Origin of the sequence: Sphingomonas sp. BK580, from assembly GCF_014194975.1 — a bacterium.
Classification (GTDB): domain Bacteria; phylum Pseudomonadota; class Alphaproteobacteria; order Sphingomonadales; family Sphingomonadaceae; genus Sphingomonas.
The window spans coordinates 1-54,176 of sequence record NZ_JACIAY010000014.1; the positions used below are offsets into that span (position 1 = coordinate 1).

Annotated in this window: 58 protein-coding genes (1 of these 58 running past the window's edge); 22 read left to right on the forward strand and 36 right to left on the reverse strand. The window is 70.9% G+C overall.

The window, feature by feature from the left end:
- The first annotated feature begins 223 nt into the window (after positions 1 to 223).
- The 4 genes from FHY05_RS19200 (at position 224) to FHY05_RS19215 (ending at position 3,208) form a co-directional block, all read left to right on the forward strand.
- Positions 224 to 568, forward strand: coding sequence for a hypothetical protein (locus tag FHY05_RS19200; protein ID WP_183946053.1), 345 nt, complete (start codon positions 224 to 226; stop codon positions 566 to 568).
- Positions 569 to 654: 86 nt separating this feature from the next.
- Positions 655 to 1,062, forward strand: a complete 408-nt coding sequence (locus FHY05_RS19205) for a hypothetical protein (protein ID WP_183946054.1) — start codon at positions 655 to 657, stop codon at positions 1,060 to 1,062.
- The gene (locus tag FHY05_RS19210; RefSeq protein ID WP_183946055.1) at positions 1,059 to 2,342 is read left to right on the forward strand and encodes a hypothetical protein; all 1,284 of its coding nucleotides are present in this window, start codon (positions 1,059 to 1,061) and stop codon (positions 2,340 to 2,342) included. The genes FHY05_RS19205 and FHY05_RS19210 overlap by 4 nt, the downstream gene beginning before the upstream one ends.
- 266 nt (positions 2,343 to 2,608) lie before the next feature.
- Positions 2,609 to 3,208, forward strand: a complete 600-nt coding sequence (locus tag FHY05_RS19215; protein ID WP_311732528.1) for a CAP domain-containing protein — start codon at positions 2,609 to 2,611, stop codon at positions 3,206 to 3,208.
- 241 nt (positions 3,209 to 3,449) lie between these two features.
- Here FHY05_RS19215 and FHY05_RS19220 read toward each other — a convergent pair whose 3' ends face one another.
- A complete protein-coding gene (locus tag FHY05_RS19220; protein WP_183946057.1) occupies positions 3,450 to 4,229 on the reverse strand; it encodes an SDR family NAD(P)-dependent oxidoreductase in 780 nt (259 codons plus the stop codon).
- 705 nt (positions 4,230 to 4,934) lie between these two features.
- Between FHY05_RS19220 and FHY05_RS19225 the strand changes: the two genes are divergently transcribed.
- Together FHY05_RS19225 and FHY05_RS22690 are read left to right on the forward strand one after the other, a co-directional pair.
- Positions 4,935 to 6,908 (forward strand): membrane-bound PQQ-dependent dehydrogenase, glucose/quinate/shikimate family, encoded by a 1,974-nt coding sequence (locus FHY05_RS19225; RefSeq protein WP_260181716.1) that lies wholly within the window; start codon positions 4,935 to 4,937, stop codon positions 6,906 to 6,908.
- A complete protein-coding gene (locus FHY05_RS22690; RefSeq protein WP_311732539.1) occupies positions 6,909 to 7,304 on the forward strand; it encodes a PQQ-binding-like beta-propeller repeat protein in 396 nt (131 codons plus the stop codon).
- Between the two features lie 86 nt (positions 7,305 to 7,390).
- Here FHY05_RS22690 and FHY05_RS19230 read toward each other — a convergent pair whose 3' ends face one another.
- The 10 genes from FHY05_RS19230 to FHY05_RS19275 all read right to left on the reverse strand — a co-directional run bounded on the left by FHY05_RS19230 (position 7,391) and on the right by FHY05_RS19275 (position 15,246).
- Positions 7,391 to 7,807, reverse strand: a complete 417-nt coding sequence (locus FHY05_RS19230; RefSeq protein WP_183946173.1) for a hypothetical protein — start codon at positions 7,805 to 7,807, stop codon at positions 7,391 to 7,393.
- Entirely contained in the window at positions 7,804 to 8,286 is a 483-nt protein-coding gene (locus FHY05_RS22695; protein WP_311732529.1) for a DNA/RNA non-specific endonuclease, read from the reverse strand. Before FHY05_RS22695 ends, FHY05_RS19230 begins: the two co-directional genes overlap by 4 nt.
- The gene (locus FHY05_RS22700) at positions 8,214 to 8,612 is read right to left on the reverse strand and encodes a hypothetical protein (protein ID WP_183946059.1); all 399 of its coding nucleotides are present in this window, start codon (positions 8,610 to 8,612) and stop codon (positions 8,214 to 8,216) included. The genes FHY05_RS22695 and FHY05_RS22700 overlap by 73 nt, the downstream gene beginning before the upstream one ends.
- 289 nt (positions 8,613 to 8,901) lie before the next feature.
- Positions 8,902 to 9,528, reverse strand: coding sequence for an RdgB/HAM1 family non-canonical purine NTP pyrophosphatase (rdgB, locus tag FHY05_RS19245; RefSeq protein WP_183946060.1), 627 nt, complete (start codon positions 9,526 to 9,528; stop codon positions 8,902 to 8,904).
- Positions 9,525 to 10,238: a ribonuclease PH gene (gene rph / locus FHY05_RS19250; protein WP_183946061.1), complete on the reverse strand. Its 714-nt coding sequence runs from the start codon at positions 10,236 to 10,238 to the stop codon at positions 9,525 to 9,527. Before rph ends, rdgB begins: the two co-directional genes overlap by 4 nt.
- Positions 10,239 to 10,395: 157 nt before the next feature.
- Entirely contained in the window at positions 10,396 to 10,845 is a 450-nt protein-coding gene (locus FHY05_RS19255; RefSeq protein ID WP_183946062.1) for a TM2 domain-containing protein, read from the reverse strand.
- Between the two features lie 212 nt (positions 10,846 to 11,057).
- Positions 11,058 to 11,828 carry a 3'-5' exonuclease gene (locus FHY05_RS19260; RefSeq protein ID WP_132909714.1) on the reverse strand — a complete coding sequence of 257 codons (771 nt, stop codon included), beginning with the start codon at positions 11,826 to 11,828 and terminating at the stop codon, positions 11,058 to 11,060.
- Positions 11,829 to 12,346: 518 nt separating this feature from the next.
- Positions 12,347 to 13,027 carry a DUF1013 domain-containing protein gene (locus tag FHY05_RS19265; protein ID WP_183946063.1) on the reverse strand — a complete coding sequence of 227 codons (681 nt, stop codon included), beginning with the start codon at positions 13,025 to 13,027 and terminating at the stop codon, positions 12,347 to 12,349.
- A gap of 247 nt (positions 13,028 to 13,274) precedes the next feature.
- On the reverse strand, positions 13,275 to 14,312 hold the full coding sequence (locus FHY05_RS19270; RefSeq protein ID WP_183946064.1) for a glycosyltransferase family 1 protein: 1,038 nt from the start codon (positions 14,310 to 14,312) through the stop codon (positions 13,275 to 13,277).
- Positions 14,313 to 14,322: 10 nt separating this feature from the next.
- Positions 14,323 to 15,246 (reverse strand): UDP-2,3-diacylglucosamine diphosphatase, encoded by a 924-nt coding sequence (locus tag FHY05_RS19275; RefSeq protein ID WP_183946065.1) that lies wholly within the window; start codon positions 15,244 to 15,246, stop codon positions 14,323 to 14,325.
- Positions 15,247 to 15,582: 336 nt separating this feature from the next.
- Here FHY05_RS19275 and FHY05_RS19280 point away from each other — a divergent pair, with 336 nt between their 5' ends.
- The 3 genes from FHY05_RS19280 (at position 15,583) to FHY05_RS19290 (ending at position 20,100) form a co-directional block, all read left to right on the forward strand.
- Complete coding sequence (locus FHY05_RS19280; protein ID WP_183946066.1) at positions 15,583 to 16,701, forward strand: AI-2E family transporter; 1,119 nt, start codon at positions 15,583 to 15,585, stop codon at positions 16,699 to 16,701.
- A 97-nt stretch (positions 16,702 to 16,798) separates the two neighbouring features.
- Positions 16,799 to 17,494 (forward strand): response regulator transcription factor CtrA, encoded by a 696-nt coding sequence (gene ctrA / locus FHY05_RS19285; RefSeq protein ID WP_183920808.1) that lies wholly within the window; start codon positions 16,799 to 16,801, stop codon positions 17,492 to 17,494.
- 251 nt (positions 17,495 to 17,745) lie between these two features.
- Entirely contained in the window at positions 17,746 to 20,100 is a 2,355-nt protein-coding gene (locus tag FHY05_RS19290; protein WP_260181717.1) for a TonB-dependent receptor, read from the forward strand.
- A gap of 141 nt (positions 20,101 to 20,241) precedes the next feature.
- Here FHY05_RS19290 and FHY05_RS19295 read toward each other — a convergent pair whose 3' ends face one another.
- Positions 20,242 to 21,000, reverse strand: coding sequence for a molybdopterin-binding protein (locus FHY05_RS19295; RefSeq protein WP_183946067.1), 759 nt, complete (start codon positions 20,998 to 21,000; stop codon positions 20,242 to 20,244).
- Positions 21,001 to 21,052: 52 nt separating this feature from the next.
- Between FHY05_RS19295 and map the strand changes: the two genes are divergently transcribed.
- Complete coding sequence (map, locus tag FHY05_RS19300; protein ID WP_183921634.1) at positions 21,053 to 21,877, forward strand: type I methionyl aminopeptidase; 825 nt, start codon at positions 21,053 to 21,055, stop codon at positions 21,875 to 21,877.
- A gap of 57 nt (positions 21,878 to 21,934) precedes the next feature.
- On the opposite strand, the gene FHY05_RS19305 is transcribed toward map, so the two are convergent.
- A complete protein-coding gene (locus tag FHY05_RS19305) occupies positions 21,935 to 23,023 on the reverse strand; it encodes a CAP domain-containing protein (protein WP_183946068.1) in 1,089 nt (362 codons plus the stop codon).
- A gap of 215 nt (positions 23,024 to 23,238) precedes the next feature.
- Here FHY05_RS19305 and FHY05_RS19310 point away from each other — a divergent pair, with 215 nt between their 5' ends.
- Positions 23,239 to 23,577, forward strand: coding sequence for a P-II family nitrogen regulator (locus FHY05_RS19310; protein WP_183946069.1), 339 nt, complete (start codon positions 23,239 to 23,241; stop codon positions 23,575 to 23,577).
- A gap of 90 nt (positions 23,578 to 23,667) precedes the next feature.
- A complete protein-coding gene (gene glnA / locus FHY05_RS19315; protein WP_183946070.1) occupies positions 23,668 to 25,080 on the forward strand; it encodes a type I glutamate--ammonia ligase in 1,413 nt (470 codons plus the stop codon).
- Between the two features lie 206 nt (positions 25,081 to 25,286).
- Here glnA and FHY05_RS19320 read toward each other — a convergent pair whose 3' ends face one another.
- From FHY05_RS19320 to FHY05_RS19330, 3 genes are all read right to left on the reverse strand, one after another.
- Positions 25,287 to 25,790: a pyridoxamine 5'-phosphate oxidase family protein gene (locus FHY05_RS19320; RefSeq protein ID WP_183946071.1), complete on the reverse strand. Its 504-nt coding sequence runs from the start codon at positions 25,788 to 25,790 to the stop codon at positions 25,287 to 25,289.
- Between the two features lie 272 nt (positions 25,791 to 26,062).
- Positions 26,063 to 26,677, reverse strand: a complete 615-nt coding sequence (gene rpsD / locus FHY05_RS19325; protein ID WP_183924538.1) for a 30S ribosomal protein S4 — start codon at positions 26,675 to 26,677, stop codon at positions 26,063 to 26,065.
- Between the two features lie 380 nt (positions 26,678 to 27,057).
- Positions 27,058 to 27,357, reverse strand: coding sequence for a DUF1244 domain-containing protein (locus FHY05_RS19330; RefSeq protein WP_409321848.1), 300 nt, complete (start codon positions 27,355 to 27,357; stop codon positions 27,058 to 27,060).
- A gap of 68 nt (positions 27,358 to 27,425) precedes the next feature.
- On the opposite strand from FHY05_RS19330, the gene pyk reads away from it, so the two are divergent.
- Entirely contained in the window at positions 27,426 to 28,895 is a 1,470-nt protein-coding gene (gene pyk / locus FHY05_RS19335) for a pyruvate kinase (protein ID WP_183946073.1), read from the forward strand.
- Positions 28,896 to 29,035: 140 nt separating this feature from the next.
- Positions 29,036 to 29,188 carry a hypothetical protein gene (locus tag FHY05_RS19340; protein ID WP_183946074.1) on the forward strand — a complete coding sequence of 51 codons (153 nt, stop codon included), beginning with the start codon at positions 29,036 to 29,038 and terminating at the stop codon, positions 29,186 to 29,188.
- A 160-nt stretch (positions 29,189 to 29,348) separates the two neighbouring features.
- Here FHY05_RS19340 and FHY05_RS19345 read toward each other — a convergent pair whose 3' ends face one another.
- Positions 29,349 to 30,470 (reverse strand): carboxypeptidase family protein, encoded by a 1,122-nt coding sequence (locus FHY05_RS19345; RefSeq protein WP_183946075.1) that lies wholly within the window; start codon positions 30,468 to 30,470, stop codon positions 29,349 to 29,351.
- Positions 30,467 to 31,066 (reverse strand): DUF4136 domain-containing protein, encoded by a 600-nt coding sequence (locus tag FHY05_RS19350; RefSeq protein ID WP_183946076.1) that lies wholly within the window; start codon positions 31,064 to 31,066, stop codon positions 30,467 to 30,469. The genes FHY05_RS19345 and FHY05_RS19350 overlap by 4 nt, the downstream gene beginning before the upstream one ends.
- A gap of 345 nt (positions 31,067 to 31,411) precedes the next feature.
- On the opposite strand from FHY05_RS19350, the gene ykgO reads away from it, so the two are divergent.
- The 4 genes from ykgO (at position 31,412) to FHY05_RS19370 (ending at position 33,531) form a co-directional block, all read left to right on the forward strand.
- A complete protein-coding gene (ykgO, locus tag FHY05_RS19355; RefSeq protein WP_003046794.1) occupies positions 31,412 to 31,537 on the forward strand; it encodes a type B 50S ribosomal protein L36 in 126 nt (41 codons plus the stop codon).
- Positions 31,538 to 31,545: 8 nt separating this feature from the next.
- Positions 31,546 to 32,172 carry an HAD family phosphatase gene (locus tag FHY05_RS19360; RefSeq protein WP_183946077.1) on the forward strand — a complete coding sequence of 209 codons (627 nt, stop codon included), beginning with the start codon at positions 31,546 to 31,548 and terminating at the stop codon, positions 32,170 to 32,172.
- Positions 32,173 to 32,174: 2 nt separating this feature from the next.
- On the forward strand, positions 32,175 to 33,086 hold the full coding sequence (locus FHY05_RS19365; protein ID WP_183946078.1) for an EamA family transporter: 912 nt from the start codon (positions 32,175 to 32,177) through the stop codon (positions 33,084 to 33,086).
- A 67-nt stretch (positions 33,087 to 33,153) separates the two neighbouring features.
- Entirely contained in the window at positions 33,154 to 33,531 is a 378-nt protein-coding gene (locus FHY05_RS19370) for a DUF4440 domain-containing protein (protein WP_183946079.1), read from the forward strand.
- Positions 33,532 to 33,672: 141 nt separating this feature from the next.
- Here FHY05_RS19370 and FHY05_RS19375 read toward each other — a convergent pair whose 3' ends face one another.
- On the reverse strand, positions 33,673 to 35,136 hold the full coding sequence (locus FHY05_RS19375) for an ATP-binding protein (RefSeq protein WP_183946080.1): 1,464 nt from the start codon (positions 35,134 to 35,136) through the stop codon (positions 33,673 to 33,675).
- Between the two features lie 279 nt (positions 35,137 to 35,415).
- On the opposite strand from FHY05_RS19375, the gene FHY05_RS19380 reads away from it, so the two are divergent.
- On the forward strand, positions 35,416 to 36,159 hold the full coding sequence (locus FHY05_RS19380; RefSeq protein WP_183946081.1) for a YebC/PmpR family DNA-binding transcriptional regulator: 744 nt from the start codon (positions 35,416 to 35,418) through the stop codon (positions 36,157 to 36,159).
- A gap of 64 nt (positions 36,160 to 36,223) precedes the next feature.
- A complete protein-coding gene (ruvC, locus tag FHY05_RS19385) occupies positions 36,224 to 36,730 on the forward strand; it encodes a crossover junction endodeoxyribonuclease RuvC (protein ID WP_183946082.1) in 507 nt (168 codons plus the stop codon).
- Between the two features lie 114 nt (positions 36,731 to 36,844).
- On the opposite strand, the gene FHY05_RS19390 is transcribed toward ruvC, so the two are convergent.
- From FHY05_RS19390 to FHY05_RS19425, 8 genes are all read right to left on the reverse strand, one after another.
- Positions 36,845 to 37,795, reverse strand: coding sequence for a DUF1176 domain-containing protein (locus FHY05_RS19390; RefSeq protein ID WP_183946083.1), 951 nt, complete (start codon positions 37,793 to 37,795; stop codon positions 36,845 to 36,847).
- A 317-nt stretch (positions 37,796 to 38,112) separates the two neighbouring features.
- Positions 38,113 to 39,027 (reverse strand): hemolysin family protein, encoded by a 915-nt coding sequence (locus FHY05_RS19395; protein ID WP_183946084.1) that lies wholly within the window; start codon positions 39,025 to 39,027, stop codon positions 38,113 to 38,115.
- Between the two features lie 9 nt (positions 39,028 to 39,036).
- Entirely contained in the window at positions 39,037 to 39,546 is a 510-nt protein-coding gene (ybeY, locus tag FHY05_RS19400) for an rRNA maturation RNase YbeY (protein WP_183946085.1), read from the reverse strand.
- A gap of 1 nt (position 39,547) precedes the next feature.
- Positions 39,548 to 39,946, reverse strand: coding sequence for a type II toxin-antitoxin system VapC family toxin (locus FHY05_RS19405; protein WP_183946086.1), 399 nt, complete (start codon positions 39,944 to 39,946; stop codon positions 39,548 to 39,550).
- On the reverse strand, positions 39,943 to 40,197 hold the full coding sequence (locus FHY05_RS19410; RefSeq protein WP_183946087.1) for a type II toxin-antitoxin system VapB family antitoxin: 255 nt from the start codon (positions 40,195 to 40,197) through the stop codon (positions 39,943 to 39,945). The genes FHY05_RS19405 and FHY05_RS19410 overlap by 4 nt, the downstream gene beginning before the upstream one ends.
- A gap of 46 nt (positions 40,198 to 40,243) precedes the next feature.
- Positions 40,244 to 41,245: a PhoH family protein gene (locus tag FHY05_RS19415; RefSeq protein WP_183946088.1), complete on the reverse strand. Its 1,002-nt coding sequence runs from the start codon at positions 41,243 to 41,245 to the stop codon at positions 40,244 to 40,246.
- 129 nt (positions 41,246 to 41,374) lie between these two features.
- Positions 41,375 to 42,253, reverse strand: coding sequence for a hypothetical protein (locus tag FHY05_RS19420; protein WP_183946089.1), 879 nt, complete (start codon positions 42,251 to 42,253; stop codon positions 41,375 to 41,377).
- Positions 42,254 to 42,309: 56 nt separating this feature from the next.
- A complete protein-coding gene (locus tag FHY05_RS19425) occupies positions 42,310 to 42,897 on the reverse strand; it encodes a TetR/AcrR family transcriptional regulator (protein WP_183946090.1) in 588 nt (195 codons plus the stop codon).
- Positions 42,898 to 43,020: 123 nt separating this feature from the next.
- Between FHY05_RS19425 and FHY05_RS19430 the strand changes: the two genes are divergently transcribed.
- A complete protein-coding gene (locus FHY05_RS19430) occupies positions 43,021 to 43,413 on the forward strand; it encodes a RidA family protein (protein WP_183946091.1) in 393 nt (130 codons plus the stop codon).
- 138 nt (positions 43,414 to 43,551) lie between these two features.
- On the opposite strand, the gene miaB is transcribed toward FHY05_RS19430, so the two are convergent.
- The 8 genes from miaB to FHY05_RS19465 form a co-directional block, all read right to left on the reverse strand.
- Positions 43,552 to 44,889, reverse strand: a complete 1,338-nt coding sequence (miaB, locus tag FHY05_RS19435; protein WP_183946092.1) for a tRNA (N6-isopentenyl adenosine(37)-C2)-methylthiotransferase MiaB — start codon at positions 44,887 to 44,889, stop codon at positions 43,552 to 43,554.
- Positions 44,880 to 45,623, reverse strand: a complete 744-nt coding sequence (locus tag FHY05_RS19440; RefSeq protein ID WP_311732530.1) for a lysophospholipid acyltransferase family protein — start codon at positions 45,621 to 45,623, stop codon at positions 44,880 to 44,882. Before FHY05_RS19440 ends, miaB begins: the two co-directional genes overlap by 10 nt.
- Before the next feature lie 249 nt (positions 45,624 to 45,872).
- Positions 45,873 to 46,292, reverse strand: a complete 420-nt coding sequence (locus FHY05_RS19445) for a Fur family transcriptional regulator (RefSeq protein ID WP_132908705.1) — start codon at positions 46,290 to 46,292, stop codon at positions 45,873 to 45,875.
- A gap of 143 nt (positions 46,293 to 46,435) precedes the next feature.
- A complete protein-coding gene (rimI, locus tag FHY05_RS19450) occupies positions 46,436 to 46,912 on the reverse strand; it encodes a ribosomal protein S18-alanine N-acetyltransferase (protein WP_311732531.1) in 477 nt (158 codons plus the stop codon).
- On the reverse strand, positions 46,909 to 47,547 hold the full coding sequence (gene tsaB, locus FHY05_RS22705; protein WP_311732532.1) for a tRNA (adenosine(37)-N6)-threonylcarbamoyltransferase complex dimerization subunit type 1 TsaB: 639 nt from the start codon (positions 47,545 to 47,547) through the stop codon (positions 46,909 to 46,911). The genes rimI and tsaB overlap by 4 nt, the downstream gene beginning before the upstream one ends.
- A 1-nt stretch (position 47,548) precedes the next feature.
- Complete coding sequence (locus tag FHY05_RS19455; RefSeq protein ID WP_183946093.1) at positions 47,549 to 48,139, reverse strand: malonic semialdehyde reductase; 591 nt, start codon at positions 48,137 to 48,139, stop codon at positions 47,549 to 47,551.
- 44 nt (positions 48,140 to 48,183) lie between these two features.
- The gene (locus FHY05_RS19460) at positions 48,184 to 48,756 is read right to left on the reverse strand and encodes a NifU family protein (RefSeq protein ID WP_183946094.1); all 573 of its coding nucleotides are present in this window, start codon (positions 48,754 to 48,756) and stop codon (positions 48,184 to 48,186) included.
- A gap of 224 nt (positions 48,757 to 48,980) precedes the next feature.
- Complete coding sequence (locus FHY05_RS19465) at positions 48,981 to 49,838, reverse strand: aspartyl/asparaginyl beta-hydroxylase domain-containing protein (protein ID WP_260181720.1); 858 nt, start codon at positions 49,836 to 49,838, stop codon at positions 48,981 to 48,983.
- Between the two features lie 175 nt (positions 49,839 to 50,013).
- Between FHY05_RS19465 and FHY05_RS19470 the strand changes: the two genes are divergently transcribed.
- A complete protein-coding gene (locus FHY05_RS19470; RefSeq protein WP_183946095.1) occupies positions 50,014 to 52,983 on the forward strand; it encodes a pitrilysin family protein in 2,970 nt (989 codons plus the stop codon).
- Between the two features lie 134 nt (positions 52,984 to 53,117).
- Here the strand turns inward: FHY05_RS19470 and FHY05_RS19475 are convergent, their stop codons facing one another.
- Positions 53,118 to 54,176, reverse strand: partial view of a long-chain fatty acid--CoA ligase gene (locus FHY05_RS19475; protein ID WP_183946161.1) — the 3' portion only. The gene runs 693 nt beyond the window's last position; the window shows 1,059 of its 1,752 coding nt (coding positions 694-1,752); its start codon lies beyond the right edge, outside the window — the gene reads right to left on this strand; its stop codon occupies positions 53,118 to 53,120.

Sequence of the window (54,176 nt, forward strand, 5' to 3'; positions counted from 1 at the left end):
ACTCGAACAACCCGCCGTTGAAAAAGCCGGACAGAACCCGGCTCAAGAATTCGACGCCGGTGACCAGCCTCGCCGCGCTCCTCTTCTGGGCACCATTTTCCCGCAGAGCTGATCGTTGCCCCGTGCGCTGACCCGCGGCGGCGAACGGGCGCGCGCCGCGGCTTGTCGGCGCGGCCCGCGGGGCGCATCCCTCGCGCGATCAGCGACGAGGTTGGCGGCGACGATGGACAGCGCTCTCCCCTGGAACGACCAGGCCACGCCAGTTGGTGAGCAGGCGGCACTCGCCTCGACCATGATACCTAACGCACCGGCGCCGTCGGACGCGGGGGAGAGGTTCAACGTCACGGCGCGGATCGGCGATGTCGCTTATGTCACCTCGCTGGCGCAGCCGACGCGCGGCTGGCGCGCGGTCGAGGCGATCTTCGCGAACGATCCGCAGCTCACCCAGATCGTCGTTATCCGCCCGAGCCAGATCGGCGGCTCCTACCTGATCCGCCGCGACGAACGGGCCGCCGGGGTCGCCGCCGCCGCAATGAGGCGAGGGGCAGGCGGCTCGGTGCGCGACTGACCCGCGGCGGCGATCGGACGCAGACGGCGGCTTGTCAGGCGGCGACGTTCTCAGCATGTTCCTGGCATGTTCGCGGAGGGCGACCGATGAGGGCGACATGGCGACGGCTTCTCTCCTGGTGGCGACGGACTGACCCGCCGCTGCGCCGGAGCGCGCCGAGCGACGACGATTGGCCGAGCGCGTGGCGCGGCTATGACCGCGCGACCGGGGCGCGGCCGGACAGCGTACCCACGCTGGCGCTCGCAACCGACGACGGTCGACCCCGGCACGTCCGCTTCGACGGGATCGACGGGGACTATCTGATCGATCGCAAGCTGCGCGTCGTCGATCTGCCACGGTCGCGGACGCAGCTGGCGCGTCAGCACGAGGCGCTCGAGCGAGCGCGGCTCACCGCCACCTGGGAGGTGCCGAGCGAGGCGGAGCGAGCGCTCGCCGCGGCGATGCTCGCGCGCGCCGGCGCGCGGCGGATCAAGCTGCGCGTGGTGCGGCCGTGACGCTCGAGCCGGTCGCGCGGCTGGTCGCGACCATGGTGCTGTTCCTCGAGCAGACCGACGAGGCGCAGCTCGATCTCGACTATGCGGTGAAGGTCGCCGAATATCTCTGCCCGCCGCTGCGCGCGCTGAGCTATCTCTCGGGCGGCGCCCTGGTCGCGGCGATGGGAACGGTCGCGGACGCGCTGGCGGGCGAGGCGGCCGCGCTCGTCCGCTCGGTGCCGGACGCCTTCGCGCTCCACGTCGGCCAGGGCCTCGCCTTCCCCGAGCCGGTCGCGGAGATCGAGGCGGATCGCGCGCGGGCGCTGGCGGCGGGGATCGACCCGCTCGCCGCCGCGCTGGCGCGACTGGTGGCGACCTATCTGCTGTTGCTTCAGGGCGCGGGGGAGGAGGTGGTCGCGCCTGCCGCGCTCGCGCGGGCGGTGTGGTGCCTGACGGTCGAGCTCAGGCGGTTCGACCGCGCGCCGCTCGACCGGCTGATCCCCGCCTTCGCCTTCATCGCGCCGGAGTTCGACGCCGACGCCTGGCAGGTCGCGGTGATCCCGACCCGCTACGGGCTACGCGCCTGGGGCGGGGACGAGCGGCGTGATGGCGGCGGCGGTGCGACGCGGGGCGCGCTCACCGTGGTGGACGTCGCGCGAGTCTATGCGGCGGCCTACGTCTTCCTCGAGCAGACCGGCGAGGAACAGCTCGATCTCGATGCCAACGTCAAGCTGGGGGAGTATATCGGACGGGCGCTCGATCATGTGGGACTGGAGCATCTGCCGCCATTGATCGCGGCGTTCGATGCGCTGGCCGACAGGCTGGACCGGGAGGAGGGCGCGATCGTCCGTGGCATAGCGGAGAGCCATGGCCTGCCGGAGCGGTTGGAGCTGTCGACGAGAGTCGAGGCGAACATCGCCTTCCAGCGCGCGACCTGCGAGGCCGCCGGTATCTCCCCCATCGCGGCGGTGGCGGCGCATATCGTGACTGTCTTCACCCCGCTGATCGAGCGCTTCGGTGACGAGGAGATCGAGCCCGGCGTCGACGACGAGGGGATGCGGCGGCTCGCGGCGACGCTCCACGCGCTGCCGCCGCCGTCGCTCGCCGAGCTGATCGCCGCCTTCGACGTGATCGCGCCCGATTTCACCAGCGACGCCGATGCCGTCCGCGCGATCCCGCGCGACTTCAAGCTTCTGGAGGCGCTGGCGGGCGCGGCGCCGGTGGTGGAGGCGCCCGCGACGCTGCGCCGCGCGCGCGCCGGGCTCCCGCTCCGCGTCTCCGTGCCGCGGCTGATCGGGTGACGATGGCCGCTTCGAAGAGCCGGCGAACCTCGGACGTCGGCGAGCTCCTGAAGGCGCGTGCAGGAGGGACGGGGCAGGCGGCCAGAGGCGGATGGCGGCGGAGAGACCGCGCGGCGCTCGCCACGTCGCCGTGCTACCCTGCGCGCAGGCGGCACGGGGCAAGACCGCCTGCCACCCGCCCCCGTCCCGCTCTAAGACAAGCCCACGTCACGCGCCGTCGCGACGCCGCATTGCGCCGCGAGTCGCGCGCGCTAGGAGCGCTCGTTGTGTCATCGCAACGAACCGTCGTCCTGCTCGCCGCCGCCCTGCTCGCGCGCTCTTCCGCCGACCTCCCCGCTCGGGCAGAGCCGTCGCGGCTCGCGCCGCCGCCGCGCACCGGCGCGACCGAGTGGCGCCAGCGGATCGATCCCGCCCCGCGCGGCCCGCTGCTGCTGCGCCAGGCCATGCTCGAGGAGCACAATCGCGCGCGCGCGGAGCTGGCGCTGCCGCCGCTCGCCTGGGACGAGACGCTCGCGCGCGCCGCCGACGCTTATGCCCGCGAGTTGGCGCGTACCGGGCGCTTCGCGCACGCGGCTCAGCCGCGCGGCCGCCAGCGCCAGGGCGAGAACCTCTTCGCCGGCACGCGCGACGCCTACGCCTATGCCGAGATGGTGCGCTGGTGGCTCGACGAGCGAGGCGCCTATGTCAACGCACCCTCGCCGCGCTTCAGCCGCACCGGGCGCTGGCAGGATGCGGTGCACTACGCGCAGATCGTGTGGCGCGCCACCGCGCGGCTCGGTTGCGCACTGGCGGCGGGGCGGCGCGACGACGTGCTCGTCTGCCGCTACGCCCCCGCGGGCGAGGCGATCGGGGAGACCGCTTATTGAGCCGGGGCGGCAGGGGCGGTCGGCTGGCGCGCTGCGCTCCTGCGACCGCGGGCGCAACGCCGCGAGTCACGCCCGTGGCCCTCGGATTCGAAGAACGCGGCGCGTACCGCGCTCCGCCGCGCGCTCGCAAGCGCCGTGCTCCCGCGCGCGCCGGAGCGCAGAACCGCGTAGGCGTGCTTCGTAGCCTTGGGCTCCGGCGTGCGTCGGAGCACGCCGACGGTCCGGACAAGCTGAGCGGGTTTCAGCCCGGCGCCGCCGCCGAGCCGGCGAGCAGCCCGCCGTCGATCGTCAGCTCGGCGCCGGTGAGATAGGTCGCCTCGTCGGAGGCGAGCATGACCGCGACTGCGGCGACCTCCTCGGCCTGGCCGAAGCGGCGCAGCGGCGTGTCCGCCACCAGCGCGCGCATCCGCTCCGCGCGCGCCGGTCCCTCGCCCAGCATCGGCTCCCACATCGGGGTGAGGATCGCGCCGGGGTGGATCGAGTTGCAGCGGATCGCCCAGCCCTGCTGCGCGCAGTAGAGCGCGACGCTCTTGCTGTGGTTGCGCACTGCCGCTTTGGACGCGGCATAGGCCGCGGCGCCGGGCACGCCGACCATGCCCGAGCGCGATGAGACGTTGATGATCGCTCCCGTGCCCGCCGCCTTCATCGCGCCGATCGCGTAGCGGCAGCCGAGGAAGGTGCCGTCAAGATTGACGCGGTGGACCGCGCGCCAGTCCGCCAAAGTCGCATGCTCCGGGTCGTGTGCCGCCGCACCCGCCTCGAAGCCGGTGACGCCCGCGTTGTTGACCAGCACGTCGAGCGCGGGAACGTCGCGCGCGAGTCGCGCCCACTCGCCCTCCTCGCGCACGTCGAGCGCGCGGAAGGTACAGCCGATCGCCGCGGCGGCGTCGGCGGCGGCGGGCTCGTCCAGGTCGGTGAGGATCACGCGCGCGCCCTCGGCGTGGAAGCGCGCGGCGATGGCGCGGCCGATGCCGCGCGCCGCGCCGGTGACGACGCAGGTCTTACCGTTCAATCGTGTCATGTCGGTCTCGGGTCAGGAGAGTAGGGGGCGGCGCATGCCGCCGGGCCGGGCCGCCTCAGCGGCGATGCGGGACCATGTGCGTCGACTCCGTTGACCGAGCGCTCGCCTATGGCGCGGAAAGAGCGCTGGCAACGCAGCTCTCGCGTCAGCCCCGGTGAACGTCACACGCGCACGTACCGACCAGGGTGAGGCATCGACGGCCCCAGACTCGTCCATTCACCGAAGCGAGTTACGATCGACCATGTCACCGTCGCGACGGGTGACACGTAGATAGTAGACGTCACAGTGATGAGAAGAAGGTGCATCGCCTTTGCCCGGATCATCAACGCGGGTCTGATCATTCTGGCTTGCTTCGTGGCGTTGGACCGACATCTGTTGATGATGCTGACCACGGTAGGCGGCGCAACCGCGTTGCTCCTAAGCATCGTCGTGGCTGGCTCTCTGATCTGGGTGATCAGGATGGAGGATCACCGCACAGGATCGTAGGGAAGGGGCGGCGAGCAGACGCCGGTCAGGCAGGGCGCCGAGCAGAAGTCGTCCGGGCGAACTAGACCTTGCGCCTCCTGTGGGACGCAGCCTTCGATCGGGGACGCCACCCGGGAAGCGGCATCGCGGCGAGTGGACGATCTCCTCCTCCGCCAGCAACATCCCGTTACTTTTCGCCCGCCGCCGCGTTCTTGCCCTCGATCAATGAGGAAACGACTTATGGGGCGGTGGCTCACCGTGGCGCTGGCATGGGTCGTCGCGATCCTCGGCGGGTTCTTCGCGGTCGCGGGCGGGGTGCTCGCATCGCTGGGCGGCTCGCCCTATTACCTCGTCGCCGGTGTCGCGATGGTGGCGAGCGGGGCGCTGCTCGGGCGCGGTCACCCGGCCGGGCGCTGGCTCTATGTCGCGGTCTGGGTCGGCACATTGCTGTGGGCGCTGTGGGAGGTCGGGCTCGACGGGCTGCAGCTGATCCCGCGGCTGGTCGCGCCGACCGTGCTGCTCGCGCTGGTGCTGCTGACCGGCTGGCGCCGCGGGCCGCGCGCGCGCTCGCGCGCGGTGCCGGCGGTGGCCGCGGGCGTGGCCGCGCTCGCCGGGCTCGGGCTGATGCTCGGCCACCAGGATGTCGCCGCGCAGGGGGCGACGCCGGGGAGCGCGCCGCATGCCGCCGCGGCACCGCCCGGCGCGGCCGACGCCGAGTGGCGCGACTATGGCGGCACGCCCGCCGGGCGACGCTACTCCGCGCTGGCCGACATCACGCCGCAGAATGTCGGACAGCTCCAGCTCGCCTGGACGCAGCGCACCGGCGACCTGCCGATGCCCGCCGAGGCGACCGAGCACAAACGCGAATACCACTCCGAGTCGACCCCGATCCACATCGGCGACACGCTCTACACCTGCACGCCGCACTCCTTCGTCCAGGCGATCGACGCCACCACGGGCAAGACCAAGTGGAGCTGGCACGAGGCCGCCCGGATCGCGGGCAACAATTACCTCGTCTGCCGCGGCGTCACCTATTTCGAGGCGCCCGCCGGCACGCCGTGCCCGCGGCGGATCCTCGCGCCGACCTTCGACGCGCGGCTGGTCGCGCTCGACTCCGACACCGGCCGGCCGTGTCCGAGCTTCGGCCAAGGCGGCGCGATCGACCTGCGTGCCAACATGGGCGTGTCCAAGCCCTCCGACCAGATCGGCACCACGCCACCGGTGGTGGTGAACGGCCGGCTGATCATCGGCGAGCGCATCACCGACAACGTCAACCGCGACATTCCCTCGGGCGTGGTGCGCGCCTATGACCCGGTGTCGGGCGCGCCGGTCTGGGCGTGGGACGTCGGCCGCTCACCCGACGCCATCCCGCCGCTGCCCGCGGGGCATGTCTATACCCGCGGTACGCCCAACGTGTGGGGCGCGATCACCGCCGACCCCGACAACGGTCTGGTGTATCTCGGCACCGGCAACGCCTCGCCCGATTACTGGATCGGCTACCGTCGCCCGTTCGACGATCGCTTCGGCAGCGCGATCGTCGCGCTCGAGGCGCAGACGGGCAAGCTGCGCTGGGTACGCCAGCTGGTTCACCGCGACATGTGGGACATGGACCTGCCGATCGGCCCGTCGCTGTTCGACTATCGCGCGCCGAACGGTCAGGTGATCCCGGCGCTGATCCAGACCACCAAGATGGGGCAGGTGTTCTTTCTCAACCGGCTGACCGGCGCGCCGATCGCCGCGATCACCGAGCGCGAGGTGCGCACCGACGGCGCCACGCCGGGCGTGCGCGTGTCGCCGACCCAGCCCTTCTCGACCGGCATGCCGAGCTTCACCCCGCCCGCGCCCACCGAGGTGGCGACCTGGGGCGCGACGCCGATCGACCAGCTCTTCTGCCGCATCGACATCCGCCGCGCGCAGGGCACCGGCATCTACCAGCCGATGGGGCTCAGGCCGATCATCGGCCACCCGGCGTTCGACGGCGTCACCGACTGGGGCGGCGCGGCGGTCGACCCGGTGCGCGGGGTGATGACGGTCAACACGATGGAGATGCCGTTCAAGCTGTGGCTGATGCGCCGCGACGACCCGCGCGCGGCCAAGCTGATGAAGCAGAAGCAGGGCGGCGAGAACGCGATGCAGGCGCAGCTGCAGACGCAGTATAACACGCCGTACGTCGCGGTGGTGAAGGCGTGGGTGGGCATCTTCGGCGCGCCCTGAATCGCCCCGCCCTGGGGGCATCTCACCGCGGTCGACCTCGGCACGCGCAAGGTGCTGTGGCGCGAGGTGCTGGGCACCGCGCGCGATACCGGGCTGTTCGGCTCGCACCTCGGCGTGCCGCTCAAGACCGGGGTGCCCAACCTCGGCGGCTCGATCATCACCGCGGGCGGGCTGGCCTTCATCGGCGCCACCACCGACCAATATCTGCGCGCGTTCGATCTCAGCACCGGCAAGGTGGTGTGGAAGGCGCGGCTGCCCGCGGGGGCGCAGGCGACGCCGATGACCTATCGCGGGCGCGACGGGCGGCAATATGTCGTGATCACCGCGGGCGGGCACGGCGCGCTGGGGACGCGCTATGGGGATTACACGCTGGCGTACGCGCTGCCGCGTACGTGAGGGGGGCGGCGCGCAGCATCTCCCCTTCTCGCCTCGAAGCCGTCGGCATCGTCACCGCGCCATCTCACCGCGCGCCGCGCGCAGGGTCAGAGCGTGAAGTGAGCCGCATCATCGTCAGGCGGCCACGGGGGATAGATGATGGGCTTGTCACCGAAGTATTTCCGAACCACGCGCTGCACGCGGTCTAGCACCAATTCCTCAGGATCGATCGCGTCCGGGTAAATGTATGTCGCCTCGAACCGCCCGCCGCGGACGAGATACTCGATCGCAGCCCAGCGATCATCGGATGGCTGGGCCTCCCACAGGTCAAGCAACGCGTCGCCGAGCCGATCGAGATCTGGCCGACGGTAAAGAATGTGATCGCCGAGATCCTTGTGGATTGACGGGGCGACGTACCCTTCATCCAACTCGGCATAAAGGAGAGTGTTGTCGAGCGGATAGTCTCCGTCCTCTGCAAGGAGGTTCCCTATGCCATTTAGACGAGGTGCGTTGTCGTCGCTCATTGCCGTTTCCTCGAGTGATTGCTTAATTTCACGCTGTGCTCGGAACCATCCACCTTCCAGAATACATCTATCGTCGATGGTCGGACGGAGCTGCCGTCGAACGCAGGCCTGATCTGAACCTCAACATCTCGACCTGCGCGCTTCGATCTGGCCCATTGATCCTCCATCGAGCGATAGCGACCGCGGTTGAAACTGGCGTCCTGAGCGAAGTGATTGAAGGCGTCTGTCGGACCGTTGAACCGTGCGGCTATATAGTGCCCCCCGTCGTCGCTCGGCCGTCGCTCCGACCCTCCTGCCTTCGCCTGCGCTGCCCGGTAGCGGACAGGTGTAGCGGCGATCGTTAGATGCCCGGTGACCCGCCTCGTCCGCCCGCGCGAGTCGATCTCGAAGGCGTAGCCGTTGCGCGTCACCGTGTGCCGTTGATCGCGCTGATCAACGTTCGCTTCGGGCGGCGGGACGTGAGGGCCGTGCGGTCGCACCGCCGCGCGGTGCCGTGATGGGTGGTGTTCGGAGACGGAGGTCGCGAAGGTGGCGGGTCCCAGCTCCCGGTTGCACCGCCGCCGCCGAAGCTGCCGCCGTGTCCGGTGAAGACCCGCTTGCGCGGCGAGCTAGTGAGCTGCGGGTCGCCGACCTGGGATGCCGAAGTGAACCGTCCGTCGCGGGGATCGTGCCAAGGGTTGAACTTCAACTCCAGGCCATCGTCGCGCCATGTCGGCACCTTCCCGGTGCGCAGCCACGTCGCGAATAGACGTCGGCGTTCTGCCGGATCCAGATCTGCCGGTAGATAGGCCCGCGGCATGTTCATCGTGTCGCTCCGTCATGAAGACGACGAGAACATCTGAGCAACATTGTCCAACAAAGCAATCAGCGCGTCGTGCGCGATCGCCAACGCGGGTCAGCGGCTCAGTAGATCCCGCGACCCGTGGTCATCTTCCCACTGACCTGATGAAGCCTGCCGGGGATATAAAGGGCGGAGCCGCCGCGCGGTCCCCCGACCGTGTCGCGGCCTCGCGGGCCGATGCGCTCGCGTCAGCCGGCGGCGGCCTCGTGGGCGGGATAGCCGGCTGCCAGCGCGAGACCGCCGACCCCCTCCCTCAGAACACCGCCGCGACCAGCTGCCGGAAGGCGTCGCCGCGGTGGCTGATCTCGTTCTTCGCCGGCTCGTCCATCTCGCCGAAGGTGACGTCGTGCCCGTCGGGGCGGAACACCGGGTCGTAGCCGTGGCCCTTGTCGCCGCGCGGCGGCCACACCAGCGTCCCGTCGACGCGGCCCTCGAACCACTCGACGTGCCCGTCGGGCCAGGCCAGCGCCAGCGCGCAGACGAAATGCGCGGTGCGCGGCGGGTCGGGCAGCGCGGCGAGCTTGTCCTCGACCAGGCGCATGGCGTGGCCGAAGTCCTTGGTCTCGCCGCCCCAGCGCGCCGAGAAGATGCCGGGATCGCCGTTCAGCGCGTCGACGCACAGCCCGCTGTCGTCGGCCAGCGCCGGGAGCCCAGACAGATCCGCCGCGGCGCGCGCCTTGAGCTCGGCGTTCATCACGAAGGTGGTGCCGGTCTCCTCGGGCTCGGGCAGGTCGAGCTCGCCCGCCGAGACCACGTCGAGCCCGCGCCCCTCGAGCAGCGCGGCGATCTCGCGCACCTTGCCCTGGTTGTGGCTGGCGATCACGAGCTTGCCCGGGGCGAGCTTGCGGATCGCCTGCGGCTCCTTGCCCTCGCCGCTCACGCGACCGCCTTCGCCTGCGCGGCGAAGATCTCGGTGCAGCCGATCCGCGCCAGCCGCAGCAGGCGGAGCAGCGCCTCCTCGTCGTAGGTGGCGTGCTCGGCGGTGGCCTGCGCCTCGGCGATATGGCCATTCTCGAGCAGTACGAAATTGGCGTCGGCGTCGGCGTTCGAGTCCTCGTCGTAATCGAGGTCGAGCACGGGGTTGCCCTGGTAGATGCCGCACGACACCGCCGCCACCTTCTGGCGGATCGGGTCGGCGGCGAGCTTGCCGTCGCGGAGCAGCGCGTCCACCGCAAGCCGCAGCGCCACCCAGGCGCCCGAGATCGAGGCGGTGCGGGTGCCGCCGTCAGCCTGGATCACGTCGCAGTCGAGCGTGATCTGGCGTTCGCCGAGCAGCGCCATGTCGGTGACGGCGCGCAAGCTACGGCCGATCAGCCGCTGGATCTCCTGGGTGCGGCCCGACTGCTTGCCCTTGGCGGCCTCGCGGCTGCTGCGCGTGTGCGTGGCGCGCGGCAGCATGCCGTACTCGGCGGTGACCCAGCCCTGGCCCTTGCCGCGCAGGAACGGCGGCACGCGCTCCTCGACCGAGGCGGTGACCAGCACCTTGGTGTCGCCGAAGCCGATCAGTACCGATCCCTCGGCGTGGCGCGTGAAGCGCGGCTCGATCGTGATCGCGCGCATCTGGTCGGGGGCGCGGCCGCTGGGGCGCATGGAACTCTCCTCAAGGTCGGACGGTGCCGGCCCTAGCCGCGTTGCTGCCGCGGCGCCAGCGGGTTGCGGGGGTGGGACGCTTCCCCCAAGCGCTGACTCGCGGAGATGCCCCACCCCGGCCCTCCCCTGGAGGGGAGGGAGAACTCCGCTCCTTCCCCTATCGTCCGTAGCGCGCGGCGAAGTCGCGGTCGGACATTACCAGGTAGCGCACCATGTCGACGATCGACAGCGGCACCGTCACCAGCGCGCCGATCACGGTGAAGGTCAGCACCGCCATGATGATCCCCGAGGTGACCCGGCCGAGGTAGAAACGGTGGATGCCGAAGATGCCGAACAGGAAGGCCAGCACCGCGGCGATGTATTTGTTGCGGTCAGTGGTCGGCACCGGCGCGGCGGCGGCGGGCAGCGGCGCGGCGGCAGGCGCGACCGGCACCGGGAAGACGTTGCGCGCGCGCCCCGCCGCGGCCTCGAAGTCGACCAGCTGCCCGCGCGACGGCTCGCCGTGCTGCGCCCAGTCCTCGGGCGAGAAGGTGTAGCGCTCGCCGTCCTCGCCCGCGACCAGACCGTCGCCGCTGCGTACGTCGACCCCGAGTATCTGTCCGCGCATCCGTGACTCCGTCGTGTCGCGCCGGTGTTCCCGCAGCCGCGCGCGAAACGCAAGGGAGCTTCCGTGCTCCTGCGAAGGCCGGAGCCCAGAGCCGCAGGCGCGCGCCGTAGCGCCCTGGGCTCCGGCGTAGGCGGGAGCACACGAAGGTCGAGACGACGAACCTACATCGCCGCTGTCCGTGCTCCCGCGTGCGCGAGAGGACCGGGTGAACGCTACAGCAGCAGCTCCTGCGGTGTCATCCGCCCGACATGGCCGCCGCCGCGGCGCCGCGCCATCTCGGTCTCGGCGGTGTAGCGCACGTCGGGGTCGCGGTCGGTGAGGAACTTGACCAGGCTCTCCTCCTCGATCTCGCGCCACTCCTTGCCGCGGTCGGGGCCGTAGCGGACGCGCGGCAGCAGCCCGGGCTCGCTGGTCCACTGGATCAGCTGCGCCACCGAGGCCTCGTTGAGCTGGTCGCGCAGGTGGTGCGCGGTGACATAGGCGTCGGGGAAGGCGCGGTGCGCGGGCAGGCCGCGCTCATGCTCCAGCCCGGCGGGCTTGCGCCAGTAGCGCAGCACCTGGTTGGAGAAGCTGGGACTGTCGGGCCACAGCCGCAGCGCGCACTTCCACGTGCAGATCCAGTCGGCGCCGTGGGTCAGCGCGGGGGTGCAGAACTGCTCCTCGAAGGCCGAGCGGTGCGCCGCCAGCGCGACGCGGCGCGGATAGGGATCGAGCACCTGCCGCGCGACGTCGTGCCACCACGGCGCGTCGGCGACGTCCTCGTCGCGGATATGGTGCACCGCCTGGGTGATCGCGGGCATCGGCCGGCCCGGGTTGACCAGGATGTTGCCGCCCTCGCCGTAGAGCTCCCAGCGGCCGTCGGCGCCGAGTGCGACGTCCTGCCAGCCGACCTCGCACACCGCGTGTGCGGGCGGGGCCGAGCCGGTGGTCTCGAGGTCGATGACGCGGACGATCTGCGGCTGCGGGCGACGGGCGTAGCTCATGTGCTGCGCTATGTGGGGCGGCGGCGCGGGGAATGCCAGCGCGCCGTGCGGGGCGCTGGCGAGCGGCGCGACAGGGGCGCGGGCGGCGGAGCATGACTGTGCACGCCGGCTCGTCCGCGCCCGCGTGGGGGCACTGAGGTCGCTTCGCTTATTCTCGCCCTCTCGACGAGAGCGGGCGTGGGCCGGTGCGTACGACCAGGTCTCAACGAAACCGGGCGTGCGCCGATGCGCACCGCCCCATCCGCTGGCGTCATCCTGAGCTTGTCTCAGGATCCACCGGGCCGCGTATCGGTGCCCCGTCGCTGGCGAGGCCGGGTCCCGCGGGCGGGCGGTCCCGCGGCATCACGCGGCCTCCTCTCGCGGGCCGGAGGAGCGGGCGGACAAGTGATCCTGAAACGAGTTCAGGATGACGGCAGGGGGGGGGGGAGGGGAGCCTGAGCGCTGGGCGACCAGCGGCGGCGGCCCGGGTCGGCGGGCGCGGCATCGCGGATCGCCGCCCCTCCGCCACCCCGTTCAGCTCAGCGGCGGAACGGGTCCTCGAACGGCGAGACCGGGCCGCGCAGCTCGCCCGCCTCGGCCGCCTCGGCGTCGCGCGCGGCCTGCTCGCGCTCGGCGCGCAGCGAGGCGATCAGCGCCTCACGATCGCCGTCGAGCCGTGGGTCGCTCGCCTGCTGCTCGATCCCCGCCGCCTTGGCCGCCTTGGCCACCGCGGCGTCCAGCTCGCGCTGCGTGGTGAGGCCGAGCGTCACCGGGTCCTTCGGCGTGATGTTGCCGATGTTCCAGTGGCTGCGGTCGCGGATCGCGGCGATCGTCGTGCGCGTGGTGCCGATCAGGTTGCTGATCGCGCCATCGCTGATCTCGGGGTGGTTGCGGATGATCCAGGCGATGCCGTCGGGCTTGTCCTGGCGCTTGCTGACCGGCGTGTAGCGCGGGCCCTTGGTGCGGCGCACCTGATCGGGGCCCTTGGTCATCTTCATGCGATAGGCGGGGCTGGCCTGCGCCTTGTCGATCTCCTCCTGCGTCACCTCGTGCGCGCGGACGGGATCGCGCCCGGTCAGCTTGGTGGCGGCGGTGTCGTCCGCGATCGCCTGGACCTCGAGGATGTGCAGCCCGCAGAAGTCGGCGATCTGCTCGAACGAGAGCGACGTGTTGTCGACCAGCCAGGAAGCGGTGGCGTGGGGCATGAGCGGCTGGGCCATGCGGGATACTCCATAAATGCAAAGGGCCGCCCCTTCCCGGAGCGGCCACCTATTGCCGAACGACTTAGTGCGTGGCGCGTGCGAGGGCAAGCGCGTGTGGGGAAGATCCTCCCCGCATGGCGGGCAGGGGACCGCTCGCGCGGAGCGAGTGATGAGGGAGGCTTTTACAGGCGCTGCGCGGCGTGGAGAGCCCCCTCCGCCATGCTCCGCATGGTCCCCCTCCCCGTACCGGGAGAATCTGAGTCCGCTAGGCCGCCATCCGCAGCGCCGCGCCGAACGGCGCGAGCGCGTCGAGGAACTGGCGCGCGCTCGCCGCCCAGGTGAAGTCGGCGCCCGCCCTCGCGCAGGTGGCGCGGTCGAGCGTCAGCGCGCGCGCGATCGCCGTCTCGAGCCGCTCCGCCAGAGCGCCGGTGGTCGGGGTCAGCACGTCGACCGGGCCAGGCACGGGATAGGCCGCCACGGGCGTGCCGCACGCCAGTGCCTCGATCATCACCAGCCCGAACGTGTCGGTGCGGCTCGGGAAGACCAGGGCGTCGGCGGTGCGATAGGCCGCGGCGAGATCGTCGCCGAACAGCGCGCCGAGGAACAGCGCCTCGGGGAAGCGCCGCTCGAGCGCGACCCGCGCGGGGCCGTCGCCCACCACTACCTTGGTGCCGGGCACGTCGGCGGCGAGGAAGGCCTCGATGTTCTTCTCCACCGCGACGCGGCCGACGTGGAGCAGCACCGGCGCGCCGCCCGCGGCCGCCCGCGCTGCCGCCATGCGCGGCTCGATCGCGCCCTCCGGCCGGAACGCCGGCGCGACGCCGCGGCCCCAGCGCCTGACCCGCGGCAGGCCGTGCGCGCGCAGCGTGCGCTCGATCGTCGCGGTGGAGGCGAGCACCGCCGCCGCGGGCGCGTGGAACCAGCGCACGTAGCGCCACACCCATTCCGGGTCCGCGCCCGTGCGCGCCGCGACATAGTCCGGGAACTGCGTGTGATAGGCGGTGGTGAAGGGTAGGCCGCGGGCGCGGCACCAGCGCCGCGCCGAGAGGCCGAGCGGCCCCTCGGTGGCGATATGCACCGCCTCGGCGCCGAACGCCGCGATCCGCCGCCCCACCGCGGCGGGGGTCATCAGCGCGAGCCGGATCTCGGGATAGGTCGGGCAGGGCAGCGACGGCGCGCCGCTGGGCGAGACCACCAGCACCTCGTGCCCGCCCGCGCGCAGCTCGGCGATCACCGCCTCTAGCGTGCGCACCACCCCGTTGACCTGCGGCGCCCAGGCGTCGGTGACGATCGCGATCCGCATCGCGCGCGGCTCAGGCGGCGAGCGCCGCGCGCGCGGGCACCGGCGCCGCGAGCGCGACCGCGGGGGGTGCGTCGCGGCGACGCATCTCCTCGCCCCAGTCGAGGATCTCCATCCGCCCGTCGTGGTGCTCGACCAGCGCGGTGCAGCCCTCGACCCAGTCGCCGTCGTTGTAATAGGCCACGCCCGCGATCTCGCGCATCTCGGCGGTGTGGATGTGGCCGCACACCACGCCCTGCACGCCGCGGCTGCCCGCCGCCTCGGCGACGATCTCCTCGAAGCGCGAGATGAACGCCACCGCGTTCTTCACCTTGGCCTTGGCGTGCTTGCTCAGCGACCAGTAAGGCATGCCCCAGCGCCGCCGCACCGCGCTGACCCAGCGGTTGAGCGCCATCAGCATCGTGTAGGCGGCGTCGCCGACATGCGCGAGCCAGCGGTGCGACAAAGTGATCGCGTCGAACTCGTCGCCGTGGAGCACCAGCAGGCGGCGGCCGTCCGCGGTCTCGTGGATCGCCTTCCTGCGGATCTGGATGCCGCCGAAGTCGAGCCCGGCGAACTGGCGGAACATCTCGTCGTGGTTGCCGGGAATATAGACCATCCGCGTGCCGCGGCGCGCGCGCTTCATCAGCCGCCAGATCACGTCATTGTGCGCGGCGGGCCAGTAGAAGCGCTTCTTGAGCTGCCAGCCGTCGATGATGTCGCCGACCAGGTACATGGTGTCGCTGTCGACATGATCGAGGAAGTCGATCAACATGTCGGCATTGCAGCCGCGCGTGCCGAGATGGACGTCGCTGATCCACACCGTGCGGTAACGTCGGCGCGACCCGATCGCCTGCTCGGGCCGGTGCGGCCGCGCGTCAGCGTCGAACAGATCGGCGATGTCGCCCAGCGGCTGGCCCGCGGTGAGCGCGCTGATCGAGTGAACCGTCGTCGGCATGGCAGCCCTCCCTCGCTACCCTGCCCTACGCCGCTCATGTGACACGCGTGTCACCGCCGGTTGACGCCGGGGTGACGCTCCGGTGACGGTTCGGCGTCACGCGGAGGGAGCACGGCGGCGCGGCGACCCGATCTGGCGGGCGCGAGGGCGCGACGGGCCGGCGGTGGGGCGACCGACAGGCACGCACGACGTTCGCGCCACCACCGCGTCCGCTCCGGATCCGTACCGTCTGCCCCCGCCGCTGGCGCGCTTTTCCCCTGCTTCCGCGTGCCTTTTCGCGCATCCGGGCGTTGTGCCGGCGATGCAACGACCCTCTCCCGCCGCGCTGGCGCGCGCATGAACCGGCTCGCGCCCGACGAGCCCGACGCGCGCTTCATTCGCCGCGTGCTGTGGCTGGTGCTGATCGTCGCCGTACTGGCCGCGCTCTACTTCGCGCGGCATCTGCTGATCCTCGCCTTCGGCTCCATGCTGATCGCGATCATCATCCACGCCATCGCCGAGGTCTATGCCAGCCGCACCCGGCTGAGCGCGCGCGGCGCGATGGCGGCGGCGATCGCCAGCGTGCTCGCCTTCCTGGCGCTGCTCGGCTGGCTGTTCGGCGTCGAGTTCCGCGCGCAGGTCAACACGTTGGTGGTCGCGCTGCCGGGCCTGCTGGGCCAGCTCCAGGCCTATATGTCGCAGAGCCCGGTGGGCGAGAAGGTGGCGGACGCGGTGCAGGCGGCGTTCGCGGGCAGCCGCGTCGCGCAGGATATCGGCGAGATCGTGCGCGGGGCGGGCGAGCTGCTGCTCAATGCCGTGCTGGTGTTGTTCGGCGCGATCTTCTTCGCGGTCGATCCCAAGATCTACGAGCGCGGCTTCCTGCTGCTGGTACCGCCCCCGAAACGCGCCGCGGTGGAGGACGCGCTCGGGGACGTCGCCTCGACGCTGCTGCTTTGGCTGCGCGCGCAGCTGATCCAGATGACCGCGATGGGCGCGATGGTCGGCATCGGCCTGTGGATCGCGGGCGTGCCCTCGCCGGCGCTGCTCGGGCTGCTCACCGGCCTGTCCGAGTTCATCCCCTATGTCGGTCCGGTCGCGGCGATGCTGCCCGCGCTGGGACTCGCCGCGACCCGAGGCACCGACCAGCTCATCTGGGCCCTCGCGGTGTTCGCGGTGGTGCGCGTGGTGCAGACCAACTTCGTCACGCCCTTCGTCACCAGCCGGGTCGTCGCGATCCCGCCCGCGCTCAGCCTGTTCGCGATCATCGGGACGGGCGCGGTGTTCGGCCTGTTCGGCCTGTTCTTCTCGGGCGGCATCCTGGTCGTCGGCTTCACGCTGGTGCGCAGCCTCTACCTGCGCGAAGTGCTGGGCGAGGACATCCCGCGCTCGCGCGAGCGCACGCTCTTCACCGCCAAGGGCACGCCGCGGCCGACGGCAGAGGATGAAGATTCGACATTAACGGAACGTCCGGATTAAGTGTGAATTAACCTTTCTGGTTCAGAAGCCATTGGGTATGAACGTAGCGAAGCGCGGGTGACACGGTCTACCGCGTTGACGAACCGGGGATTTGCCGATGCGCGTGCTGCTGATCGAGGACGAGCCGACGACCGCCAAGGCGATCGAGTTGATGCTGTCGACCGAGGGATTCAACGTCTACAATACGGATCTGGGCGAGGAAGGCCTCGACCTCGGCAAGCTGTACGATTACGACATCATCCTGCTCGATCTCAACTTGCCCGACATGCACGGCTACGACGTGCTGAAGAAACTGCGCGTCGCACGGGTGCAGACGCCGGTGCTGATCCTGTCGGGCATCAACGAGATGGACTCGAAGGTGCGCAGCTTCGGGTTCGGCGCCGACGATTACGTCACCAAGCCGTTCCACCGCGAGGAGCTGGTCGCGCGCATCCACGCCGTGGTGCGTCGCTCCAAGGGTCACTCGCAGTCGGTGATCAAGACCGGCAAGCTCTCGGTCAATCTCGACGCCAAGACGGTCGAGGTCGACGGCGCGCGCGTGCACCTGACGGGCAAGGAATATGCGATGCTCGAGCTGCTCTCGCTGCGCAAGGGCACCACGCTGACCAAGGAGATGTTCCTCAATCATCTCTACGGCGGGATGGACGAGCCCGAGCTCAAGATCATCGACGTGTTCATCTGCAAGCTGCGCAAGAAGCTCAGCCTGGCCTGCGGCGGCGACAATTACATCGAGACGGTGTGGGGCCGCGGTTACGTGCTGCGCGAGCCCGAGGAGACCGCGCAGGTCGCGTGAGGTCTGACGCTATCGGTTGAGGCGGCGGCCGTCGCACCGGAGGGTGTGGCGGCCGTTGTTCCGATGCTTGCCCGTGTTCCTGCGGACGCAGGAACCCAGCGCCGCGGATGCTGGCCCTCGTGGCACTGGGCTCCTGCGTTCGCAGGAGTACACCCCGCCAACCCACTGTCGCATAACCGCAATCAAAACGTCATCGGCCCGACCCGGACCTAGTGCAGGCGCCCCCATTAACTTAGATGGGGGAAGAGACGATGACCGCCAAGTTCATGCTGCTCGCCGGCGCCTCGTGCCTGTACGCCGCGCCCGCGCTGGCGCAGGACGCGCCGCCGCCGTCCACCGCCGCGACGATCGACCGCACCGCGCCCGAGCAGCCGACCGAGGGCGAGGACGTCGTCGTGCTCGGCTTCGGCCAGAGCCGACAGGTGCAGACGGTCACCTCGGCCGACCTCGAGCGGCTCACCCCCGGCACCTCGCCGCTCAAGGCGGTGGCCAAGCTGCCCGGCGTCAATTTCCAGTCGGCCGACGCGTTCGGCGCGTACGAGTGGTCGACCCGCATCTCGCTGCGCGGCTTCAACCAGAACCAGCTCGGCTTCACGCTCGACGGCGTGCCGCTCGGCGACATGAGCTACGGCAACGTCAACGGCCTCCATATCAGTCGCGCGATCATCTCCGAGAATATCGCCAGCACCACCGTGGCGCAGGGCGCTGGCGCGCTCGGCACCGCCTCGACCAGCAATCTCGGCGGCACGCTCCAGTTCGTCAGCCGCGCGCCGTCGGACACCGCCGACCTCGTCGCCTCGGGCACCTACGGCAGCGACCAAACCTATCGCGCCTTCGTCCGCGCCGAGTCGGGCGATCTGGGCGGCGGGCTCAAGGGCTATATCAGCTACGGCTTCCTCAAGACCGACAAGTGGAAGGGCTTCGGCGAGCAGCGCCAGCACCAGGCCAACGCCAAGGTGGTGAAGGAGGTCGGCGAGCACGGCAAGATCACCGCCTTCCTCAACTTCTCCGACCGGCGCGAGAACGATTACCAGGACCTCAGCCTCGACATCATTCGCCGCCGCGGGCTGAACAACGACAATATCTCGAACGACTATCCGCTCGCGCTCCAGCTCGCACAGATCGCGCAGAACCAGGCCGCGCGTGCGGCCAGCGCCACCGCGGCGCTGCCCTATCCGGGCGTCGGCCTCGCCTTCCCGGCGGGGATCGGCACGCTCGATGACGTCTATTACGACGCCGCCGGCCTGCGCCGCGACTGGCTCGGCGGCGTGACCTTCGAGGCGCAGCTGCTGCCGCAGCTGTCGGTCGTGTCGACGAGCTACATCCATCGCAACAAGGGCCAGGGCTCGTGGATCACGCCCTATCAGCCCACGCCCGCGGGCGCGCCGAACGCCGACGGCACGCCGATCACCAACGGCTCGGCGCTGTCGTTCCGCACCACCGAATATCGCATCATGCGCGCCGGCAACTTCACCAACGCCGCGCTCGAGCTGGGCGCCAACCGCTTCGAGGTCGGCGCCTGGTATGAGAGCAACGCGTTCGATCAGGCACGCCGCTTCTACGGCATGGCCGACGGTACGACCGCCAATCGCAGCGCGCTCGACTATCAGGAGAACCCGTTCTTCACGCAATGGGCGGGCAACTACGACACCGAGACGTTGCAATACCACGTCGCCGACACGCTCCAGCTCGGCCGCCTGACGATCAACGCGGGCTGGAAGGGCATGCGCGTCGAGAACAAGGCCAACCTGCTCACCGGCGTGCTGGTGGCGGGGAAGATCGAGTCGAGGGACTGGTTCCTGCCGCAGGCCGGCGCGGTCTTCGCGCTGGGCGGCGGCGCCGAGCTGTTCGCCAGCTACACCGAGAACATGCGCGCCTTCGTGTCGGGAACGGCGGGGCCCTTCGGCACGACCCAGGTCGGCTTCGACGCGATCCGCTCGCGCATCAAGCCCGAGACGTCGAAGACCGCCGAGGGCGGCGTGCGCCTGCGCGCCGGCGGGCTCCAGCTCTCCGCGGTGGGCTATTACATCGACTTCAACGACCGGCTGCTCACCTTCCAGAACGGCTCCGGCATCCAGGGCAACCCGCCGACGCTCAACAACGCCGGCGGGGTGGAGAGCTACGGCGGCGAAGTCTCGGCCTTCTACCGCGTGGTCCAGCCGCTCAGCCTGTTCGCCAGCTACAGCTACAACAAGGCGACCTACCAGGACGACGTGGTCAATGCCGCGGGCACGGTGCTGACCGCGACCGCCGGCAAGACCGTGGTCGACACGCCCGAGCACATGGCCAAGGGCGAGATCGTGTACGACGACAGCCGCTTCTTCGGCCGCATCGGCGCGGATTACATGGCGAAGCGCTACTTCACCTACCTCAACGACCAGTCGGTCGGCGCGCGCGTGCTGGTGGACGCCAGCATCGGCGTGCGCTTCGGCGAGAACATGGGCTTCTTCCGCGGCTTCGCGCTGGAGGGCAGCGTCACCAACCTGACCGACAAGAAATATGTCTCGACGATCGGCAGCAACGGCTACACCGCCAGCGGCGACAACCAGACGCTGCTCGCCGGCGCGCCGCGCCAGTTCTTCGTCACGCTGCGACGCGGGTTCTGAGGGGGCGAGGGACGGGGAAGTAGGACGAGCTCTCCCTCCGCTCAAGGGGAGGGCCGGGGTGGTGCGTTCCCACGAACGCAGCGTTTGTGGAAGCGCCCCACCCAACCCCTCCCCTGACGGGGAGGGGCTTTCCACCGAAGCTCAGATCCCGCCCGCCACCACCACGTGCCCCGCCGCCGCCAGCGCGGCGCCCAGGTCGGCCAGGCAGCGCTCCACCAGCGCCGCGTCGGGCGAGCGCACCACGAAATTGGCGCCGGTGCGGCCCTCGCGGAAGAAGGGGTAGCTGCCGATCGAGACGCCCTCGTGCGCCTTCTCGGCGTCGCCCAGCAGGTCGGCGACCTCGCTCTCCGCCACCCAGCAGCCGATCGTGCCGCTCACCACCGGGCGCCCGCCCTCGAGCGTGCCGGTGAGCGAGTCGAGCATCCCCGCGGTGATGTGCGGGACACCCGCCATGATGAAGATGTTCCCGATCCGGATCCCCGGCGCGCCCGAGACACGGTTCTCGATCAGCGTCGCGCCCTCCGGCACGCGCGCCATGCGCAGTCGGGCCGCGGTGATGCCGCCGCGGGTGGCGTAATAATGCTCCAGCACCGCCACCGCGTCGGGGTGATGGACCACGCCGACACCCAGCGCCGCCGCGATCGAGTCCACCGTGATATCGTCGTGCGTCGGCCCGATGCCGCCGGTGGTGAAGAGATAGTCGTTGCGCGCGCGCAGCTGGTTGACCGCCTCGACGATCGCGTCCTCGCGGTCGCCCACCACGCGCACCTCGGCGAGGCGGATGCCCTGGACGTTGAGCCAGCTGGCCAGCTGGGCGATGTTCTTGTCCTGCGTGCGACCGGAGAGGATCTCGTCGCCGATGACGACGAGCGCCGCGGTCCAGATGCGTTCGGTCTCCATAGCCGGCGGGCATAGCCTCGCATTCGCCCCCTCGCCACGCTATATCGCCGCGATGACCGATTATGTCACCGTCACCAGCGACGCGCCGCACGGGCGCACCGGCGCGATCAAGCTGCACGGGCGCGATGCCTTCGACGGCATGCACAAGGCCGGGCGGCTCGCCGCCGAGACGCTCGACATGCTGGTGCCGCACATGGTGCCCGGCGTCACCACCGCGGCGCTCGACCGGCTGATCTACGACTTCATCCTGGCCGGCGGCGGCGTGCCCGCGACGCTCGGCTATCGCGGCTACGCGCATAGCACCTGCATCTCGATCAACCACGTCGTCTGCCACGGCATCCCCGCGGACAAGCCGCTGAAGTCGGGGGACATCGTCAACGTCGACGTGACCCCGATCGTGGACGGCTGGCACGGTGACTCGAGCCGCATGTACCTGATCGGCGACGTGCCGCTGAAGGCGAAGCGGCTGGTCGAGGTGACGTACGAGTGCCTCATGCTGGGGATCGAGCAGGCGCGTCCCGGCAACCACATGGGTGACGTGGCGCACGCGATCCAGCGCCACGCCGAGTCGAACCGCTACGGCGTGGTGCGCGACTTCTGCGGCCACGGCCTCGGCCGGCTGTTCCACGACGCACCCGAAGTGGTGCATGTCGGGCGGCCGGGGACGGGGGTGGAGCTGCGCCCCGGCATGATCTTCACGATCGAGCCGATGATCAACATCGGCCGGCCCGACGTGAAGCTGCTGGAGGACGGCTGGACCGCGGTGACGCGCGACCGCTCGCTCTCGGCGCAGTTCGAGCATTCGATCGGCATCACCGAGGACGGCTGCGAGATCTTCACCTGCTCGCCCGCCGGGCTGGACAAGCCGCCGTACTGACCGGCGAGCCGGCGGCGGGATCGATCCTCCCCCGCAAGGGCAGGATGAGGAGTCGCGTTACGGCACGATCCGGAAGGTGTAGCTGTAGCTCTGCGCCTGACCGCGCACCGAGACGTCGGCGATCGTCACCGTATAGGTGACCCCGTTGGCCAGCCCCGCCACCGCGAACTGGATATTGTTGGGCACGCCGTAACCGGTGTTGTCGAAGCTGATGTTCGACACCGTCAGCGCCGTGTCGCCGTTCGCCACCCGCACCGTCGCCTTCGAGAAATCGACCTGCGCGTTGGCGCCGCCGCGCCGCGTCGTGTCGGCGATCACCGAGAACGACAACAGTGCGGCGGGATCGAAATAGCGCGCCGGATACTCGCCGTACGGATAGGCTACGTACGGCGGCAGCCCGCCCGGTACCGTGACTCCGCCGTTGAACGCGACCACCTTCATCGCCGCCGCGTCGGTGCGGCTGCCGTCGGCGAGCACCTGCGCGACGCGACCGTAGCTGATCTTGCCCAGGAAGGGGTCGAGCATCCAGCGGCGGTGGCCGACGTTGTTGGCGACCAGGTTGGTCGTCTCGGTGAGCCAGCCGCCGAGGTACATGTCCTCGGTGTAGTAAGCGAGATAGGGCGAGATCAGGCCGCCGTAGAGGTTGCTCGTTCCCGCACCGGTCGAGCCGGTGTCGGTGTAGCATTTCCAGTCGGCGGGGGGCGTGTGGGTGAGCTGGCCGTTGGCCGCCATCATCAGCGCCGCCTGGGTCGCCTGCTCGTCGTCGGCGCTGGAATAGCCTACCGCGGGCAGGCGGTGGAGCGCGCGGATCGCGTTGAGCCGCGCGAGCACGTCGGCGCGCACGCTATCGGCCAGCACGCCCGCGCGGCAATTGGGCACATCGGGCTGAGTGGTGAAAAGGGCCGCGGCGCGCGCCGCCCAGCTGCCGGTCGCCGCGGCGGACGAGGGATCGACCGCGACCGGCGTGGGGGTCGGAGTCGGCTGCGGCGCGGGGCTGGGCGTCGGCGAGGGGGCGGGAGCCGGCGTCACCACCACGGCGGCGGGAGTGCTCGCCGTGCCGCCGCCACCACCATCGCCGCCGCAGCCGCCGAGCAGCAGCGAGAAGGACGACACGCCGAGGATCCAGGACGACCGGAAGATACGCATACCGCCCTATAAATCCGCGACTTTTAACAAATTGGCCAGTGGCTTGTTGCTCAAAGCGGCGGCACCCCTTGGTCGGCTGCCCGCTTTTCGGGCAGCCGCACCGCCCGTCCGGCCGGTCGCCGCGCTGGGTTGCCCTCAGCGTCCGCGGCTGGCACGGTCGGTGCAAGGTACCTCGCGGGGTATCGGTCTTTCATCCGAGGTGGGGCGTCAATCGCGTGAAGAAGATCGAGGCGATCATCAAGCCGTTCAAGCTGGATGAGGTGAAGGAGGCGCTGCACGAGATCGGCGTCAGCGGCATTACCGTGACCGAGGCCAAGGGCTTCGGCCGGCAGAAGGGCCATACCGAGCTGTATCGCGGCGCCGAATATGTCGTCGACTTCCTGCCCAAGGTGAAGCTCGAGGTGGTCGTCGAGGACGGTCTCGCCGAGCGCGTGGTCGAGGCGATCGCCACCGCGGCGCAGACCGGCCGGATCGGCGACGGCAAGATCTTCGTGATCCCGGTCGAGACCGCGCTGCGCATCCGCACCGGCGAGCGCGACAACGACGCGATCTGACCTGCCCGTCGTCCCCGCGCGTCGGGACGTCCCTGTTACCGCGCGCCCCGGCAACGTTCGGGGAGCGCACCTGCGAGAGAGAGAAGCATCATGGCGAACACGGCCGCAGACGTTCTGCAGAAGATCAAGGACGAGGAGATCGAGTGGGTCGACCTGCGCTTCACCGACCCCAAGGGCAAGTGGCAGCACCTCACCATGGTCGCCTCGGTGATGGGCGAGGACGAGTGGACCGACGGCCTGATGTTCGACGGGTCCTCGATCGCCGGCTGGAAGGCGATCAACGAGTCGGACATGATCCTCAAGCCCGACCTCGACGCGGTCTACACCGATCCCTTCTCGGCGACGCCGATGCTGATCGTGTTCTGCGACATCGTCGAGCCGTCGACCGGCGAGGGCTATAGCCGCGACCCGCGCACCACCGCCAAGCGCGCCGAGGCCTATGTCGCCACCACCGGGATCGGCGACACCGTCTATGTCGGCCCCGAGGCCGAGTTCTTCATGTTCGACGACGTGCGCTTCGAGACCAGCTACAACACCAGCTACTTCAAGATCGACGACATCGAGCTGCCGACCAACACCGGCCGCGAGTATGAGGGCGGCAACCTCGCGCACCGCCCGCGCGCCAAGGGCGGCTACTTCCCGGTCGCGCCGGTCGACTCGGCGGTCGACATCCGCGGCGAGATGGTCTCGACCATGATCGAGATGGGCCTGCCGTGCGACAAGCACCACCATGAGGTGGCCGCGGCGCAGCACGAGCTGGGGCTGACCTTCGGCACGCTGACCACCACCGCCGATCGCATGCAGATCTACAAGTACGTCGTGCACCAGGTCGCGCATGCCTATGGCAAGTCGGCCACCTTCATGCCCAAGCCGATCAAGGAAGATAACGGCTCGGGCATGCACACGCACTTCTCGATCTGGAACGGCAAGGAGCCGCTGTTCGCGGGCAACGGCTATGCCGGCCTGTCCGACACCTGCCTCTATTTCATCGGCGGCATCATCAAGCATGCCAAGGCGATCAACGCTTTCACCAACCCGACCACCAACAGCTACAAGCGGCTGGTGCCGGGCTACGAGGCGCCGGTGCTGCTCGCCTATTCGGCGCGCAACCGCTCGGCCTCGTGCCGCATCCCGTACGGCACCGGCCCGAAGAGCAAGCGCGTCGAGGTTCGCTTCCCCGACGCGATGGCGAACCCCTACCTGGCCTATGCCGCGCTGCTGATGGCGGGTCTCGACGGGATCCAGAACAAGATCCACCCCGGCGAGGCGATGGACAAGAACCTGTACGACCTGCCGCCGGCCGAGCTGGCGCAGGTGCCGACGGTCTGCGCGTCGCTGCGCGAGGCGCTCGACTCGCTGATGGCCGATCACGACTTCCTGCTGAAGGGCGACGTGTTCACCAAGGACCAGATCGAGGCCTATGTCGAGCTGCAGTGGCAGGACGTGGCGCGCTGGGAGATGACCCCGAGCCCGGTCGAGTACGACATGTACTACAGCGCGTAAGCCACGCCGAGCGGCTGACGCGAGAAGGGCGCCCGGTGCGAACCGGGCGCCCTTTCTCGTTGAATCCTCCCTGCTCGCGGGGAGCGGGACCGCTCGCGAAGCGAGTGGTGGAGGGGGCGGCCTCAAACGAGAGGCCTCGTGAGCGAAGAGCCCCCTCCGTCAGTACTTCGCGCTGCCAGCTCGCCGTGCCGCGGAGGATCTCACGCTCACGCCGGCGAGTTCTCCGCCGTCGTCGCCACCTTGGCGTGGCTGCCCGACTCGCTCGCCTTGATCGTGCCGCCGAACAGCATCTTCACGCGCCCCGAGAGCGAGATGTCGCTCTCCCACAGCTCGGCGCTGTCGACGTCGACTCGCAGCAGCGCCAGGTTGGGGTCCTCACGGCCGCCCGGAAACCAGGCCTCGGCCTGCTTGTTCCAGAGCTTGTCGATCAGCGCGGGATCGTTGTCGATGCGCGCCTGCCCGTCCATGCAGGCGAAGAAGTCATGCCCCTTGGACACGTACTGCGCCATCACGCGCCCGCCGCCGGCGAGCCGATTGTCTTTGCCGACGAAGAAGAAGAGCGTGTCGACCTGATCCTCGTCGAGCTGCGCGGTGAGCGGTTCGCTGTGCGCCGAGCCGTCCGCCGGGCCGACCATGACGAACGGGCTGTCCGCCATCTTCTGCCACAGGTCGTGCTTGAGCTTGGTCGGGTCGGTGTTGGCGTCCGCCATCTTGGGTCTCCTGTCGATGTGGACGGAGAACGAGAGCGCGTCGGGTTGGTTGCGGGAGGCGCGCCGCGCTGCGCGGGCGCGTGCTCCTGCGCACGCAGGGGCCCAGAGCCACCAGCGCCACGCCTGCGGCCGTGGGCGCCGGCGTTCGCCGGAGCACGTGACCCCGAAGCCGGGCGCAACGTAAAAACCCCGGCACGCGGCCGGGGTCCTCGGGGAAGGCGACGGCCCTCCCGCGCCACCCCGGCGATGCCGGGGCGACGGATTGGGTCAGGTCAGCGCGAGTAGAACTCGACGACCAGGTTCGGCTCCATCTTCACCGGATAGGGCACCTCGTCCAGCGTCGGCACGCGGATGAAGGACACCTTCGCGGCGCCGTCGGGCGCGACGTAATCGGGCACCTCGCGCTCGGCGAGCTGCTGCGCCTCGAGCACCAGCGCCATCTCCTGCGCCTTGGTGCCGAGCGTGATCTCGTCGCCGACGTCGCACCGACGCGACGCGATGTTGCACTTCACGCCGTTGACGCGGACGTGGCCGTGGCTGACCAGCTGGCGCGCGGCCCAGATCGTCGGCGCGAACTTGGCGCGATACACGATCGCGTCGAGGCGGCGCTCGAGCAGGCCGATGAGGTTCTGCGAGGTGTCGCCCTTCATGCGCGACGCCTCCTCATACGCGTGACGGAACTGCTTCTCGGTGACGTCGCCGTAATAGCCCTTGAGCTTCTGCTTGGCGCGCAGCTGGATGCCGAAGTCCGACATCTTGCCCTTGCGGCGCTGACCGTGCTGGCCCGGGCCGTACTCGCGCTTGTTGACCGGGCTCTTCGGCCGGCCCCAGATGTTCTCGCCGAGACGACGGTCGAGCTTGTACTTGGCGCTGCTGCGCTTCGACATCAGATATTCCTAAGCAATGGCGTACAACGTTGGTCCCGGTCATCGCGCCGCGTGATCCACGAGGTGGAAAGCGCAGGCCCGCCGCTTCACCGGGGTGCGGGGGCGATTGCGAAGCGGCGCGGGTAGCGGGGCGGGGCCACGAAGTCAAGTTCATGGCGCTTCGCGCGCGGCAGGAAGGCTGCGTCGACGATAGAGGCGGCTCGTCGATCCCCCCCCTTGCAACGGGGACGGTGGCAGCGCGTCAGCGCTGCCGCAGGGGTGACCCGATCGGCGACGTCCACCGGCACTCACCATCGCCGACACCCAATCGTCAGGCCTTCGGCCTGCCACCTCCCGGTGCAGGGGAGAATGACCGAGTGGCTGTCGTCTGGCTCCGCCGATCATGCGTTGCGCGCGACGCTCTCCTTCATCCGCGCCAGCTGCTCGGGGCTGGCCTCGTGCTGGTGGCGATCCTTCCACTCGGCGTAGGGCATGCCGTAGATCGCCTCGCGCGCGGCGTCCTTGGGCAGCCCGCCGGCCTCACCGACCCAGTCCGACAGGCAGTTGCGGCAGAAGCCCGCCAGCCCCATCAGGTCGACGTTCTGCGCGTCGGTGCGGTGGCGCAGGTGGCGCACCAGGCGCCGGAACGCCGCCGCGGCGGTCGCGTCGTCGAGCGTGTCGAGGGGGTCGCGCTGATCCATCTGCATCTCCGGATTTGATCCGGGCGCGTTAGTCGCTAAGGCGTCCGCGGCAAAGCAGGAAGGCGCATGTGACCGAGACATCCGATACGATCGCCCCGCGCTCGCGCAAGGTCCGCGTACTCGCCACGCTAGGTCCGGCGAGCGACTCGCCCGAGATGATCGCCACGCTGTTCCAGGCGGGGGCGGACGCGTTCCGCATCAACATGAGCCACGGCGATCAGGCCTCCAAGGCGCAGATCATCCGCTCGATCCGCGCGCTGGAGGAGAAGTTCAAGCGACCCTCCACGATCCTGGCGGATCTGCAGGGGCCGAAGCTGCGCGTCGGCAAGTTCGCCGGCGGGCGGGTGATGCTGGAGCATGGCAGCACCTTCACGCTCGACCATGATCCGACGCCGGGCGACGCGACGCGCGTGCGGCTGCCGCACCGCGAGATCTTCGCCGCGATCGAGCCCGGCGCGCGGTTGCTGCTCGACGACGGCAAATTGGTGCTGCGTGTCACCGACCACGACGAGAACCGTATCGTCACCACTGTCGAGATCGGCGGCCCGCTGAGCGACAACAAGGGGCTCAACGTCCCCGACGTGGTCGTTCCGATGGCGGCACTGACGGAGAAGGACCGCTCCGACCTCACCTTCGCGCTCGAGCAGGGCGTCGACTGGATCGCCTTGTCGTTCGTCCAACGTCCCGAGGACCTCGCCGAGGCGCGCAAGCTGATCGAGGGCAAGGCGGCGCTGCTCGCCAAGATCGAGAAGCCGGCGGCGATCGAGCGGCTCGAGGAACTCGTCGACGCGTGCGACGGCGTCATGGTCGCGCGCGGCGACCTCGGCGTCGAGCTGCCGCCGCAGTCGGTCCCGCCGCTGCAGAAGCGCATCGTCGAGACCGCGCGGCGGATGGGCCGTCCGGTCGTGGTAGCGACGCAGATGCTCGAGTCGATGATCAAGAGCCCGTCGCCGACCCGCGCCGAGGTCTCCGACGTCGCCACTGCGATCTACGACGGCGCCGACGCGATCATGCTCTCGGCCGAGAGCGCGGCGGGCGACTGGCCGGTCGAGTCGGTGGCGATGATGAACGCGATCGGCGACGCGGTGGAGCGCGACCCGATGCACGGCGACCGGATCCACTTCACCGTCACGCGGCCCGACCCCACCACCGCCGACGCGCTGGCGGAATCGGCCAAGAACATCGCCGCGACGGTGTCCGCGGCGGCGATCATCTGCTTCACCAGCTCGGGTTCGACCGCGCGCCGCATCGCGCGCGAGCGACCCTCGGTGCCGATCCTGGTGCTCACCCCCAAGCGCGAGACCGCGCGGCGGCTCGGGCTGCTGTGGGGCACGCACAACGTCGTCACGCGCGACGTCGAGTCCTTCGAGGAGATGGTCGCCAAGGCGAAGCGGATCGCGCTGCGCCAGGGCATCGCGCAGGCGGGTGACCGCGTGATCGTCATGGCGGGTGTGCCGTTCCGCACGCCCGGCTCGACCAACGTGCTCCACGTGGTGCGCATCATCGGCGACGAGTTGAAGGATTATCCTCGCGCGTGAGCCGCCGCGCGTGATGAGGCCGTGATCCGCGTCGATTTTGTCCAATTCGGCGCGGATCACGCGGGCACGGCACTTTCATCCAATAGCCCGGACGACCCCTCGCGCATGAAGCGCGCGAACGGGGTGGGGAAGCAGCAAGAATGTTACGCGAGGCGACGCACGAGCTCGTGCGCACCGAACTGGCGCGCGCGCGCCGCACCGCCGCGATGGTGACCGATCCGGTCTCCGCCGGCTCGCTGCGCCGCTACATCGGCGAGCTGGAAGGCGAGCTGCACCGCCGCTCGGCGCGATGAGGCCAAGATCCTTTTACATGAGTGAAGGTGGCGCGCGTAGCGCGACCGGGGGGTGCCGACGCCGGTGAACTGGGCTCTCGATGCGAGCCGGTTCACCCCCTTTGTCAGGTCTTCGGCCTGCCACCTCCCCTTGCAGGCGAGGATAAGTGAGCGCCGCCGCTCACAACCCGTCGATCATCTCCGCGACCACCTCGAGGCACGACACGCCCAAAGCGCGGCTGCGCTCGGGGCTCCAGCCGAACGCGGCGTCGGGGTTGGGGTCGTGGTCCTTGAACGGCATCTCGAGCGTCACCGAGACCGCGCCGAAGCGCTCGGCGAGCTGGTTGGTCGACATCGACAGATTGGCCTTGCCGGGCGCCGAACGCTCATAGCCGAGCTCGGTCTGGAAATCGCGGCTGTGCGCCGCCAGCCGCCGGCCGAAGTCGTAGAATTTGGCGCCGTGCGCGTCGGTCCAGGAGGGGATGCCCTCGAAGCCAGCGATGAAGTTCGCCGGGATCGCCTCGTCGCCGTGGACGTCCATCGCGAAGGTCACGCCCGTGCGGTCCATCTCGCGCAGGACGCACAGCACCTCGGGGCTGCGCTCCGGACTGGGCGCATGCCACTCGCGGTTGAGGTTCACCCCCGCGGCGTTGGTGCGCAGGTGGCCGCGGCGCGTGCCGTCGGGGTTCATGTTCGGCACGACATGGACCGTCGCCGCCCCCAGCAGCGGCGCGGCGGCGTCGCTGGTGAGCCAGTCGAGCGCGCCCTCCATCCAGAACTCGGTCATCGACTCGCCGGGGTGCTGGCGACCGTAGAGCCACACCTGCTTGGCGCCGCTGCCGACACGGAAATAATCGATCGCCTGGCCGTCAAGCGTGGTACCCAGCTCGCGGTGGGTCACGCCGGGGCGAGCCGCGATCCGCGCCACCAGCCGCGCGTGCATCTCCATCGTGAAGGGGGCGAAATAGGCGAACCAGGCGAGGTCGCCGCTGCCGGTCCAGTCGAAGGTGAGCACACCGCCGTCGTAGCGCGTGTCGATCATCCGCCACGCCGCCAGATCCGTCGAGGCGCGCGTGCGATAGCCGGGCCAGCCGAACGGATAGGCCGACTGCCCCGCGTTGACGATGCGGAAGGTCACTCGCTTGCCGCGCAGGCCGGCGGCGCGGAAGTAGAACCATTGGTAGAAGTCGGACTGATGGTCGCGCACGATCTCGAGATCGCAGGTCCAGTCGTCCCCCTCGCCGCTGAGCTCGATCAGGCGGATATTGCCGCCATCGAAGGCGGCGTTGATCTGTAGCGTCATTTCACCTCGATCGTGCGCCCGGACTCGCCGGGAAAGTCCTTGAACAGCGCCGCGGCGAGCCGCGTGGCGACGGCATTGGCGTCCGCGTCGGGGGCAGTGGTGTCGGTGAGCGACTGCGCCTGGCCCTCCCAGATCGCGTTGGGGCCGCGCCGCAGCCGCACCGCCAGCTCGGTCACCACGCCGATGCGCTCGCGTGCGCCGCCGAGCGGGAAGCTGACGCCGCCGCCCAGCCCCGTGCCGCCGCGCCGCCCGCCGGAGAAGCCGCCGCCGCCGAGCCCGATCTGCACGGGCGAGCTGCGCGGCGGCAGCGGCCGGTCGGTGCGGGTGAAGCCCACGGTGGCGATATATTGCGCGGCGGTGCCGGGCGCGGGGCTGGTGAAGCCGTTGCGCAGCAGCTCGGCCTCCACCGCGGCGGCATAGGTCTTGTACTCGAGGCTGGGCGAGCCCGCGCCCTGGAGCGGCTCGACGCTGACGGTGCCGCGCTCGGCCACCGCGTCATAGTGGAAGCGAGTCGCCTCGACCGGGAAGCGCTGCGGCCCGGTGGCGCATGCCGCCAGCGGCGCGGCGGCGAGAAGGACGAGGACGACACGACGCATGACACATCCTTCGAAACGATCGTTGCGCCATAGCAACGCCGCAGCGCGTCGCAAGCTCCGCGGGGCGGGGGGCGATCGCCGGATCGAGCGCGACGCTCATTCCGTGAGCACCGTCCCCCTTCCGCTCGGGAAGGGACCATCGCGCGTCAGCGCGGTGGTGGAGCGGCGCTTCCACAAGCGCTGCGCGGCGCGGAGAGCCTCTCCACCGCTCGGCTGTGGCGGGCGGTCCCCCTCCTGGCCATGCGGGGAGGCTCGGGTCGCCGCGCCCCCGACTCGGTTGACTTTCCACCCCCCGCTCACTAGGCGGCGCGCTTTCCCTATTCTCTCGACAGAAGCGCCATCGCCATGAAGATCCGCAACAGCCTCAAGTCGCTCAAGGACCGCCACCGCGACAATCGCGTGATCCGTCGCCGCGGCCGCACCTACGTGATCAACAAGACCAATCGCCGCTTCAAGGCGCGCCAGGGCTGAGCCCTGACGTGACGTCGGCGGCCCGCGCCCCGACGGCGGTCATCTTCGACGTCGGGCACGTCCTCTACGACTGGGACCCGCGCGCGCTGTACGGGCGCCTGTTCGACGACGAGCGGGCGCTCGACTCGTTCCTGCGCGACGTCGCCACGCGCGAGTGGCATTTCCAGCATGACGCCGGCCGGCCTTTCGCCGAGACCAGTGCCGAGCTCGCCGCGCTGCACCCGCAGCACGCCGAGATGATCGCGCTCTGGGGTCCGCGCTTCGGCGAGCAGATCCCCGGGCCGATCCCCGGCATGCCCGCGCTGGTCGAGGAACTCGATGCGCGCGGCGTGCCGCTATTCGCGATCACCAACTTCTCGGGCGAGTTCTTCGCGCCGTTCCGCGCGCGGGAGGCGGCGCTGTTCGACCGCTTCCGCGACATCGTCGTCTCGGGCGACGAGCGCGTGGTGAAGCCCGACCCGGCGATCTTTCACCTCGCGCTGCGCCGCTTCGCGCTCGCCGCCGACCAGGCCTTCTTCGTCGACGACAACGAAGCGAACGTCCTCGCCGCCCGTGCGCTCGGCATCCGCTCGCACCTGTTCGCCGGTGCGGACGCGCTGCGCGCCGAGCTGACCGCGCTCGGCCTGCTCGGCTGAGCATGGCCGCGTCGGTATCGGGCGCGGTACCGCCGCGCCACCTGCTGCTCGCGCTCGCCGTCGTGGCGGTGTGGGGCACCAATTTCGTCGTGATCCGCGCCGCGCTCGACGTGCTGCCGCCGCTCGCCTTCGCCGCCTGCCGCTTCGCGCTCGCCTTCCTGCCCGCGCTGTTCGTGCCGCGCCCCAAGGTGACGTGGCGCTCGCTCGCCGCCTATGGGCTGCTGATCGGCGCGGGACAGTTCGGGCTGCTGTTCCTCGCCATGGACGGCTGGATCTCGCCCGGCCTGGCGAGCCTGGTGGTGCAGAGCCAGGTGTTCTTCACCATCGGCCTCGCGATCGCGCTGAGCGGCGAGCGCGTCCGCGCCTATCAGCTCGGCGCCCTGGTGCTGGCGAGCGCGGGCATCCTGACCATCCTCGTCCACAACGACCGTGCCGCCACCCCGCTGGGGATCGCGCTGACGATCGCGGCGGCGATCAGCTGGGCGGGCGGCAACCAGGTCGCCAGGGCGAGCGGCACCACCGACATGCTCGGCTTCGTCGTCTGGTCGAGCGCCTTCGCGGTGCCGCCGCTGGTCGCCGCCGCGCTGCTGCTCGAGGGCGCGGCCCCGATCGTGGAGGCGGTGCACCGCGCCGGCCCGGCCGTGTGGGCCGCGGTGGTGTGGCAGGCGGTCGGCAACACCCTGTTCGGCTACGCCGCCTGGGGCTGGCTGCTGGCGCGTCATCCCGCCGCGACGATCACGCCGAGCGCGATGCTGGTGCCGGTGTTCGGCATGGGCACCTCGGCGCTGCTGCTCGGTGAGCCGCTGCCGGGATGGAAGCTGCTCGCCGCCGCGTTGGTGCTCGGCGGGCTCGCGCTCAACCTGCTGTGGCCGCGCGTCAGCGGCTATCCGTGGCGGCGCGGCGCGGCGGGCTGAGCCGCGGCGACGGAACGATCCCGCGCCCGTCTCGCTTGATGGCGGCACAGTCACGGGAGCAGCTAGCATGGAAGACGGTCGCGTGTGGGCGTTCGAGGAGAGCCTGTGGACCGCCGACGCGGAACACTATCGCGAGTCGATCGACGAGTCGGCGCTGATGGTGGTGCCGCAGCCGCCCTATGTGCTCGAGAGCGACGCGGCGGTGGAGGCGGTGAGCCGGACGCCGCGCTGGGACGAGGTCCGCTTCAGCGACCAGCGCATCGTGCGCCCGCAGGAGGGGCTGATCGTGGTGGCCTATAAGGTCGAGGCGTCAAAGAGTGGGGGAGAGACCTATGTCGCGCACTGCACCTCGACCTATCGCCGCATCGAGCACGAGCGCTGGACGGTGGTGCAGCACCAGCAGACTCCGCCGCTGGTGGCGGAGGCGCAGCTCGAGGCGGAGTGAGGTGTCGGTAATCGCGTAAGTCGTTCCCTTTCAGGGGCAGGGTCGGGGTGGGGCGCTTCCGCAGGCGCGGCGTTCGCGGACCCGCTCCACACCCCACACCCCACACCTCTCCTGAAGGGGAGGGGAGCATCGGTCCGCCCCCTAAGCCGCCTCCGCCGCCCCGGTCGTCCATCCCAGATGCGGGATCGTGATCGAGCGCTTGCCCGCCATGTCGGTGCGGGTGACGAACAGGTCGCGGCTCTCGATATAGCCGATCAGCCGCTTCACTCGTCCGAGCGAGCTCGTCCCATAGGTGTGTGCGATCGCCTCGTCGGACGGGCACGGCTCGCCGTCGCGCGCCGCCTTGGCCACCAGCAGGAAGGCGCCGAGCATGTCGTCGGGCAGCCCCTGCGCCAGCGCCAGCGCGCTCGCCCATTCCTCCGCGTGCGGGGTGAAGATGCCCGCGCGCGCGCACGACAGCCGGCGGCTGAAGGCAGCGAGGTCGAGCGCCGGGCGCGCTACCCCCGTCATGCGGCAGCGCACCTGGAAGTCCTGGAACAGCACCGCCGCGGGCCGTCCCGCGCTCTCCGCGTCGGCGACGATCGCGCGCAGCACCTCGGCGTAGACTTCCTCCACCTCCTCCTCGGAACGGTCGGGCAGCGCGGGCGCGGGCACATTCGGCGCGGGCGGCGCGGCGAGATCGGCGAGCAGCTCCTCGCTCGGCACGCGGCGCGGGCGCGGGTCGAAGGAGAGCGGCAGCGACGGCGCCGCCTCGGGGGTGACGTCGAGCAGCGCCTGGACGTCGACGCTGTCCGCCTTGGGCAGCGGCACCAGCTTGGGGCTGCCGCTGCGCGCCTGCGTCTCCACCGCGCCGATCTTCACCGTCACCGGGCGGCGCGACACCGCGGGGCCGAGCGCCAGGAAGGTGCCGCGCGCGAGGTCGCGGATCACGTCGGCCTGGCGCCGCTCCATGCCGAGGAGGTCCGCCGCGCGCGCCATGTCGATGTCGAGGAAGGTGCGCCCCATCAGGAAGTTGCTCGCCTCGGCGGCGACGTTCTTGGCGAGCTTGGCGAGTCGCTGCGTCGCGATCACCCCGGCGAGCCCGCGCTTGCGGCCGCGGCACATCAGGTTGGTCATCGCCGAGAGCGAGGCGCGGCGCACGTCCTCGGCCACCTCGCCGCCGGTGGTGGGGGCGAACAGCTGCGCCTCGTCGACCACCACGAGCGCGGGATACCAATGCTCGCGCGGCGCGTCGAACAAAGCGCCGAGGAAGCCGGCCGCGCAGCGCATCTGGCCCTCCGCCTCCAAGCCCTCGAGGCTGAGCACGACGCTGGCGCGATGCTCGCGCAGGCGCGCGGCGATGCGCGCGATCTCGCGCTCGGCATAGTCCGCGCCCTCGATCACGACATGGCCGTAGCGCTCGGACAGCGTGACGAAATCACCCTCGGGATCGATCACGACCTGCTGCACCTGCCCGGCCGAGCCCTCGAGCAGCCGACGCAGCAGGTGCGACTTGCCCGAGCCCGAATTGCCCTGGACGAGCAAGCGGGTGGCGAGCAGTTCCTCGAGATCCATTGTCACGGGCGCGCCCGACGTATCGGTGCCCATGTCCACGCTGACGGTCATTGCCTCCGCCTGTGCCCGATGCGGCGGAGTCGGGGCAAGCGCGATGATGGAGAGGAGGTGGGTAGTCGCCCGCGACCGCTCGCCTCCACCCCGGCGCACGCCGAGGCCCAGTTGGGGCACGTTGCGGTCCTCACGTCGGCCTTCCCGCCTGGACCCCGGCATGCGCCGGGGTGGAGGCGGATGGTAGGGGAGTGTCCCTCGGCGAGGCGCCTCGCGCCCCGCACTGGCATCGCGCGCCCGTGCGGGATAAAGGCTCGAGATTACCCGCTAGAGGCAGTCATGGCAGGCCATTCCAAATTCAAGAACATCATGCACCGCAAGGGTGCGCAGGATAAGAAGCGCTCGGGCATGTTCTCCAAGCTCAGCCGCGAGATCACGGTGGCGGCCAAGATGGGTCTGCCCGATCCCGACATGAACCCGCGCCTGCGCGCCGCGGTGAACGCTGCCAAGGCGCAGTCGATGCCCAAGGACAATATCCAGCGCGCGATCGACAAGGCCAGCAAGGGGGACACCGAGAATTACGAGGAGATCCGCTACGAGGGCTTCGGTCCCGGCGGCGTCTCGCTGATCATCGAGGCGCTGAGCGACAACCGCAACCGCACCGCCACCAACGTGCGCACCGCGGTGTCGAAGAACGGCGGCAATCTCGGCGCGAGCGGGTCGGTCAGCCACGCCTTCGACCGCGTCGGGCTGATCACCTATCCAGCGAGCGCGGGCGACGCCGAGAAGGTGTTCGAGGCCGCGCTCGAGGCGGGCGCCGAAGACGTCACCTCGAGCGACGAGGGCCATGAGATCTGGACTGCGGTCGCCGACCTGCACGAGGTGGCCAAGGCGCTGGAGCCGGTGCTGGGCGAGGCGGAGGGCGCCAAGCTCGCGTGGCGCCCGCAGACGATGGTCGAGGTCGGCGAGGACGAGGCGACGACGCTGTTCAAGCTGATCGACGCGCTCGACGACGACGACGACGTGCAGACCGTGTGGGGCAATTACGAGGTCTCCGACGCGGTGATGGAGAAGCTGGGTTGACGACGGCCTCACCGCCGGCGGAGAGGTCAAGACCCTCCCCGCCATGCGGGGAGGACCTGAGAGCATGATCATCCTCGGGCTCGATCCCGGCCTCGGCACCACTGGCTGGGGCGTGATCCACGCCGACGGCAACCGGCTGAGCCACGTCGCCAACGGGCAGATCCGCACCGACCCGTCGATGCCGCTGCCGCGTCGCCTGTCCAACCTCCACGCCGCGCTGACCGACGTGATCCTGACCGAGCGCCCCGACTCGGCCGCGGTCGAGGAGGTGCTGGGCAACACCAACGCGCAGTCGACGCTCAAGCTGGGGCAGGCGCGCGGCGTGGTGCTGCTCGCCGCGGCAGGGGCGGGGCTGGCGATCGGCGAATATCATCCCTCCACCGTGAAGAAGGCGGTGGTCGGCACCGGCGGCGCGGAGAAGCGCCAGATCCAGGCGATGATGGCGGTGCTGCTGCCCGGTGCCAGGCTCGCCGGCCCCGACGCCGCCGACGCGCTGGCGGTGGCGATCACCCACGCGCACCATCTCGCCAGCGCCGAGGGGATGCGCCGCCGCGCGCGGGTGACGGCCTAGCGACTGATCCACCTCGCACGGCGTGCTCCGGCCTCCGCCGGAGCCCCGAGGTCATCGACGCTTTCGGGGGGCAACTGGGCGGGATCAGACACGAGCGGCAGGTGTCGGCGGCGTTCAGTGCACCGCCACCGTGGCGCGCCACGTCGTGATCACGTCCTCACCGCCGCTGGCATCCGGTAGCGCGGCGTCGTGCTGCTCGAGCACCAGACGGAAGCGCGCGCCGTCCCAGGCATATTCCTGCCGCAACGGGCCCAGCGCGCTGACCAGGCGGCGCCGCGCCGGATCCCAGGCCGGTGACGTTGCGGCGGGCGCGCGATCGGTCGTCGCCGCGACGGCCGCCCCCTTCGGCGGCAGCACGTACAGTCCGGCGAGGCCGTGCGTCGCGGCGCAGCCGGGGTCGAGCGCCAGCAGCGTGTGCACGGCGTCCAGCCGCCACGTCCGTGCCGCCGCGCACTCGGCGGCGGCGCGGCCGAGCAGCCTGCGCGCGTCCTTGGCGGAGAAGCGGCGCGGCGCCGCACCGGTCACCTCGGGTTGGTCGACCACGGGGAGCGGCGGCACGGTCGAGATCGGCATGGCCGCGCTGCCGCGCGCGGGCGGGACGAGCGCGACCATGCTCCCCTCGCGCCCCTGCGCCGCGTCGATCGCGCGCAGCGTGGCGCCGAGCCCCACGAGCGAGGCGCCGGCGAGCACGTGCCGCTTCGCGGCGACCAGCGTCACGCGCCGGCCGCGCAGCAGCGCTGCCGCGACCTTGCCCTCGAACGGCAGCGCGAGGCCCGCGCCGCCGCCCGGCGCGATCAACTGGGCGAGCGGTCGGCCGTCGACCGCGAGCGTCACGCGGTTGCCGGCGCTGACGCTGGCGGGAAGCGGCACCTCGAGCCGCGTCGCCGCCGCGGCAGCGCCGTCGCGCCGCAGCACCAGTCGCAGCCGCGGCTCGATCCCGCCGCTGTCGCGGGCGAGCGCGTGACAGGCGCGTAGATTGTCGCAGCCGAGGATCCAGTCCTCGTACGTGGCCAGCGCGGACGGCACCGCTGCCTGGAGCAGCAGCGCGGCGAGGAGAGACGCCATCGAACACCTCCGATCCCCGCGCCAGGCGCGGGGCGCCGGCGATTAGAGCGCAGCAAGCTTAACATTTTGTTGAGAAGGATGGCGACGAAGGCGCTCCGACCGCGGTGACGAACCTCCAGGGTTGGGCCGCCGACGTGGGGGGCACGCCGGCGACCCCCGACCGAGCTGCCTGTCGGGCGACCCGAAGGGCTGACTTGGTCGGTTGCGCGTGGAGGGCGGCGCACCGCCCCCGAACCGTCGGCGTCGCGCTAGCTCACCCGGCGGTCACTCGGCAAGGCCCTCGCGATCATCCGCGACTCGGTTCGTCGCGGCCCGCCTCAGGCGTCGACGTCTTCCGGCTCCGGGACCGGGGGATGGAGACGCAGCCGGTTGATCCGGCGCGAGTCGGCGTCGACCACCTCGATCCGCCAGCCGCTCGGGTGATCGACGCACTCGCCCGCCTCCGGCACGCGCCCGGCGAGCACCGCGGCGAGCCCGCCGATCGTGTCGACGTCGCTCTCCGCCTCGGCGAGCCGCGCGTCGACGGTCTCGCCGACATCCTCCAGCTCGACCCGCGCGTCGGCCTCCCAGGCGCCACCGTCGAGCGGGACGAGCAGCACCTCGGGGGCGTCGTCATGCTCGTCCTCGATCTCGCCGACGATCTCCTCGATCAGGTCCTCGATCGTGACCAGCCCCTCGGTGCCGGAATATTCGTCGAGCACCACCGCGAGATGGATACGCGACTGGCGCATATCGGCGAGCAGGTCGAGCGCGCCGCGGCTCATCGGCACGTACAGCGGCTGGCGGATCAGCGTCGCGATCGTCTCGGGCGGCTCGCCGCCACGCGCGAGGATCGCGAACACGTCCTTGATATGGACCATGCCGATGATGTGATCGAGGTTCTCGCGATAGACCGGCAGGCGGCTCACCCCCGCCTCGGCGAACACCTCGACCAGATGCGCGAAGCTGGTCGCCTCCTCCACCGCCACCACGTCGGCGCGCGGCACGCCGATGCCGCCGGCATCGCGCTCGCTGAAGTGGAGCAGGTTGCGCACCATCTGGCGCTCGAGCGGGGTGAGATCGCCCTTCAGATCGGGCGCCGGGTCTTCCTCGTAACGGTCGATCGCCTTCTCGAGCACCTCGCGCAGCGTCGCCTCGTGCGGTTCGCCGAAGATGAGGTTGCGCAACCCCGACCAGATGCCGGGTTCGTGATGGTGGTCGCCGCTGCCGGCGCTACTTCGGTCGTCGGCCATCGCCGTTCGTCAGTCCTCGCGTATGAGATAGGGGTCGGCGACGCCGAGGTCGGCCAGCGCGGCGCGCTCGATCTCCTCCATCGCGTCCCCCTCTTCGTCGTTCATGTGGTCATAGCCTAGCAGATGCAGCGTGCCGTGCACCACAAGGTGGGTGAAGTGATCGCCGACGGCGATCCCGCGCTCGGCCGCCTCGCGCGTGCAGACGCCGTGCGCCAGCACGATGTCGCCGAGCAGCAGCTCGCCGTCGTCCGAGTTCTGGCTGACGGTGGCGAGCAGGTCGGGCTGCACCATCGGGAAGGACAGCACGTTGGTGGGCTTGTCCTTGCCGCGATACTGGCGGTTGAGCGCGTGGACCTCGGCGTCGTCGGTGAGCCGTACGCTCACCTCCACCGCGGCGCGGGTGGTGAGCAGTTCGCCGTGCGGGGTGTGCGCCACCGCGGCGCGGGCGGCGGCGAGCGCGCGCTGCTCCCACGCCTCGTCGGGCCAGGATTCCTCGCGGGTGAGTTCGACGTGGATCATGTCAGGCGAGGTCCGTGTGCGAGAAATCGTCGCCCTTGTAGAGCAGGGCGGCATGGTGTGTCGCGGCGCAAGCGTAAGCGAAACAATCGCCCATGTTGAGTCGTGCGGGGTGACCGGTGTCCTTGCCGTAGCGGGCGTGGGCCGCGATCGCCGCGACCGCCTCCGTCTCGCCGATCGTGACGAGATCGATCGCGAACGCGTGCAACAGCGTCGTCAACTCCGCGTAGGCGACGTCGATCGATATCGTTCGCTTGTGCGCCACCGCGCGCGCCGCCTCCCAGAGCGCGATCGGAGAGGAGAGCCGTCGCTCTGCCGCGCCGAAGTTAGCCTCCAGCTCGCGCGCGTCCGGCTCCCCCGCCGCGATCGCCACCAGCGCCGAGGCGTCGAGGAAGACGGTCAACCGCCGTCCTCGTCGTTAAGCGAGTCGTAGAACGCCTTGTCCGCCTCGCGCCCGGTCGCCTCGCCGAGCGGATGCGCGGCCCGCCACGCGTCGAGCCGCTCATGATTGGTGCGCCCGCGCTCCGCCCTCAGCGCGTCTCGTCGGTGCAGCAGCGCGTCATGTACCGCCGCGGTCTTGGTGACGTGCAGCAGCTCCGCCACCTCGCGTGCCAGATCGGCGGTCTCGTCGTTCTTGATATACAACGCACCCATGATGCCCCCGTATATCCCGTCGAGGTAAGAAGGATATCCCGCCGCATCAAGCGTCGCGGCCCTCATACGCCTCCACGATCCGCCCGACGATCGGATGCCGCACCACGTCGCCCGCGGTGAAGCGGCACAAAGAGATGCCCTCCACGCCCTCCAGCCGGAAGGTGGCGTCGGCCAGCCCGCTCGCCGCGACGCCGCCGGGCAGGTCGGTCTGGTTGGGGTCGCCGCAGATCACCATCCGGCTGTTCTGGCCGAAGCGGGTGAGGAACATCTTCATCTGCGCCGGGGTGGTGTTCTGCGCCTCGTCGAGGATCACGAAGGCGTCCGCCAGCGTGCGGCCGCGCATGAAGGCGATCGGCGCGATCTCGATCTCGCCGCTGGCGATGCGGCGCTCGACCTGCTCGGCGGGGAGGCAGTCGTGCAGCGCGTCGTACAGCGGGCGGAGATAGGGATCGACCTTCTCCTTCATGTCGCCGGGCAGGAAGCCGAGCTTCTCGCCCGCCTCGACCGCGGGGCGCGACAGGATCAGCCGCTGCACGCTGCCCGAGATCAGCTGCGACACCGCCTGCGCCACCGCGATATAGGTCTTGCCGGTGCCCGCCGGGCCGAGCGCGAAGATCATCTCGTGCGAGGTGAGCTCGCGCATGTAATGCGCCTGCGCGGGCGTGCGCGGCACGATCGTCTTCTTGCGCGTGCGGATCATCACCGAGGGGGCGCCGCTGCCCGAATCGGCGCGGATGATGCCGTCGAGCACCGGCTCGGCCGCCATCGCGATCGCGGCGTCGACCAGTCCGGTGTCGACCTCCTCGCCGCGCTGGATGCGGTGGTACAGATCGTTGAGCGTGTCGCGCGCGAGCGCGACCTGCTCGGCGGTTCCCTCCAGCCCGACGCGGTTGCCGCGCGCGGTGATATACACGCCGAGCCGGTTCTCGAGCGCCACCAGATGCTGGTCATACTGGCCGAACAGCTGGCTGAGCAGCTGGGGCTTGTCGAACAACAGCTCGACGCGGGAACGCTCGCCGGATTGGGCGGGAACGGGCTTTCGGCTCATGCGGCTCCTTGCACGGCGACGGACGCGCCGGTTGAGGCGGGAGATAGGCGCGAGGGGCGGTGACGCAATGGCATCGCCGCCGAGTGTGGCAGGCGCGACGCGGCGGACAAGTCGAAATCGCGCGCGCCTTTAACCGAAATCGAGCTTCCCCGGCGTGCCGCGACGGTACGCCGTGGCGACCGCGTCGAGCGGGAACTTGTGCCGGGCGAACTGCGCGAGGTGGCGGCGCAGCGCGGCGTGCAGTTCCACGCCGACTGCCTCGCCGGCGGCATCGCTGAGCCAGTCGGGGCGCAGCGCGAGGCCCGCGGCGGTCACCTCCACCGCGGCGCCGAGGTGGACGAACCGCCGCCGCACCGTCGCCTCCGGCAAATGGAGTGCCTCCGCGACGAGGCGGCCGCGCACCGGCTGCCACGCCGGCGTGAGCTGGTGCGGCGGCGCGGCGCGGCGGAACAAGGCGGGATCAGCCGTGATCGCCGCGGCATTTCCCGCCAGTAACGCGGCGAGCAGCACCCGGTCGAGCGGCTTGGCACAGCGCGACCGTTCCGCCGCCGCGATCGCGAGCGTGAGATCGGCCGCGACGCCCAGCCCTTCGACCCAGTCATACTCCCCCGGCGCCGCGCTGAGCTCGGGAAGCAACGCCGCCGCGGCGAGCCGCTCGACCAGGGCGACGGCGCGGTCGTGGACGCGCGCGAGCGACGGCCCGAGCGCTGGATCGTCCAGTGGCCGGCCCGCGACGATCATCCCGCCCGCGACGCGGCGACAGCGCCCCGCGGCGGCGACCGCGGCGACGTGACGACGCGCGGTCTCGAACGGCATGGCCAGCGCCTCGCCCACGCCGAGCACGGGAGTCGGCCGCGCGCCGTCGAGCGTGCGGCGCAACAGCAGCAGGTAGATCAGCACCCGCTCGACCCGCGCGCCGAGCACCGGGGTCAGGTCGGCGATCACGCCGGCGAGCAGCTCGGCGAGGAGGCAGCGGATCGTCAGGGTCGGGGAAAGCGCGCCGATCACGCCGCGCAGCCTCGCCGCGACACACGGGCGCGTCCAGCGCCTCGCGCCGGCATGGGTCAGCGCGCGCGCAGCCCCTCGGCCATCAGCGCGAAGGCGTCGAGCGCGCGCGGCAGCGCGACGTCGGGCTCCTCGCTCGCCGCCACCCACAGCGCCGCGTTGAGCGCGGCACCGCTCAGCAGCCGCGCCGCCGCCTCGACGTCGACCGCGCGCATCGTCCCGGCCGCGACGAGGCGCGCGACGGTGTCCCGCGTCTCGGCGAGGCAGGCGTTCTGGCTCGGCCAGCGCGACGGGTCGCCCAGCACGGCGGGACCGTCGAGCAGCACGATGCGACGCACCTCGGGGTCGAGCGCCATCTCGATATAGGCGGCGGCCTCGGCGAGCAGCGCTTCCCAATCGTCGCTGGCGGAAGCCGCTGCCGCTCGCGCGCGCGCGGCCATCTCGCCGTCGACCTGCGCGACCACGGCGGCGAGCAGGCCCTTCTTGTCGCCGAACCCGTGATAGAGCGCGCCGCGTGTCAGCCCCGCGGCCGCGGTCAGCTCGTCCATCGAGGCGCCCGCGTAGCCATGCGCGGCGAAGGCGGCGCGCGCGGCCGCGATCAGTCGCGTCCGGTTCGCCTCGGTGGTCTCGGCACGGCGTCCCGCCATCTCGCATCGGCTCCTTCAAATACGGGGCGTATGTGGATTGACATACGCGGCGTATGCGATCACCTACGGAGCGTATGTCGAAGGGCGGGCCCGATCCAGTGCCTGCCTCACAGGAGAAGACCGATGAGCCATCGTGACGTCGTCGACGTGCCCCATCGCCATGCGCTCTACGACGCGCACGGCTATTCCCCCGCAGTGCGCGCGGGCGAGCTGCTCTTCGTCTCCGGCCAGGTCGGCAGCCGCGACGACGGCTCGCCCGAGCCCGAGTTCGAAGCACAGGTTCGGCGCGCCTTCGCCAATCTCGGCAACGTGCTGCGCGCGGCGGGGCTCGGCTTCGACGACGTGGTCGACGTCTCGACCTTCCACACCGATCCGGCGGCGCAGTTCGAAACGATCATGAAGGTAAAGGGCGAGGTGTTCGGCGCCGCGCCCTACCCGACCTGGACCGCGGTGGGCGTGACCTGGCTCGCGGGCTTCGACTTCGAGATCAAGGTGGTGGCGCGGCTGCGGTCCTAGGCCGGCGATCGTGCCTGGCACAGGCCGGGGCGCGGGTGCGAAGGCGTGGTGGGACTCGCCAGCGTCTCTCGACTCGGCCCGGCTTTCGCCGGCGCGCGCGAGGGACGGCGACGCCGCCTCTTCCCTCCATCGACCGCCTCAGGCCGCGTCGCGGAGCGCCACCGCGCCGGTCAACGAGTTCGGCCCCGCCGCGGCGAGCGTCACCTCGACCAGATCGCCGATCGCATGGTCGCCGACGAGATGGACCGACTGGAGCCACGGCGACTTGCCGAGCCATTGGCCGGGCAATTTGCCGCGGCGTTCGATCAGCAAGGTGCAGTGCCGCCCGACCGAGGCGGCGTTGAAGGCGGCCTGGTCGCGGTTGAGCGCCGCCTGCAGCCGCTGCAGTCGCTCGTCCATCACCTCCGCCGGCACGGCCGCGGCGAGGTCGGCGGCGGGCGTACCCGGGCGCGGCGAATATTTGAAGCTGAACGCCTGCGCGTAGCCGACCCGATCGACCAGCCGCAGCGTTTCCGCGAACTCTCCCTCGGTCTCGCCCGGGAAGCCGACGATGAAGTCGCCCGACAGCGCGATGTCGGGCCGCACCGCGCGGACGCGGTCGAGCAGGCGGAGATAGCCGTCGACCGTGTGCGCGCGGTTCATCGCGCGCAGCACGCGGTCGCTGCCCGCCTGCACCGGCAGGTGGAGGAAGGGCATCAGCGACTCGACGTCGCGGTGCGCCTCGATCAGCCCCTGCGCCATGTCGTTGGGGTGGCTGGTGGTGTAGCGGATCCGGGCCAGCCCCGGCAGCCGGTCGAGCGCGACGATCAGGTCGTGCAGCCCGCGGCCGTCGTCGTCGCGCCAGGCGTTGACGTTCTGCCCCAGCAGCGTGATCTCGCGCGCACCGGCGTCGACCAGCGCGCGCGCCTCGTCGAGGATCGCCGCATAGGGTCGGCTCACCTCGGCGCCGCGGGTGTAGGGCACGACGCAATAGGTGCAGAATTTGTCGCAGCCCTCCTGCACCGTGAGGAAGGCGCTCGCGCCGACGCGGCGCCGCGCCGGCAGGCTCGCGAACTTGGAGGCGGGCGGCATGTCGGTGTCGAGCGCGGCCTCCCCGGACGCGGCGCGCGCGACCAGGCCGGGCAGGTTGTGATAGGATTGCGGGCCGACCACCACGTCGACCTTGGCGCGGCGCACGATCTCCTCGCCCTCCGCCTGGGCGACACACCCCGCCACCGCGATCATCGGCGCGTCCGCGCCGCGCTCGCGCGCGCGCTTGCGCAGCCGGCCGATGTCCGAATAGACCTTCTCGGTCGCTTTCTCGCGGATGTGGCAGGTGTTGAGCACCACCAGGTCGGCGCCGTCGGCATCCGCGGTGCTGACCAGCCCCTCGGCCGCCATCAGCTCGGCCATGCGCTCGCCGTCATAGACGTTCATCTGGCAGCCGAACGACTTGACGTGGAAGGTCTGGGGCGGGGTCTTGGCAGTCACGGACATGGCGCGCGCTCTACCGGAAACGCGCTCGCCTCGCTACCCGCGGCCAGGATGCGGCGGCGCGCCTCGGCGGCGATCGCCTTGCGGTCGCCGGCGGGGGCGAAGGGAGCGAGGAAGGTGAGCGTCGCGACGAAGGTGCCGCGCCGGCTCAGCACGCGGCGCGCGTGCGCGGTGCCGGGTTCGTCGCCGACCCAGGCGAGCGCGCGCGCGGCGGGCTCGTAGTCGATCCGCACCGGCTGCACCATCAGCCCGGGCGGCGGCGGGTCGAGCGCGGCGAGCAGCGCGGCCTTGAACGGCAGCAGCGTCGCGCCGTCGCTTGTCGTGCCCTCGGGGAAGATCGCGACCGGCTGGCCGCGGGCGAGCGCGGTGCGCAGCGCGGCGACCTGGTCGGCGACGCCGAGCCGGTCGCCGCGGCGGACGAAGACGGTGCGGTTGAGCGTGCAGAGCCAGCCGACCAGCGGTGCCGCGCGCAGCTCGGCCTTGGCCACGAAGGCGCAGCCGCTGGCGCCGGCGAGCAGGAGGATGTCGAGCCAGCTGAGATGGTTGGCGAGCAGCACCGCGTCGCGTCGCAGCGGCGTGCCGAGGACGCGCACGCGCGCGCCGAACAGCCGCGCCGAGACGCCGAGGAAGCGCCGCGGCCAGGGCGAGCGCGCGCGCACCAGCCGCCAGAGGCCGTGAAGCAGCAGCGCGAGGAGCAGCCAGACGACGAGCGCGGCGAGGCGGAGGTAGGCGATCACGCGGGGGGCGATGAGGCAGCGGGGCGAGCGCGCGTCGTGACGTCCGCTCGCTTATCCACGGAAGGCAGCTCTACTCCGGCGAACGCCGGGAGCCAGTTGCGGAACGTCTCGGCTGAGCCACCACGGCCTTCCCACCTGGACCCCGGCGTGCGCCGGGGTAGTCGGCTGTGCCGGCGCGCCCGCATCACACCAACAGGCGAACCGCCGAGACGAGTGCGATAAGGCCGGATCACCGCAACCCCACCCGCCTCACTTCTTGGCGAGCGAGACGCCGTACAATTCCATACGATGGTCGACCAGGCGGAAGCCGAGCCGCTCGGCGATCGCCTTCTGCAGCAGCTCGAGCTCGGGATCGACGAACTCGATCACCTTGCCGGTCTCGACGTCGATCAGATGGTCGTGATGCGCCTCGGGCGAGGGTTCGTAGCGCGCGCGGCCGTCGCCGAAATCGTGGCGGTCGAGGATGCCCGCCTCCTCGAACAGCCGCACCGTCCGGTAGACGGTCGCGATCGAGATGCCCGGGTCGATCGCCGAGGCGCGGGCGTAGACCTTCTCGACGTCGGGATGGTCCTCCGCCTCCGACAGCACGCGCGCGATGATGCGCCGCTGTTCGGTGATGCGCAGTCCCTTCTCCTGACAGAGCGCTTCGAGATCGATCTTACGAGCCATGGACGCCTATGTAGTGCGTCCGGCTTGTTGCGAAAAGCGCTAGCGACTCGCAACTAGGGGAATTGCTGTGATCGGAGTGGGTTGCTCCGGCGGGAAGGGGGCGCGCGCGGCGGGCGATGCGCGGCCGCGAGTCGCCGTCCGCCTCACTCCAGCGCGAGCGCGTAGGTGTGCGCGTCGAAGGTGTCGCCGGTGCGGCTGCGGTAATAGTTGCGGCGCACCCCGGCGCGGCGGAAGCCGTGCGCGGCGTAGAGCGCCACCGCGGGATTGTTGGCGCGCACCTCGAGGTGGAGCCGCTTGACCCCGCGCCCGCGGCACTCAGCGATCACGCCGCGCAGCAGGGTCGCGCCGATGCCGGTGCGCGCGTGCGCCGGGTCGACGGCGATCAGCAGCAGCTCGGCCTCGTCCATGATCGCGCGGCTCAGCGCGAAACCGACCACCGCGCCCTCGACCCGCGCCAGCGTCAGCCACACGCCCGGCATGGCCAGGATGCCGACGCACTGGCTGCGCGTCCATGCCTCGCCGTAGCGTGGGTCGAAGGCGGCGCCCATCACGCGGTCGATCGCCTCGACGTCGGCGGCGCCCCCGGCGGCGAGCTCGACCAGCCGCACGCGCGCGCTCACGGCACCGCGGCGCGCGGCGCGGGCGGCTTGGCGTCGGGCGCGCGGCCGTAGAAGGGCACCGCCGGGAGGGCGCGCTCGGTGGCGGGAAGCAGCAGCGCGTGCGCCGCGTCGGGCAGCGCGGGGCGGTCGGCGACGGCGGCGTCGAGCGCGGCGAGCCAGCGCGTACCCGAGCCGATCGCCGCGGCGCCGTCGAGTTCGGCCAACGCCGCCGCCGGTGTGAGCGAACGGGGCGCGTCGAGCGGCCGGAACGGGCGAGCGAAACGCTGCATGAAGACCTCACCGTGCCCGCCTTCGGCGATCACCGCAAGAGCCGCGGAAGCCGGGTTTTCGGCCAGCGCGGCAGCGGCGACGAGCGCCAGCGCGCCATAGCCCGCCACCTCCGCACCCCAGCCCAGCGCGAGCGCGCGCGCCGCGGCGATGCCGACGCGGATGCCGGTGAAGCTGCCGGGTCCGACGTCGACCAGGATGCGCGCGGCGCGACCGCCGTCGGGCAGGCCGGCGATCATCGGCACCAGCCGCTCGGCATGGCCGCGCCCCACCTCCTCGTGCGCGCCCGCGACCAGGCGCTCGCGCTCGAACAGCGCGACCGAGCAGGCCGCCGTGGCGGTGTCGATGACGAGCAGTCGGTCGCGCACGTCAGGCGAGACGGTTGAACGTCTCGAACGCGGGGCGCGGCAGGCGCTCGTGCAGCGTCGCGGCATCGCCGTAGCCGAGCGTGGCGATGAAGTTGGTGCGGACGTTGGGGGTGTCGGCGAAGAAGGCCTTGTCGACCGCGCCGGCGTCGAACCCCGACATCGGCCCGACCCCGAGCCCCAGCGCGCGCGCCGCCAGGATCAGATAGGCGCCCTGCAGCGACGAGTTGCGGAAGGCCGAGGCCTCGCGCAGCTCGCGGTTGCCGTCGAACCAGCTCTTGGCATCGACGTGCGGGAAGAGCGTGGGGAGATGCTCGTGAAACTCGGTGTCCATGCCGATCACCACGCTGACCGGCGCGGCGAGCACCTTGTCCTTGTTGGTCGCCGAACAGGCGGCGGCGAGCCGCGCCTTGGCCTCGTCCGACACGCACCACACCAGCCGCGCGGGCAGCTGGTTGGCCGAGGTCGGCGCCATCTTCATCAGGTCCCAGATCGCGCGCAGCGTCGCCTCGGACACGGGCTCGTCGCGATAGTGGTTGAAGGTGCGCGCGGTGCGGAACAGCTGGTCGAGCGCGGCGTCGTCGAGCGCGGGCATGGCGGTCCTGTCGATGGGGGAGGGGAGCGGATCGGGCGCGCGCGTCAGACCGCGCGCACCTCGGTCACTTCGGGGACATAGTGGCGCAGCAGCTGCTCGATGCCGTTCTTGAGCGTCGCGGTCGACGAGGGGCAGCCCGAGCAGGCGCCCTGCATGCGCAGGAACACCTTGCCCTTGTCGAAGCCGCGATAGACGATGTCGCCGCCATCATTGGCCACCGCGGGGCGGACGCGCGTGTCGATCAGCTCGCGGATCTGCGCGACGATGTCGGCGTCGGCGGGATCGTCGGTGAAGCTCTCTTCTTCCGCAGGCACGCTGAAGTCCGCGCCGCCGGTGCGGAACAGCGGCATCTGCGCGGTGAAATGGTCCATCAGAAGCGCGAGCACGTCGGGCTTGAGCTCGCTCCAGCTGACTCCCGGCGCGGCGGTGACCGAGACGAAGTCGCGTCCGAAGAACACGCCGGTGACGTCGCCCAGATCGAACAGCGCGGTGGCGAGCGGGCTCGCCTCGGCCTCCTCGGGCGTGGCGAAGTCGCGCGTGCCAGCGTCCATCACGATGCGCCCCGGCAGGAACTTCACGGTCGCCGGGTTCGGCGTGGCTTCGGTCTCGATCAGCATGGCCGGCATGTGGCGCCTGCGCGCCGGGGGATCAAGCGGGCGCGGCGAAAGGGATTGTTTCGGGCGGGAGCGGAAATCCTCCCCGCATAGCGGCGAGGGGGACCGCCGCGCGTCAGCGCGGTGGTTGAGGGGGCTGTCCCGGACGAGCCGGCCCGCTCGCTGGGAGCCCCGTCCGTCAGCGCTGACGCGCTGCCACGTCCCCGCGAGCGGGGAGGATGTAAGCTCTACCCGTCCAGCTGCTGCACCGCCGCGTTCCACTTGGCGACGTTGGCACGCGCTTCCTGCACGAAGGCGGAGCGCTTGACCGCGCCGAGGAACAGGTCGGCCACCCACTTGCCCGGGTTGCGCAGCGGGCGCTCGAACTGGATCAGCAGCACCACCCGGGTGCCAGCGGTGTCGTTCCACACCTCGTGACGGTAGGTGTCGTCGAACACCAGGGTCTCGCCCTCGGCCCAGCGCACGACGCGGTCGCCGACGCGCATCCGCACGTCGCCGTCGCGCGGCACGATCAGCCCGAGGTGACAGGTGATCAGCCCCTTGGTGACGCCGCGATGGTCGGGGATGTGAGTCCCCGGCGCGAGGATCGAGAAGAAGGCCGAGTTGAGGCCCGGGATCTGCTCGATCACTTTCTGCGTGCGCGGGCAGCGCGCCAGATTGTCGTGGATCGGATAGCCGTAGCCCCACAGGAAGAAGGAGCGCCACTTGTTGACCTCGGCGATGGCGCGATGGTCGGGCGAGATCGTCGCCAGGCTGGGCGCGGCGTTGCCGACCAGCGCCACCGCGCGCGCCTCGTCATGGATCGCCTCCCAATGCTCGCGCAGCAGCGCGGTCCAGGCGAAATCGCGCACGTCGAGGACGGGATCGTTGGGGACGAGCGAGGAGCCCGCGATCAGCCGGTCGAACACGCCGCGCAGGTGCTTGCCGACGCGGATCAGCAGCGGGCGGTTGGCCTCGGCCCGCATCGTCGCGCCGGGCACGGGCGCGCCCGAGATCACGTTGAGATCGGGCACCAGCACCGGTTCGACGGCATCGCCGCTGTCCTGCCACATCCGCGTCTTCGCCAGCCGGCTGTCGTGCTTCATCGATACGTCCTCGTCGCGATGGCGCGCGCGCCGCCGCTCTATCTTCCCGTCGGGCTAAACCCGCATCGCGACCAAAACGTGGCATCCGCTTGGCAAAGGCTTGCTCGGGCACGGGAAAGGATCGTTTCGCCGGCGTGAGTTGCCGCCGGGCCGCGGCGGCCCTACAAGCCTTCGTATGAAGTCGTATGCGCGCGTGCTCGCGAAGCCGCTCGTCGCCCTCCTGCTCGTGTCCGTGTCGCTGCCGCTGCCCGCGCAGCAGCGCGTGCGCCGGCCGTCGGCGGCTCCCGCCAAGCCAGCCAAGCCCGCGGCGGCGCCGACGCCGGCGATCCGCGTCGACACCTCGCCCTGGCTGTTCAAGGGATCGGACATCCCGCCCGATCCCGAGTGGCATTTCGGTGCGCTGCCGACCGGGCTGCGCTACGCGGTGCGCAAGAACGGGGTGCCGCCGGGGCAGGTGGCGGTGCGCGTGCGGATCGACGCGGGCTCGCTGTACGAGAGCGACGCCGAGCAGGGCTTCGCGCACCTGATCGAACATCTGTCGTTCCGCGGCTCGCGCTACGTGCCTGACGGCGAGGCGAAGCGCGTGTGGCAGCGCTTCGGCGCCACCTTCGGCTCGGACTCGAACGCCTCCACCACGCCGACGCAGACGGTCTACAAGCTCGACCTGCCCGGGGCGACCGACGTCAAGCTCGACGAGAGCCTCAAGATCTTCGCCGGCATGATGGCCGAGCCCGCGATCACCGACGCGGGCCTCGCCGCCGAGCGCCCCGCGGTGCTGGCCGAGCAGCGCGAGGCGCCGGGCGCGCAGGTGCGCTACGGCGACGCGATCCGCCAGACCTTCTTCGCGGGCCAGCCGCTCGCCGAGCGCTCGCCGATCGGCACGATCAAGACGCTGGAGGCGGCCACGCCCGCGACGGTGCAGGCGTTCCACGACAAATGGTACCGCCCGGCGCGCGCGGTGGTGATCATCTCGGGCGACATCGATCCAGACGTCGCCGCCCGCCTGGTGGTGAAGAACTTTGGCACCTGGACCGGCAAGGGCGCTGACCCGGCCGACCCCGACTTCGGCAAGCCCGATCCCAAGGCGCCCGCGACCAAGACGATCGCCGAGCCGTCGCTGCCACCCGTGGTCGCCACCGCGACGCTGCGGCCGTGGGAATATCGCGATGACACGATCATCTTCAACCAGAAGCGGCTGGTCGACTTCCTCGCGATACGGCTGATCAACCGCCGGCTCGAGTCGCGCGCGCGCGCCGGGGGCAGTTTCCTCCAGGCCTCGGTGAGCCTCGACGACGTGTCGCGCTCGGCCAACGGCACCTTCACCAACGTGATCCCGATCGGCGACGACTGGGAGGCGGCGCTCAAGGACGTGCGCGCGGTGGTGGCGGACGCGATGGCGACGCCGCCGACCCAGGCCGAGGTCGACCGCGAGCTCGCCGAGTTCGACGCGGCGATGAAGAACGACGTCGACACCGCGCGCGTCGAGGCGGGCGCGAAGCAGGCCGACGACATGGTCAACGCGCTCGACATCCGCGAGACCGTGGCCGGGCCGAAGACCAGCTACGACATCCTGCAGGACGCGCGCGCCAAGGGCATGTTCACGCCCGCGGCGATGGTCGAATCGACCAACCGCCTGTTCAAGGGAGACGTCCAGCGCGCTTTGCTCAACACGCGCACGCCCGACGCCAGCGCCGCGACCAAGCTGGCCGCCGCGCTCACCGCCGACGTGTCCAAGCTGGCGGGCAAGCGCGCCGAGCAGCGCTCGGTCGATTTCTCCAAGGTGCCCAAGCTCGGCGCCCCCGGCCAGGCGACCGCGCGTGCCACGGTGGGCGACCCGCCGATGGAGCAGGTGACCTTCGCCAACGGCGTGCGCGCGCTGATCTACGCCAACCCGTCCGAGACCGGGCGCGTCTACCTGCGCGTGCGCTTCGGCCGCGGCTATCAGGCGCTGCCGGGCGACCGGCCGACTCCCGCCTGGGCTGGCGAGACCGCGCTGATCGCGAGCGGGATCGGCACGCTCGACCAGGGCGCGCTCGACTCGCTCACCACCGGGCGCCGCATGGGGCTCGACTTCGACATCGGCGACGACGCCTTCCTGCTGGGCGCGCAGACGACGCCGAGCGACTATGCCGACAATCTCACGCTGATGGCGGCCAAGCTCGCCGCGCCGCGCTGGGACGCGGCGCCGGTGGCACGCGCGCGGGCGGCGATGCTGACGGGATATGCCGGGCTGAACTCGTCGCCGGACGGCGTGCTGGCGCGCGACCTCGAGGGGCTGCTGCGCGACGGCGATCCGCGCTGGGGCATGCCGACGCTGGCGCAGATCCAGGCGCTCAACGCGCGCGACTTCAAGAAGCTGTGGCAGCCGCTGCTGGCGACCGGGCCGATCGAGGTGGACGTGTTCGGCGACGTCAAGGCCGACGAGGCGATCGCCGCGGTCGCCAAGAGCTTCGGCGCGCTCAAGCCACGTCGCGCGAACGAGGGGACGGGCGCGCCGGTGCGGTTCCCCGCGCACAACGCCACGCCGGTGATGCGCACCCATGACGGCGACGACAACCAGGCCGCCGCGGTGATCGCCTGGCCGACCGGGGGCGGCTCGGCCGACCATGCCGAGCAGCGCCGGCTCGACGTGCTGGCGGCGGTGTTCGCGGACCGCTTGTTCGATCGGCTGCGTTCGGTGGCGGGGGCGAGCTACTCGCCGACCGCGCAGAGCCAGTGGCCGGTGGGGTTGCCCGGTGGCGGGCGGCTGATCGCGGTGGGCAAGGTGGCGCCCGACAAGGTGCCGCTGTTCTTCCAGCTGTCGCGCCAGATCGCGGCCGAGCTGGTGTCGACCCCGGTCAGCGCCGACGAGCTGCGCCGCACGATCGTGCCGATGCTGCAATATATGGCGCGCGCCTCGTCGGGGAACCAGTTCTGGCTGATCCAGACCTCGGGCGGCACGTTCGATCCCAAGCGGATCGAGGCGAGCCAGAGCCTGATCGGCGACATGACCGGCATCACGCCCGAGGCGCTCCAGGCGAGCGCGGCCAAATATCTGCGGCCGGACAAGGACTGGACGATGGCGGTGGTGCCCAAGGTGGCCGCGGGCGGGGCGGGGGCGGCGGTGCCGCCCGGATCGCCGCTCGGGGGGGCGCCGGCGAAGTAGCGCGATCTCTCCGCCCTAAGTTCCCCGGCGAAGGCCGGGGCCCAGTGGGGAGACGTCGGCGAGACACACGACAGGAGTTCCAACTGGGCCCCGGCCTTCGCCGGGGCACCGGGTCGCCAGCGCGACCGTCAGCCTCACCCCCCGTACAGCGCGTCCAGCCGCGCGCCATAGACCTGCCGCAGCACGTGGCGGCGGATCTTGAGGCTGGGGGTGAGCTGCTCGTTCTCGATCGTGAACGGCTCGTCCGCCACGATCCAGCGGCGCACGCGCTCGGTCACCGACAGGTCCTTGTTGGTGCGGTCCACCGCCGCCTGGAGCGCGGCGCGATAGGCCGGGTCGTCGGGCGTCACCGGATCGCGCCGCCCCTGCGCGCGCGTCCAGTCGAAGGTCCATTCCGGGTCGGGCACCAGCACCGCGACCATGTGCGGGCGGCGGTCGCCGTAGATCATCGCCTGGCCGATCTCGGGCTGCAGCGTCAGCATGCCCTCCACCTTCTGGGGCGCGACATTGTCGCCCTTGTCGTTGATGATCAGGTCCTTCTTGCGATCGGTGATGCGGATCCGGCCGCGTTCGTCGAGCTCGCCGATGTCGCCGGTGTGGAGCCAGCCGTCCTGGAGCACGCGCGCGGTCTCGGCCTCGTTGCGCCAATAGCCGCGCATCACCAGCTCGCCGCGCACGAGGATCTCGCCGTCCTCGGCGATCCGCACCTCGGTCTCGGCGAGCGGCGGGCCGACCGAGTCCATCCGCAGCCCGGCGGAGGGCCGGTTGCACGAGATCACCGGCGCCGCCTCGGTCTGGCCGTAGCCCTGGAGGAAGCAGATGCCGAGCGACTGGAAGAACACGCCCACCTCGGGCGTCAGCGGCGCACCGCCCGAGACCATCGCCTTGATCCTGCCACCGAACTTGCGCGCGATCTTGCGCTTGAACAACGTGTCGACCAGCAGCGCGGCGGGCCGGTCGCGCAGCCCCAGCCGCTTCTCGTAGCGCTTGGTGCCGACCTCGAGCGCGAGCCGCAGCAGCTTCTGCGGCGTGCCGCCCTGTTTCTCGATCCCCTTGGTGATGCGCGTCCGCAGCACCTCGAACAGGCGCGGCACCACCACCATGATCGTGGGGCGCACCTCCTCGATGTTGCTGGCGAGCTTCTCCAGCCCCTCGGCGTAATAGATCTGGCCGCCGAGCCCGATCGGCAGGTG

Excerpts from the sequence above, each read along its gene's own strand:
- FHY05_RS19200 (WP_183946053.1), top strand. The coding sequence starts at position 224 with ATGGACAGCGCTCTCCCCTGGAACGACCAGGCCACGCCAGTTGGTGAG.
- FHY05_RS19205 (WP_183946054.1), top strand. The coding sequence starts at position 655 with ATGAGGGCGACATGGCGACGGCTTCTCTCCTGGTGGCGACGGACTGAC.
- FHY05_RS19220 (WP_183946057.1), bottom strand. The coding sequence starts at position 4,229 with ATGACACGATTGAACGGTAAGACCTGCGTCGTCACCGGCGCGGCGCGC.
- FHY05_RS19225 (WP_260181716.1), top strand. The coding sequence starts at position 4,935 with ATGGGGCGGTGGCTCACCGTGGCGCTGGCATGGGTCGTCGCGATCCTC.
- FHY05_RS19230 (WP_183946173.1), bottom strand. The coding sequence starts at position 7,807 with ATGAGCGACGACAACGCACCTCGTCTAAATGGCATAGGGAACCTCCTT.
- FHY05_RS22700 (WP_183946059.1), bottom strand. The coding sequence starts at position 8,612 with ATGAACATGCCGCGGGCCTATCTACCGGCAGATCTGGATCCGGCAGAA.
- rph (WP_183946061.1), bottom strand. The coding sequence starts at position 10,238 with ATGCGCCCCAGCGGCCGCGCCCCCGACCAGATGCGCGCGATCACGATC.
- FHY05_RS19255 (WP_183946062.1), bottom strand. The coding sequence starts at position 10,845 with ATGCGCGGACAGATACTCGGGGTCGACGTACGCAGCGGCGACGGTCTG.
- FHY05_RS19260 (WP_132909714.1), bottom strand. The coding sequence starts at position 11,828 with ATGAGCTACGCCCGTCGCCCGCAGCCGCAGATCGTCCGCGTCATCGAC.
- FHY05_RS19265 (WP_183946063.1), bottom strand. The coding sequence starts at position 13,027 with ATGGCCCAGCCGCTCATGCCCCACGCCACCGCTTCCTGGCTGGTCGAC.
- FHY05_RS19270 (WP_183946064.1), bottom strand. The coding sequence starts at position 14,312 with ATGCGGATCGCGATCGTCACCGACGCCTGGGCGCCGCAGGTCAACGGG.
- FHY05_RS19275 (WP_183946065.1), bottom strand. The coding sequence starts at position 15,246 with ATGCCGACGACGGTTCACTCGATCAGCGCGCTCACCGCGGGCCAGCCG.
- FHY05_RS19280 (WP_183946066.1), top strand. The coding sequence starts at position 15,583 with ATGAACCGGCTCGCGCCCGACGAGCCCGACGCGCGCTTCATTCGCCGC.
- ctrA (WP_183920808.1), top strand. The coding sequence starts at position 16,799 with ATGCGCGTGCTGCTGATCGAGGACGAGCCGACGACCGCCAAGGCGATC.
- FHY05_RS19290 (WP_260181717.1), top strand. The coding sequence starts at position 17,746 with ATGACCGCCAAGTTCATGCTGCTCGCCGGCGCCTCGTGCCTGTACGCC.
- FHY05_RS19295 (WP_183946067.1), bottom strand. The coding sequence starts at position 21,000 with ATGGAGACCGAACGCATCTGGACCGCGGCGCTCGTCGTCATCGGCGAC.
- map (WP_183921634.1), top strand. The coding sequence starts at position 21,053 with ATGACCGATTATGTCACCGTCACCAGCGACGCGCCGCACGGGCGCACC.
- FHY05_RS19305 (WP_183946068.1), bottom strand. The coding sequence starts at position 23,023 with ATGCGTATCTTCCGGTCGTCCTGGATCCTCGGCGTGTCGTCCTTCTCG.
- glnA (WP_183946070.1), top strand. The coding sequence starts at position 23,668 with ATGGCGAACACGGCCGCAGACGTTCTGCAGAAGATCAAGGACGAGGAG.
- FHY05_RS19320 (WP_183946071.1), bottom strand. The coding sequence starts at position 25,790 with ATGGCGGACGCCAACACCGACCCGACCAAGCTCAAGCACGACCTGTGG.
- rpsD (WP_183924538.1), bottom strand. The coding sequence starts at position 26,677 with ATGTCGAAGCGCAGCAGCGCCAAGTACAAGCTCGACCGTCGTCTCGGC.
- FHY05_RS19330 (WP_409321848.1), bottom strand. The coding sequence starts at position 27,357 with ATGGATCAGCGCGACCCCCTCGACACGCTCGACGACGCGACCGCCGCG.
- FHY05_RS19340 (WP_183946074.1), top strand. The coding sequence starts at position 29,036 with ATGTTACGCGAGGCGACGCACGAGCTCGTGCGCACCGAACTGGCGCGC.
- FHY05_RS19345 (WP_183946075.1), bottom strand. The coding sequence starts at position 30,470 with ATGACGCTACAGATCAACGCCGCCTTCGATGGCGGCAATATCCGCCTG.
- FHY05_RS19350 (WP_183946076.1), bottom strand. The coding sequence starts at position 31,066 with ATGCGTCGTGTCGTCCTCGTCCTTCTCGCCGCCGCGCCGCTGGCGGCA.
- ykgO (WP_003046794.1), top strand. The coding sequence starts at position 31,412 with ATGAAGATCCGCAACAGCCTCAAGTCGCTCAAGGACCGCCACCGCGAC.
- FHY05_RS19365 (WP_183946078.1), top strand. The coding sequence starts at position 32,175 with ATGGCCGCGTCGGTATCGGGCGCGGTACCGCCGCGCCACCTGCTGCTC.
- FHY05_RS19370 (WP_183946079.1), top strand. The coding sequence starts at position 33,154 with ATGGAAGACGGTCGCGTGTGGGCGTTCGAGGAGAGCCTGTGGACCGCC.
- FHY05_RS19375 (WP_183946080.1), bottom strand. The coding sequence starts at position 35,136 with ATGACCGTCAGCGTGGACATGGGCACCGATACGTCGGGCGCGCCCGTG.
- FHY05_RS19380 (WP_183946081.1), top strand. The coding sequence starts at position 35,416 with ATGGCAGGCCATTCCAAATTCAAGAACATCATGCACCGCAAGGGTGCG.
- ruvC (WP_183946082.1), top strand. The coding sequence starts at position 36,224 with ATGATCATCCTCGGGCTCGATCCCGGCCTCGGCACCACTGGCTGGGGC.
- FHY05_RS19390 (WP_183946083.1), bottom strand. The coding sequence starts at position 37,795 with ATGGCGTCTCTCCTCGCCGCGCTGCTGCTCCAGGCAGCGGTGCCGTCC.
- FHY05_RS19395 (WP_183946084.1), bottom strand. The coding sequence starts at position 39,027 with ATGGCCGACGACCGAAGTAGCGCCGGCAGCGGCGACCACCATCACGAA.
- ybeY (WP_183946085.1), bottom strand. The coding sequence starts at position 39,546 with ATGATCCACGTCGAACTCACCCGCGAGGAATCCTGGCCCGACGAGGCG.
- FHY05_RS19410 (WP_183946087.1), bottom strand. The coding sequence starts at position 40,197 with ATGGGTGCGTTGTATATCAAGAACGACGAGACCGCCGATCTGGCACGC.
- FHY05_RS19415 (WP_183946088.1), bottom strand. The coding sequence starts at position 41,245 with ATGAGCCGAAAGCCCGTTCCCGCCCAATCCGGCGAGCGTTCCCGCGTC.
- FHY05_RS19425 (WP_183946090.1), bottom strand. The coding sequence starts at position 42,897 with ATGGCGGGACGCCGTGCCGAGACCACCGAGGCGAACCGGACGCGACTG.
- FHY05_RS19430 (WP_183946091.1), top strand. The coding sequence starts at position 43,021 with ATGAGCCATCGTGACGTCGTCGACGTGCCCCATCGCCATGCGCTCTAC.
- miaB (WP_183946092.1), bottom strand. The coding sequence starts at position 44,889 with ATGTCCGTGACTGCCAAGACCCCGCCCCAGACCTTCCACGTCAAGTCG.
- FHY05_RS19445 (WP_132908705.1), bottom strand. The coding sequence starts at position 46,292 with ATGGCTCGTAAGATCGATCTCGAAGCGCTCTGTCAGGAGAAGGGACTG.
- FHY05_RS19455 (WP_183946093.1), bottom strand. The coding sequence starts at position 48,139 with ATGCCCGCGCTCGACGACGCCGCGCTCGACCAGCTGTTCCGCACCGCG.
- FHY05_RS19460 (WP_183946094.1), bottom strand. The coding sequence starts at position 48,756 with ATGCTGATCGAGACCGAAGCCACGCCGAACCCGGCGACCGTGAAGTTC.
- FHY05_RS19465 (WP_260181720.1), bottom strand. The coding sequence starts at position 49,838 with ATGAAGCACGACAGCCGGCTGGCGAAGACGCGGATGTGGCAGGACAGC.
- FHY05_RS19470 (WP_183946095.1), top strand. The coding sequence starts at position 50,014 with ATGAAGTCGTATGCGCGCGTGCTCGCGAAGCCGCTCGTCGCCCTCCTG.